Annotated in this window: 49 protein-coding genes, 5 pseudogenes and 1 riboswitch (1 of these 55 only partly in view); of the genes and pseudogenes, 19 read left to right on the top strand and 35 right to left on the bottom strand. The window is 71.3% G+C overall.

Translation table 11 applies throughout. The features are described 5' to 3' along the window. Window positions 1-178: pseudogene (locus ACF1GV_RS30610) on the top strand (FtsX-like permease family protein) (its annotated part extends 85 nt beyond the left edge of the window); the annotation flags it as partial. Window positions 179-269: 91 nt separating this feature from the next. Continuing rightward, complete coding sequence (locus ACF1GV_RS30605) at window positions 270-494, top strand: hypothetical protein (protein ID WP_391686923.1); 225 nt, start codon at window positions 270-272, stop codon at window positions 492-494. Between the two features lie 31 nt (window positions 495-525). Here ACF1GV_RS30605 and ACF1GV_RS30600 read toward each other — a convergent pair whose 3' ends face one another. From ACF1GV_RS30600 to ACF1GV_RS30575, 6 genes are all read right to left on the bottom strand, one after another. Beyond that, complete coding sequence (locus ACF1GV_RS30600; RefSeq protein WP_391686920.1) at window positions 526-825, bottom strand: hypothetical protein; 300 nt, start codon at window positions 823-825, stop codon at window positions 526-528. A gap of 265 nt (window positions 826-1,090) precedes the next feature. Beyond that, a complete protein-coding gene (locus ACF1GV_RS30595; RefSeq protein ID WP_391686917.1) occupies window positions 1,091-2,014 on the bottom strand; it encodes an RNA polymerase sigma-70 factor in 924 nt (307 codons plus the stop codon). Between the two features lie 150 nt (window positions 2,015-2,164). After that, window positions 2,165-2,638, bottom strand: a complete 474-nt coding sequence (locus ACF1GV_RS30590) for a carboxymuconolactone decarboxylase family protein (protein WP_391686914.1) — start codon at window positions 2,636-2,638, stop codon at window positions 2,165-2,167. 269 nt (window positions 2,639-2,907) lie between these two features. Beyond that, window positions 2,908-4,830: an SMI1/KNR4 family protein gene (locus tag ACF1GV_RS30585; protein WP_391686911.1), complete on the bottom strand. Its 1,923-nt coding sequence runs from the start codon at window positions 4,828-4,830 to the stop codon at window positions 2,908-2,910. Window positions 4,831-4,918: 88 nt separating this feature from the next. Continuing rightward, window positions 4,919-5,755, bottom strand: coding sequence for an SDR family oxidoreductase (locus ACF1GV_RS30580; protein ID WP_391686908.1), 837 nt, complete (start codon window positions 5,753-5,755; stop codon window positions 4,919-4,921). Between the two features lie 88 nt (window positions 5,756-5,843). Beyond that, on the bottom strand, window positions 5,844-6,260 hold the full coding sequence (locus ACF1GV_RS30575; RefSeq protein ID WP_391686905.1) for an SRPBCC family protein: 417 nt from the start codon (window positions 6,258-6,260) through the stop codon (window positions 5,844-5,846). Window positions 6,261-6,459: 199 nt separating this feature from the next. On the opposite strand from ACF1GV_RS30575, the gene ACF1GV_RS30570 reads away from it, so the two are divergent. Beyond that, window positions 6,460-7,266, top strand: coding sequence for a helix-turn-helix domain-containing protein (locus tag ACF1GV_RS30570; protein ID WP_391686902.1), 807 nt, complete (start codon window positions 6,460-6,462; stop codon window positions 7,264-7,266). Between the two features lie 60 nt (window positions 7,267-7,326). Here ACF1GV_RS30570 and ACF1GV_RS30565 read toward each other — a convergent pair. The 3 genes and pseudogenes from ACF1GV_RS30565 to ACF1GV_RS30555 all read right to left on the bottom strand — a co-directional run. Then, a pseudogene (locus ACF1GV_RS30565) lies at window positions 7,327-7,839 on the bottom strand (SAM-dependent methyltransferase); the annotation flags it as partial. Window positions 7,840-8,267: 428 nt separating this feature from the next. Then, window positions 8,268-8,600, bottom strand: coding sequence for a hypothetical protein (locus tag ACF1GV_RS30560; protein ID WP_391686900.1), 333 nt, complete (start codon window positions 8,598-8,600; stop codon window positions 8,268-8,270). 74 nt (window positions 8,601-8,674) lie between these two features. Beyond that, window positions 8,675-8,881, bottom strand: a complete 207-nt coding sequence (locus tag ACF1GV_RS30555) for a hypothetical protein (RefSeq protein WP_391687338.1) — start codon at window positions 8,879-8,881, stop codon at window positions 8,675-8,677. Between ACF1GV_RS30555 and ACF1GV_RS30550 the strand changes: the two are divergent. From ACF1GV_RS30550 to ACF1GV_RS30530, 5 genes and pseudogenes are all read left to right on the top strand, one after another. Beyond that, window positions 8,789-9,210: pseudogene (locus tag ACF1GV_RS30550) on the top strand (AMP-binding protein); the annotation flags it as partial. The gene ACF1GV_RS30555 and the pseudogene ACF1GV_RS30550 overlap by 93 nt on opposite strands. Before the next feature lie 25 nt (window positions 9,211-9,235). Further along, entirely contained in the window at window positions 9,236-9,781 is a 546-nt protein-coding gene (locus ACF1GV_RS30545) for a TetR/AcrR family transcriptional regulator (RefSeq protein WP_391686897.1), read from the top strand. Continuing rightward, window positions 9,766-9,912 (top strand): hypothetical protein, encoded by a 147-nt coding sequence (locus ACF1GV_RS30540; protein ID WP_391686894.1) that lies wholly within the window; start codon window positions 9,766-9,768, stop codon window positions 9,910-9,912. Before ACF1GV_RS30545 ends, ACF1GV_RS30540 begins: the two co-directional genes overlap by 16 nt. A 139-nt stretch (window positions 9,913-10,051) precedes the next feature. Beyond that, window positions 10,052-11,059 (top strand): YihY/virulence factor BrkB family protein, encoded by a 1,008-nt coding sequence (locus ACF1GV_RS30535; protein WP_391686891.1) that lies wholly within the window; start codon window positions 10,052-10,054, stop codon window positions 11,057-11,059. 186 nt (window positions 11,060-11,245) lie between these two features. Next, a complete protein-coding gene (locus ACF1GV_RS30530; RefSeq protein WP_363262926.1) occupies window positions 11,246-11,491 on the top strand; it encodes a DUF5133 domain-containing protein in 246 nt (81 codons plus the stop codon). A gap of 70 nt (window positions 11,492-11,561) precedes the next feature. Here the strand turns inward: ACF1GV_RS30530 and glgX are convergent, their stop codons facing one another. The 8 genes from glgX to ACF1GV_RS30490 form a co-directional block, all read right to left on the bottom strand. Further along, entirely contained in the window at window positions 11,562-13,655 is a 2,094-nt protein-coding gene (gene glgX, locus ACF1GV_RS30525; RefSeq protein WP_391686888.1) for a glycogen debranching protein GlgX, read from the bottom strand. Window positions 13,656-13,857: 202 nt separating this feature from the next. Continuing rightward, window positions 13,858-14,457, bottom strand: coding sequence for a MarR family winged helix-turn-helix transcriptional regulator (locus tag ACF1GV_RS30520; RefSeq protein ID WP_391686885.1), 600 nt, complete (start codon window positions 14,455-14,457; stop codon window positions 13,858-13,860). Between the two features lie 59 nt (window positions 14,458-14,516). Further along, window positions 14,517-15,521: an SDR family oxidoreductase gene (locus tag ACF1GV_RS30515; RefSeq protein ID WP_391686882.1), complete on the bottom strand. Its 1,005-nt coding sequence runs from the start codon at window positions 15,519-15,521 to the stop codon at window positions 14,517-14,519. Window positions 15,522-15,526: 5 nt separating this feature from the next. Next, on the bottom strand, window positions 15,527-17,293 hold the full coding sequence (locus tag ACF1GV_RS30510) for a glycoside hydrolase family 15 protein (RefSeq protein WP_391686879.1): 1,767 nt from the start codon (window positions 17,291-17,293) through the stop codon (window positions 15,527-15,529). A gap of 100 nt (window positions 17,294-17,393) precedes the next feature. Further along, window positions 17,394-19,217 carry a thiamine pyrophosphate-requiring protein gene (locus ACF1GV_RS30505; protein WP_391686876.1) on the bottom strand — a complete coding sequence of 608 codons (1,824 nt, stop codon included), beginning with the start codon at window positions 19,215-19,217 and terminating at the stop codon, window positions 17,394-17,396. Window positions 19,218-19,278: 61 nt separating this feature from the next. Then, complete coding sequence (locus tag ACF1GV_RS30500; RefSeq protein ID WP_391686874.1) at window positions 19,279-22,356, bottom strand: FAD-binding and (Fe-S)-binding domain-containing protein; 3,078 nt, start codon at window positions 22,354-22,356, stop codon at window positions 19,279-19,281. A 419-nt stretch (window positions 22,357-22,775) separates the two neighbouring features. Next, on the bottom strand, window positions 22,776-23,201 hold the full coding sequence (locus ACF1GV_RS30495) for a DUF6003 family protein (RefSeq protein WP_391686872.1): 426 nt from the start codon (window positions 23,199-23,201) through the stop codon (window positions 22,776-22,778). A 43-nt stretch (window positions 23,202-23,244) separates the two neighbouring features. Then, window positions 23,245-23,406: a hypothetical protein gene (locus ACF1GV_RS30490; RefSeq protein WP_391686869.1), complete on the bottom strand. Its 162-nt coding sequence runs from the start codon at window positions 23,404-23,406 to the stop codon at window positions 23,245-23,247. 341 nt (window positions 23,407-23,747) lie between these two features. Between ACF1GV_RS30490 and ACF1GV_RS30485 the strand changes: the two genes are divergently transcribed. Next, entirely contained in the window at window positions 23,748-24,674 is a 927-nt protein-coding gene (locus ACF1GV_RS30485) for an NADP-dependent oxidoreductase (RefSeq protein ID WP_391687311.1), read from the top strand. 372 nt (window positions 24,675-25,046) lie between these two features. Here ACF1GV_RS30485 and ACF1GV_RS30480 read toward each other — a convergent pair whose 3' ends face one another. After that, a complete protein-coding gene (locus ACF1GV_RS30480; protein ID WP_391686866.1) occupies window positions 25,047-27,458 on the bottom strand; it encodes a S9 family peptidase in 2,412 nt (803 codons plus the stop codon). Then, window positions 27,455-29,236: an N-acetylglutaminylglutamine amidotransferase gene (locus ACF1GV_RS30475; RefSeq protein ID WP_391686863.1), complete on the bottom strand. Its 1,782-nt coding sequence runs from the start codon at window positions 29,234-29,236 to the stop codon at window positions 27,455-27,457. Before ACF1GV_RS30475 ends, ACF1GV_RS30480 begins: the two co-directional genes overlap by 4 nt. 325 nt (window positions 29,237-29,561) lie before the next feature. On the opposite strand from ACF1GV_RS30475, the gene ACF1GV_RS30470 reads away from it, so the two are divergent. Beyond that, window positions 29,562-30,026, top strand: a complete 465-nt coding sequence (locus ACF1GV_RS30470) for an SPW repeat protein (protein ID WP_391687308.1) — start codon at window positions 29,562-29,564, stop codon at window positions 30,024-30,026. Window positions 30,027-30,089: 63 nt separating this feature from the next. Here ACF1GV_RS30470 and ACF1GV_RS30465 read toward each other — a convergent pair whose 3' ends face one another. From ACF1GV_RS30465 to ACF1GV_RS30450, 4 genes are read right to left on the bottom strand one after another with little or no spacing between them, the layout of a single operon-like run. Then, window positions 30,090-32,471: a glycoside hydrolase family 3 N-terminal domain-containing protein gene (locus tag ACF1GV_RS30465; RefSeq protein ID WP_391686860.1), complete on the bottom strand. Its 2,382-nt coding sequence runs from the start codon at window positions 32,469-32,471 to the stop codon at window positions 30,090-30,092. Further along, the gene (locus ACF1GV_RS30460) at window positions 32,468-33,286 is read right to left on the bottom strand and encodes a carbohydrate ABC transporter permease (RefSeq protein ID WP_363262913.1); all 819 of its coding nucleotides are present in this window, start codon (window positions 33,284-33,286) and stop codon (window positions 32,468-32,470) included. Before ACF1GV_RS30460 ends, ACF1GV_RS30465 begins: the two co-directional genes overlap by 4 nt. After that, window positions 33,283-34,239: a carbohydrate ABC transporter permease gene (locus ACF1GV_RS30455; RefSeq protein WP_391686857.1), complete on the bottom strand. Its 957-nt coding sequence runs from the start codon at window positions 34,237-34,239 to the stop codon at window positions 33,283-33,285. The genes ACF1GV_RS30460 and ACF1GV_RS30455 overlap by 4 nt, the downstream gene beginning before the upstream one ends. An 8-nt stretch (window positions 34,240-34,247) precedes the next feature. Then, window positions 34,248-35,534, bottom strand: coding sequence for an ABC transporter substrate-binding protein (locus ACF1GV_RS30450; protein ID WP_391687305.1), 1,287 nt, complete (start codon window positions 35,532-35,534; stop codon window positions 34,248-34,250). A gap of 153 nt (window positions 35,535-35,687) precedes the next feature. Here ACF1GV_RS30450 and ACF1GV_RS30445 point away from each other — a divergent pair. After that, a pseudogene (locus ACF1GV_RS30445) lies at window positions 35,688-36,487 on the top strand (LacI family DNA-binding transcriptional regulator). Window positions 36,488-36,518: 31 nt separating this feature from the next. On the opposite strand, the gene ACF1GV_RS30440 reads toward ACF1GV_RS30445, so the two are convergent. Both ACF1GV_RS30440 and ACF1GV_RS30435 read right to left on the bottom strand, forming a co-directional pair. Continuing rightward, the gene (locus ACF1GV_RS30440; protein WP_391686854.1) at window positions 36,519-37,724 is read right to left on the bottom strand and encodes a cation:proton antiporter; all 1,206 of its coding nucleotides are present in this window, start codon (window positions 37,722-37,724) and stop codon (window positions 36,519-36,521) included. Window positions 37,725-37,861: 137 nt separating this feature from the next. Next, window positions 37,862-38,794 carry a UTP--glucose-1-phosphate uridylyltransferase gene (locus tag ACF1GV_RS30435; protein ID WP_391686851.1) on the bottom strand — a complete coding sequence of 311 codons (933 nt, stop codon included), beginning with the start codon at window positions 38,792-38,794 and terminating at the stop codon, window positions 37,862-37,864. 121 nt (window positions 38,795-38,915) lie between these two features. On the opposite strand from ACF1GV_RS30435, the gene ACF1GV_RS30430 reads away from it, so the two are divergent. Continuing rightward, window positions 38,916-39,599, top strand: coding sequence for an SMI1/KNR4 family protein (locus tag ACF1GV_RS30430; protein ID WP_391686848.1), 684 nt, complete (start codon window positions 38,916-38,918; stop codon window positions 39,597-39,599). A gap of 232 nt (window positions 39,600-39,831) precedes the next feature. Here ACF1GV_RS30430 and ACF1GV_RS30425 read toward each other — a convergent pair whose 3' ends face one another. Beyond that, window positions 39,832-40,425 (bottom strand): toxin-antitoxin system, toxin component, encoded by a 594-nt coding sequence (locus ACF1GV_RS30425; protein ID WP_391686845.1) that lies wholly within the window; start codon window positions 40,423-40,425, stop codon window positions 39,832-39,834. A 332-nt stretch (window positions 40,426-40,757) separates the two neighbouring features. On the opposite strand from ACF1GV_RS30425, the gene ACF1GV_RS30420 reads away from it, so the two are divergent. Further along, window positions 40,758-41,330: an HAD-IA family hydrolase gene (locus ACF1GV_RS30420; protein WP_391686842.1), complete on the top strand. Its 573-nt coding sequence runs from the start codon at window positions 40,758-40,760 to the stop codon at window positions 41,328-41,330. Window positions 41,331-41,381: 51 nt separating this feature from the next. Here the strand turns inward: ACF1GV_RS30420 and ACF1GV_RS30415 are convergent, their stop codons facing one another. The 3 genes from ACF1GV_RS30415 to ACF1GV_RS30405 form a co-directional block, all read right to left on the bottom strand. Beyond that, the gene (locus tag ACF1GV_RS30415; RefSeq protein WP_391686839.1) at window positions 41,382-42,602 is read right to left on the bottom strand and encodes a GNAT family N-acetyltransferase; all 1,221 of its coding nucleotides are present in this window, start codon (window positions 42,600-42,602) and stop codon (window positions 41,382-41,384) included. Between the two features lie 595 nt (window positions 42,603-43,197). Next, on the bottom strand, window positions 43,198-44,493 hold the full coding sequence (locus ACF1GV_RS30410; RefSeq protein ID WP_391686836.1) for a phosphatase PAP2 family protein: 1,296 nt from the start codon (window positions 44,491-44,493) through the stop codon (window positions 43,198-43,200). 195 nt (window positions 44,494-44,688) lie between these two features. Next, the gene (locus ACF1GV_RS30405; protein ID WP_391686833.1) at window positions 44,689-45,168 is read right to left on the bottom strand and encodes a cupin domain-containing protein; all 480 of its coding nucleotides are present in this window, start codon (window positions 45,166-45,168) and stop codon (window positions 44,689-44,691) included. Window positions 45,169-45,454: 286 nt separating this feature from the next. On the opposite strand from ACF1GV_RS30405, the gene ACF1GV_RS30400 reads away from it, so the two are divergent. Beyond that, window positions 45,455-46,198, top strand: coding sequence for an SOS response-associated peptidase (locus ACF1GV_RS30400; RefSeq protein WP_391686830.1), 744 nt, complete (start codon window positions 45,455-45,457; stop codon window positions 46,196-46,198). Between the two features lie 168 nt (window positions 46,199-46,366). After that, complete coding sequence (locus tag ACF1GV_RS30395) at window positions 46,367-46,957, top strand: histidine phosphatase family protein (protein ID WP_391686827.1); 591 nt, start codon at window positions 46,367-46,369, stop codon at window positions 46,955-46,957. 67 nt (window positions 46,958-47,024) lie between these two features. Here ACF1GV_RS30395 and ACF1GV_RS30390 read toward each other — a convergent pair whose 3' ends face one another. From ACF1GV_RS30390 to ACF1GV_RS30375, 4 genes are all read right to left on the bottom strand, one after another. Then, window positions 47,025-47,777, bottom strand: coding sequence for a CbtA family protein (locus tag ACF1GV_RS30390; protein WP_391686824.1), 753 nt, complete (start codon window positions 47,775-47,777; stop codon window positions 47,025-47,027). Between the two features lie 21 nt (window positions 47,778-47,798). After that, complete coding sequence (locus ACF1GV_RS30385; RefSeq protein WP_363262896.1) at window positions 47,799-48,020, bottom strand: CbtB-domain containing protein; 222 nt, start codon at window positions 48,018-48,020, stop codon at window positions 47,799-47,801. Between the two features lie 36 nt (window positions 48,021-48,056). Next, a riboswitch (cobalamin riboswitch) is annotated at window positions 48,057-48,200 on the bottom strand. 125 nt (window positions 48,201-48,325) lie between these two features. After that, complete coding sequence (locus ACF1GV_RS30380; protein ID WP_391686821.1) at window positions 48,326-49,195, bottom strand: class II glutamine amidotransferase; 870 nt, start codon at window positions 49,193-49,195, stop codon at window positions 48,326-48,328. An 86-nt stretch (window positions 49,196-49,281) separates the two neighbouring features. Then, window positions 49,282-50,850 carry an alpha-L-arabinofuranosidase B gene (locus ACF1GV_RS30375; RefSeq protein WP_391686818.1) on the bottom strand — a complete coding sequence of 523 codons (1,569 nt, stop codon included), beginning with the start codon at window positions 50,848-50,850 and terminating at the stop codon, window positions 49,282-49,284. A 379-nt stretch (window positions 50,851-51,229) separates the two neighbouring features. Between ACF1GV_RS30375 and ACF1GV_RS30370 the strand changes: the two genes are divergently transcribed. The 3 genes from ACF1GV_RS30370 to ACF1GV_RS30360 all read left to right on the top strand — a co-directional run bounded on the left by ACF1GV_RS30370 (window position 51,230) and on the right by ACF1GV_RS30360 (window position 53,153). Continuing rightward, window positions 51,230-51,457 carry a hypothetical protein gene (locus ACF1GV_RS30370; protein WP_391686815.1) on the top strand — a complete coding sequence of 76 codons (228 nt, stop codon included), beginning with the start codon at window positions 51,230-51,232 and terminating at the stop codon, window positions 51,455-51,457. A 135-nt stretch (window positions 51,458-51,592) separates the two neighbouring features. Then, entirely contained in the window at window positions 51,593-52,129 is a 537-nt protein-coding gene (locus ACF1GV_RS30365) for a hypothetical protein (protein WP_391686811.1), read from the top strand. A 112-nt stretch (window positions 52,130-52,241) separates the two neighbouring features. Further along, window positions 52,242-53,153 (top strand): poly-gamma-glutamate hydrolase family protein, encoded by a 912-nt coding sequence (locus tag ACF1GV_RS30360; protein WP_391686808.1) that lies wholly within the window; start codon window positions 52,242-52,244, stop codon window positions 53,151-53,153. 57 nt (window positions 53,154-53,210) lie between these two features. On the opposite strand, the pseudogene ACF1GV_RS30355 reads toward ACF1GV_RS30360, so the two are convergent. Together ACF1GV_RS30355 and ACF1GV_RS30350 are read right to left on the bottom strand one after the other, a co-directional pair. Continuing rightward, a pseudogene (locus ACF1GV_RS30355) lies at window positions 53,211-53,717 on the bottom strand (GNAT family N-acetyltransferase). 221 nt (window positions 53,718-53,938) lie between these two features. Next, window positions 53,939-54,349, bottom strand: a complete 411-nt coding sequence (locus tag ACF1GV_RS30350; protein WP_391686805.1) for an ATP-binding protein — start codon at window positions 54,347-54,349, stop codon at window positions 53,939-53,941. A 205-nt stretch (window positions 54,350-54,554) separates the two neighbouring features. Between ACF1GV_RS30350 and ACF1GV_RS30345 the strand changes: the two genes are divergently transcribed. After that, window positions 54,555-54,950 carry an STAS domain-containing protein gene (locus ACF1GV_RS30345; protein ID WP_391686802.1) on the top strand — a complete coding sequence of 132 codons (396 nt, stop codon included), beginning with the start codon at window positions 54,555-54,557 and terminating at the stop codon, window positions 54,948-54,950. Window positions 54,951-55,130 lie beyond the last annotated feature (180 nt).

Genomic DNA, 55,130 nt, shown 5'->3' with positions numbered 1-55,130 from the left:
TGGCGGGCATCGTCCTGGGCACGCCGTCGTCGCGGCCAACCTGACACCGATGATGGGCGGCCTGACCGGTGAGGCCCCGTACGTTCCTCCGATGATGTACGCCGCTTTCGTCGGGGGCGCGGTGGGGCTGAGCCGGGTGGCGGTCACCCTGCCGGCGAGGACGCTGCTGCGGCGGTGAGGCGGGGCGGTGGTGCGGCGCGCCGACCGCTGCCGCGAGGCCGACTGCCGGCCGGCGGATCAGAGGGCGCAGCTCTACCTACACTCACCTGATGAACAATTACACGTGCACCCATTGCGGCACCGTCGGCCTGATGGAGGGTTTCATCGAGGATGCCGGGGAGCATTCACGCGGGTACGCGCGCTGGATCGAGGGCGCGTTGGAGCGGGGCTTTCTCGGGGGTGCGAAGCGGATGGGACGGCCCCGGCGGCAGATAGAGGCGTATCGCTGTCCCAAGTGCGGGCACCTTGAGCTGTTCGCCACGGGAGAGGTGTAGTCGGCGCCTCTCGCCGCCGCCGTCGCTCCGCTCACCGGCTGCCGTTCCCGAACAGCGCGAGCTGGTCCTTGACCCAGGGGTCGAACACCGCGAGCCGCTTGGTGGACGACGGGTAGAAGGCCGCCAGCTGGTCCTCGATCCACGGGTCCGTGGGCTGCCGGGCGGCGGGGTGGCGGTCGGTGGTCTGCTCTGTGCCGGCCGGGGCGGCGGCCGCGTGGTGGGCGGGGGCCTGAGAAGTGGTCGCTGTCGCGGGACCGCTGCCGATCCCCATGGTGCCCGCGGCGAGCACCGTGGAAGCGCCGGCGATCGCGATCCGTCCAGTCATCTGCATGATCTTCTCCTCCTTGCCGAGTCCGCGTCGCCCGGTCCGTCGCGGCGGAACACCGGATGACGCGGGCCCCGGGGTTGTTCCGGACGCGGTCAGACGGCGCGCGTACCCGCTCCCTCGCCCCGGCACACTCACCGGCACATTTCGGCCATCTGGCTCCTTATCGCCGCGAAGGGGACCTCGCTCGTGGCGTCGACCCCTCACCCTGTGTATCGATGCTGGCCATCGGCCCAGGTCACGGCAGGATGGCGGGACGCCCCTACCCGGGTCACTTCGTCCGGTGGCGGGTCCGCTTCACCTCGCGGTCGACAGCCCACGCGTCGGCGACCGGCCCGAGGTGGCCGAGCTTGTCGGGGTTGATCACCGAGCGGATGGTCTGGATCTGCCCGTCGAGCACCTCGATGGCCAGGACATGGAGCACTTTGCCGTCCCGGTCTCGGAAGATTGCTCCCGGCTGGCCGTTGACCTCGTGCGGTTCGAACCTCACGTCGATCCGGGCCAGCAGGGGGAAAACCGCCGCGAGCAGCCGGGCCACGTTCTCGGCGCCGATGACGGCCCTGGCCAGCTGGGGCGCCTTGCCGCCGCCGTCCCCGACCATCGACACATCGGCGGCAAGGAGATCCTGCAGACCTACGACGTCACCCTCGCGGAGGGCGTCGAAGAACCGCGACGCCAACTCCTGCCGCTCCTGACGGTCCGCTTCGAACCGTGGCCGTCCGGCCTGCATGTGCCGCCGCGCCCGTACCAGCAGCTGCCGGCAGGCCGCCTCCGACCGTCCGACCGCCGCAGCGACCTCGTCGAAGCCGAAGCCGAACACCTCCCGCAGCACGAACACCGACCGCTCCAGCGGGCTCAGCCGCTCCAGAAGCAGCAGCGCCGCCATGGACACCGAGTCGGCCAGTTCCGCCGAGCGTGCCGGATCCTGATACGGATCGGCGAGCAGCGGCTCGGGGAACCACGGCCCGACGTACTCCTCGCGCCTCATGCGCGCGGAACGCAGTACGTCGATCGAGATCCGCGTCACCGTGGCCGACAGGAACGCCCTGGTCGACGTGGGCCGGGTCGCCGAGCCGTCGAAGCGCAGCCACGTCTCCTGCACCGCGTCCTCGGCCTCACCCACGCTGCCCAGGATCCGGTAGGCGATCGAGAACAGCAGCGGCCGCAACTCCTCGAACTCCTCGACCTTGCTCACGCCGGCTCCCCCCTGCGTTCCTTCCGCCCGGCCGGACCGTCGGCGCGGGCATCCTCTGGTGATGATCATCCGGTCCGCCGGCGGTGCGCAGCAAGGCCCCGGGGCCCGCGGACGAGCCCCGGGCCGGTCGCCGCCGGTGGCCGGAGCCGGTCAGTGGAACTGCCCGACCTCGTAGTCACCCGCCGGCTGCTGGGCGATGATGTTCAGCCGGTTCACCGAGTTCATGAAGGACACCATGATCACCAGTGCGGTGAGCTGCTCCTCGTCGTAGTGCTCGGCGGCACGCGCCCAGAGCTCGTCGCTGACCCCGCCGGCCCCGTCCGCGACCCGGGTCCCCTGTTCCGCCAGCTCCAGCGCGACGCGCTCGGCCTCGGTGAAGACCGTGGCCTCGCGCCACGCCGCCACCAGGTGCAGCCGTACGGCGGTCTCACCGGCAGCGGCGGCCTCCTTGGTGTGCATGTCGATGCAGACGGCACAGCCGTTGATCTGGCTCACGCGCAGCGCCACGAGCTCCTGGGTCGCGGCGGGCAGGGGCGAGGCCTGGAGAGCCTTGCCCGCCGACATGAAGTACTTGAGGGCCTTGCCGCCGGTCGGGCTGGCGAAGTAGTTCAGTCGCGCGTCCATGGTGTGTTCCTCCGTGGTCGTCAGTGGCTACACCCTTGAGACGACGCAGCCCGGCGCCCTGTGACACGGACACATGTGACCCCCGTCACCCTGTCAGGCCTCAGCGGCAGAGGGAGATGCCCAGGGCGAGCATCCAGTAGCCCGGCCGTCCCCCACCACAACGCCCGGGCCCCGCGGGGCGACAGCTCACCCCGGGCTTCCCCGGCGAACATGTCGTCCTGCTGTCCACTACCGCGGTCCACGGGCCGGCCCTGTCCAGCCGGCCGTGTTCAGGGCCGCTGCCGCAGCAAGCTGAAGGTGAGGTAGGCGTACCCCTCGCCCGCCTGCGGGGCCCGGGTCCAGGACCGGGTGGTGAAGGTGGCGAGTCTGCCTCGGGTCAGCGCGAAGCGGGGCAGCGAAAGGCCCAGCTCGGTCTGCAGGGCTGCCAGCGCCCGTTGCTCCCGGACCGGTTCGGTGTCGTCCGGGCGGAACAGATGGGCGGGGTCCAACGCCTCGGGTATCGCGCCGGAGCGCTGGATGTCCGTACCCCGTACGGTGAACGCGTAGAGTTTCTCGCCCCGTTCGGCCACCGAGAGGTGGAACGCGGACGGGTGGTCGTCCGGGAAGGCGCTCTTCGGGTCGCGCCACACCACCACCGCTCGGCCGGAGGTGGACGCGGCGGCGGCCGGGGACAGGAACAGCTTGTTCATGCGGTGCTGGGAGTGGCCGTCGAAGGCGAAGGCCCACTTCCCGGAGCTGCGGCCCACGGCGACCACGGCCCGGTCCTCCCAGGGTTCCACGCCCTCCCGCTCGCGGGGCCGGGGCATGCGCCGGAGTGCCCTGAACAGGTCGACGGGAGCGCTCAGTTCGGCGCCTTCCTCACCCATCAGGGCGGGCAGACGGGCAGGTTCGACGCCTTCCACCCAGATACAGCGGTATCCGTCGAGCGGCTGCCCGTGCACCGCGGGCTCGGTCAGCCACTGCAGGCCCGGCGGGTCGAGATCGGGCACCGGCTCGGGAGCCGGGCCGGTCTGCCCGGCCCGCGGTGTCGCGAGGACTTCCCGCCCGCGCTCGGGGGTGATCAGCGGGCCCAGGACCGGATCGGCGAGCAGGCCGATCGGGGCGATCAGCAAGGGCCCGGGCGCCTCCCAGTGCGGGAGCGCGTCGCGCAGGATCCGCCAGGCGGCGTCGGTCTCTCCCCAGCGGGCCGACTCCCGGGCCTCGGCGACGGCCCGGCCCCAGGGGCCGGGAGGCGCGTAGAGATGGGTGCCGTCCCGCAGCGCGCTCAGGACGGCCTCGGCGGTCTTCCGGTCAACGCCGCGGGCGGTCATCATCCCGAGCCAGTGGTCGTCCCCGCCCAGTCGCCATGCGCCGCTCGCGGGCGTCATGGCCTCCAAGGGCAGCATGTCGGGCAGGTAGCGCGGGTCGGCCACCAGGTCGCCGTAGCCCGGGGAGCCGGCCGGAGCCAGCAGATGCCGGAGCTGGTTCAGCATGACGGCACTGCGCGGCCGTCCGAAGGACATGGCCTCCTCGAGCAGGGGCAGGGCCTCCTCGTACCGCCCCCGCAGGGCCAGCAGGCGGGCTTCGTCGACACGGACGTCCTGGGCACGCGTGGTCGCGTTGACGAAGTCGGGACTTTTGGCCCGGTCGGCGTGGAAGCTTCGGTACATCGCTTCCATGTAGGCGCGGAACGACGGGTAGCGGTCCGGCGTTTCACCGCTCCAGCCCTTGTAGACGTAGAGCGCCCACTCGCCGTCCTCGTCGGTGTCCCCCGGATCGAGCAGGGCGTGCGACATGTCGGATTCCGTCTCCAGCCGCAGCGCCCGGCGCCACATCCCGGCCAGCAGGACGTCCTCCCTGCGAGGGTCGTCGCCCAGGTTCTCCTCGTACAGCGGGGTGAGGTCGTACGGGTCCTGGAACCAGTCGATGTCCGCGGCGCCACCGAGCCGGTAGATCCCGGCCGTCTGCTCCACCCGCCACCCGTCGCTCACGGCCAGGAACTCCCGGTACGAGGGAGGCAGCAGCCGGCCCAGCCGTTCCTCGGCCGCGGCGATCGCCGCCTGGTCCGCCCCGGGTGCGCCCAGGGCCGCGAAGGTCCGCGCTCCGTCCTCGTCCTCGCCGTCCTGGTCCTCGGCGTCCTCGTCCTCGCGCGGAACCCACTCCTCCTGCCAACGCCCCAGGAAATACCGCCAGTTGAAAACCTCTCCCATCATGGCCAGATCGTGTCACGCGGCACTGACAACGCCCCCTATCCTCCCGGGGCACGCCGCCGAAGGCCCGGCCCTCCGGGTCCCGGGAGGCTCATCTCCGGCCGCCGTCCTCGCCGAGAAACTCTTGTGCGCCGCGGAGCCGGGTCCGCAGCCGCTTCTGTGTCGCGCGGCTGTCGAGCCGCACGTCGAGAGGTCCGGGCACGGTGGTGTCTGACCGTCGCCCGGTGGGCAGCCGCGTGCTGTCGAGTCCGTCCCTCCGGGCGATGAGCACACCGAGGTCATGGCGGCTCAGGGCGTCCGGCCCGGCGAGGTGGAACATCCCCGCCTCGTCGGACAGCGCGATCTCCCACAGGGCGGCCGCCAGGTCCTCGACATGCACCGGGCAGCGGAAGTCGTCGGTGAACAGAATCCCGTCGCGGATTCCGGACGCCAGGGCGTGCACCATGCGCTCGTGCTCGGATCGGCCGTGGCCGATGATCAGGGAGGTCCGGGCGACGGCGGCGCCCGGCACCAGCAGCCGCACGGCTGTCTCGGCGGCTGCCTTCGCGGCGCCGTACGGGCTGACCGGATCGGGCAGACAGCTCTCGTCGTACCGGTCCCGCGCACCGGAGAAGACCACGTCACTGGAGACATGCACCAGGCGGCATCCGCGCTGGGCGGCGGCCAGCGCCACCCGGACCGCCCCGTCGGCGGTGACCGACCAGTCTGACAGACCACTCGAGGCATTGATCACGACCGAGGGCGCCACATCGGCCATCACCCTGGCCACCTGTGCCGGGTCCCGGACGTCGAGCCGATGCCAGGCGACACCCGCGGCCGTGCCCGGTCGTGTGGCGAAGGTGGCGGCCGTCTCGTACCCCGCCACGGTGGCCTGGCGGACCAGTTCGCCCCCCAGGAATCCGCTGCCGCCGATGATCAGAACTGTCATGGACGGACACGGTAGCGAACGCGGCACTCACCCGGCAGTTCATGCCAGAGCCGCGACGACGTCGCGCTGAGGCGATCGCTGCCGCAGTTCAGCCGGCCGGCGTGACCTCGCGGTCCAGGGTGTGCGTGATGACACGGAGGCCCTCATCGACCATCTTCGCGATGGGCTCACCGAGGCTGTCCGGCGTCACATCGGTGATCCACACGAAGCGGCTGCGGTTCTCCTCCTCGGCCAGTACCTGCATGGAGGCGTGGTGGTGCGCGGGTTCCAAGGAGCCGCTGACCACCGCGTAGGCGATGCGCCGGGACTCATCGTCGACATCGACGATGAGCTCGCGTACCACGGCGCCATTGGCGAAGGTGACGGTCCTGACGTCGCCGTCGACGCTGGTGTCGGTGACGTACCCGGGTGCGAGGCGGTGATGGACCTGGCCGAAGTCGCGGATCGCGGCCCAGACGTGGTCCGGGGTGTTGTCGATCAGCGCTTCGCGGCGAATGGATGCCATGGATCTGTCCCTTTCCGACGGCGGCAGAGCGGTGCGGCGCCTGCCGTTGACCTGCGAGGATCGTTGAAGAAGCGAACGCGAGCCGTGCGGAGCGCGGAGGCACTCGCACCACGCAAGCGTGCTCCCTGCGGCAAGCCCCGGTCTTGAAGATCCTTGCAGCGGAGCGCGAGTGTCAGACCTCCGGCGTAGCGTGCGAAGAGTGCTCACAGCCCTTCCTGTCGCCGGCCACCCCGACTTCACCGTCACCGCGGTGACCTGTCGTGGCGACCACGTCCGCTGGTCGGCTCCGGAAGTGCGTACCGACTACCGCATCGTGCTCGTGCGCCTCGGCCGGTTCCGCCGGAGAGTCGCGGGCGACACCGCCGACATGGACACGACCATGGCGTATGTGGGTGTGCCGGGTGAGGAGGAGAGCTTCGCCCACCCCGCGGGCGGCGACGTCTGCACGTCCATCAGCGTGACACCGCACCTGTGGCGCTCCCTCGCCGACGACGCCGAAGCACCGGCCCCCCAGGCCGTCTACGTCGATCCGCCGCTCGACCTTGCCCATCGACGCCTGCTCGCCGCCGCGCCCTGCGGAGACGTCGGATACGCGCTCTGCGAGGAACTGCTGGCGCTCCTGGCGGCCACCATCGGCCGCACCGCGACCGGACCCACCCCGCTCGCTCCCACGCCGTCCGCGCGCGACCGGGCGCTCGTCGCGGCAGCTCGGGAGGCAATCGTCCAAGCCCATCCCTCAGCGGACACACTGTTCTCGCTCGCCGAACTGCTCGGCGTCTCCCCCTACCGCCTGAGCAGGGCCTTTCCGCGCGCCCTCGGGGTCACCGTGACCCACTACCGCCAGCGCGTCCGCATCGGCAGAGCTCTCGACCGCCTGGAGGCCGGCGAGAACAGCCTCGGTACCCTCGCCGCCGACCTCGGCTACGCGGACCAGGCGCACCTCACCCGCACGATGCGTCAATACCTCGGCCACACACCGACGGCCGTTCGACGTCTGCTCACCTGAGGCGGCCCAGGCTGCCACGGGCACTGCTCCAGGCCGCGGGAAGCGCGATCGGGTAGCAGGTCAGCGCTGGATCTCGCGGGGTTTCCAACCCCAGACGGTGAGCATTCCGGCCGACAGTGCGGCGCATTCCTCGGAGTCCAGATACCGGACCGCTTCATCGACAGCCGCCGCGTCGACCAGTCCGGTGGCGAGCATCGCCGCTCTGCTCCGTTCCCATGTGTCCGCCCAGAACCGGCTGAGGGGGCTGCCCGGCAGCAGCGGCGGCACGTGCATCTCGGCGGCGACGGGCACGAGTCCCGCCTCACGCAGCAGATGCGGGTAGGACGGCACCCAGGAGACGTCCGTGCCGATGGTGTCCCTCAGCCCCTGCCACATCGCCCGCATCGCCACGGCGTACGGCGTGCTCGGCGCGCGGTCGCTCGTCAGGTCGACCGCGTCGCTGAGGACCAGGACACCGCCCGGTTCGACGCGTTCGGCCAAGGCCGTGACCAGGCGCTGGTGCTCGGGCAGGTGCATCAGCACGAAGCGTGCGTGGACGAGCCGGAACCGCTCGGAGACGAAACCGGGAGCGCTCGCCCTCGCCCACCTGATCGGGACGGAAGACGTCCTCGCCGTACCGGCCGCCCGCGCCCCCGGCGGCGGTCACGGCGCCGCCGCCGTCACGCCGAGAGGGCCCTCGAGCCGGCCGGCCCCGCAGCGCGGGCCCAAGGGGAGCAGTGCCGGAAGGATCAGTGTGTCGGACGGGGGCTGAGCCGGAGCAGCGAGCGGGTCGCCGCCGGACGAGTTCATCGCCGGACCTCCATCCGCGGTGAGGCAGTGCGGGACGGCCCGCGGTGAGGCCGCCTTCGACCGATACTCCACCAGCAGCCGCCCACAGGATCGAGGCGCGCCGCGCCGGAGCAGAACAGCCGGCCGGAGCGGCACCCTCCAACCGTCGCCAAGCGACCGGGGGGAAGGCTTGCGCCACCGCTCGTGGTCGCGTCCCGCTTCGATCCTTACGGCTAGTCACCCACGAACCACACGTAGCTGCCCGGCGTCGCCGCGCACGCTTCGAGGAGTTCGGCAAGGTCGAGCAGGGCCGCCTTCTGCCCCTCGTCCGTGCACCGCCGGACCAGGGCGGAGACGTGGTGACCGGCGACCTGGGCTTCCTGCTCGTTGAACAGCGTGTCGCCATAGGGATCCACCCGTCCGAGCGGTCCCGCGTCATGCAGGTCGAGCGTGCTCAGCGCCCTCGCCAACGCTTCACCGTGCTTGTAGGAGCCCCGCAGGAAGGTCTCCCGAGACGACCCCTTGCGCGTGGGACGCGCGGCGTGCAGCTCCAGTTCGATGCCCATGTCCCCTCCTTTCCCCTCCTTCGGCTCGGCCACTGTAGCTTCGCGGAACGGCAGGCACCGCTCGTGACGTCACGTCACTTCATCCCGGCCGCGGCGACTTTGCGCAGCGGTAGGTGCAGCATCGTTCGCTCGGAGGCCGTGAGGGGATGGAGCAGGGTGTCCGTGACCCGCACGGTGGTCTGCTGGTCCTCGGGACCGTCTTCGTCCCGCTCAACACGCGCCTCGCCGGGCCGGAAATCGCCTGCCAGCTCACCGACTCCGAAGCCGGGGTCCTCGTCCACGCGCCGTCGGACGACACCTGCATCATCATGTACACCTCCGGCACGACCGGCCGCCCCAAGGGCGCCATGCTCACGCACGGAAACCTCATCGGGAACGCCGTCGACGTCCTCGTCGACTTCGACCTGACCGCCCCCGAACGCGCCCTGGTCTCGGCCGCGTGTTCCACACGGCGGCTCTCAACATGCTCACCCTGCCGGTCACTGAGGGCTGGTTCCGCAGCGGGGACGCCGCCCGCGTCGACCAGGACGGCTACGTCTGCGTCGTCGACCGCATCAAGGACATGATCATCTCCGGTGGGGAGAGCGTGTACCCCGCCGAGGTGGAGGACCGCCGCGCCCAGCAGGGCGGCGTGCATGCCGTCGAAGAAGGCGCCGGGGGCCTGCGTGGCGACCGGCCCGCCGATGGCGCGGGCGGCGGCCAGTGAGGACCGGGCGGCCTCGGCCACCGGTGCCGGAGCGCCGGTGAGGTGGAGGTGGCTGCGGGCAGGCCGACGCTTCCTCGAGCACGGGTACCGTTCGGTCACCATGCGGTCGGTCGTCGCCGAGGCGGACGTCGATCTGGCCCTGCTCAGCTATGACTTCGGTTCCAGGAAGGGCCTGTGCGGAGCCGCCCTCGCGCCGTCGGCCAACCCGGCGGAACTCGTGGCCCGGCTGGTGCGGGAGTGCGACCGGGACTCCTTCCCAAAGCGGGTGCTGCGGCAGCTCACCGCGGTGTGGGAGGCCCCGGAGTCCGGTCCTGCCCTGGTCACCATGTTCAAGAGCGCCGTGCAGGACGACGCGGTCGCGGCCCCGGTCAAGGAGGCACGGGAAGGCGAGGTCGTGCAGCGGCTCGCCGAGCTCGCCGGCGGGGTGCACGCGCGCAGGCGGGCGGCCGCTTCTCCAGCGTGCCGGCGGGTCTGATCACCACCCGCTACCTGCTGCGGCTCGAGCCTGTCGGTTCGATGAGCCGCGAGGAGGTGATCCGCCCGTTCGAGCCGCAGCTGCGGCTGGCCCTGGAGATGCCGCTGCGCCGCCTGCCGCGACGACGCTGACAGCGTCGGGCGTGCGGGAGAGCGGCCGGTGATCCCACGGCCCCTTCCGCGGGCAGTGTGGGATCGGTCCGGCAGGGCACCGGAATGCTGCGGGCGTCGCCGAGGGGCGGACTCGCCCCCGAGGGTTGTGGGAGCGCACATGGACGTGCTGGCCCGGCTGGACAGATATCAGCGACGGCACCGGTGGGCGGGTGTGCCGCTGGCCGTGGTGTACAAGTTCTTCGACGACCAGGCCACCTATCTCGCCGCCCTGCTGGCGTACTACGGCTTCGTCTCCCTCTTTCCGCTGCTGCTGTTCCTGGTGGCCGTTCTCAGCGCCGCCCTGCACGGCAACCCGGACCTGCAGCACTCGGTGCTCCACTCGGCGCTCGGCGAGTTCCCGGTGATCGGCGACCAGCTGGGCCAGAACATCCACTCCTTCCACGGCAGCGGCGCCGCCCTCGCGGTGGGCGTCGTCGGCAGCATCTACGGCGCTCTCGGGGTGGCCCAGGCCGTGCAGCACGCCCTGCACAAGATCTTCGCCGTACCGCGGCATGCCCGGCCCGACCCGCTGCGCTCACGTGTGAAGAGCCTGTCCTTCCTGCTCCTGCTCGCCGTCGGCCTGGTCCTGACGACGGCACTGTCCACCGCGGAATCCGCCACCGGCATCTTCGGCACCCGCCTGGCGCTGGGCCTGCGGATCGCCGTCGGTGCGGCGGGAGTGGTCGTCAATGCCGCTCTCCTCCTGGTCAGTTACCGGCTCATGACCCACCGCGACCTGCCGCGGCGCCCGATGTACGGACCGGCTCTGGGGGCCGCGTGTGCCTGGCAGGCGCTGCAGTGGGGCGGCTCGTACTACGTCGGGCACGTGCTGCGGGGTACCACGGCGACGTACGGCATGTTCGGCATCGTGCTCGGCCTGCTCGCCTGGATCTACCTCGCCGCCGTCGTGTACCTGACCGCGGCCGAGGTCATCGCCGTGCGCTGCCTGCGGCTGTGGCCGCGCAGCTTGCTCACACCGTTCACCGACCGGGTCCATCTCGCCACCGGCGACCTGCGCGCCTACCGCTCCTATGCGACGACGGAGTCCTTCAAGGGGTTCGAGAAGATCTCCGTCCGGTTCGACACTCCCCCGCCACCGACCATGGGTGACGAAGGGCCTCCCTGACGTTGCGGCCGGGGCGGGTGAGGTCGGCGGAGCGCTGCACGCCGTGTGCATACCGTGATTCCGCCGGGGCACACGACTCACCGGATCAAGCGTGTGCTCCAGGTCAACTGCCGGGTTCCCGGCGGGGTGCGCGCTCACGTGTCGCGAGGGCCGGTAACGGCTCGCCTGTGCAGAGAGGGTGTCGCTGTGTTGCTGCCTGCGGAGAAGGAACTGCGTGCGGTGCTGGCCCGTTTCGCCGAGGCCCGGTTCCGTCATGACCTGCAGCCCACCGGCCACTCCAGCCGGGAACTCGAGGACACCGGTTACACGCTGTGCGTCATGACGGGCACGCGTTCGGTGGACGAGGCTCTCGCCGCCGCCGACGCCCTGCTGGAACGCCTGCGCGCCGGCCGGGGGGCGTCCACCGGCACGGCTCAGGTGCTGGCCGCCTGACTCGCTGCCCGGCCCGTCGCCTCGCGCCGGCGACGGGCCCGAAGTCCTTTCCGGGTGCCCCGCGGGAGGGTCAGCCGTGCTCGTGGCTGCGCAGGACGAGCATCGCGCGGGCTTCGACCTCGACGTCGCTGCCGCCCTTGATCAGCGGCCGGTACTCGACATAGGGGATGGCCGTGTCCACCTCCACCGCCCACCAGGGGCCGAGGTCTTCCGGCAGCGTGAAGGTGAGGGCCTGGCTGTGCGCGTTGAACAGCAGGAGGAACGAGTCGTCCTCCACCCGCAGGCCCCGCAGGTCCGGTTCCGTGATCGCCTTGCCGTTGAGGTGGACCATCAGGGACCTGGCGAACCCTGTCTCCCAGTCCCCGTCGGTCATCTCCTGCCCGGCGGGGGTGAACCAGGCGATGTCCTTCGCCTCCGTACGCGTTCCCCGGGGAGCGCGTCCCTTGAAGAACCGCCGGCGGCGGAAAACCGGGTGGTCGCGGCGCAGAGTGATCAGCCTGCGGGTGAAATCCAGCAGCTCGCTGCCCTCGATGGCGTCCTGCCAGTCGATCCAGGTCAGTTCGTTGTCCTGGCAGTAGGCGTTGTTGTTGCCGAGCTGGGTGCGGCCGAGCTCGTCACCGTGCAGCAGCATGGGCACGCCCTGGGAGAGCAGCAGGGTGGCGAGGAGGTTGCGCTGCTGGCGGGCGCGCAGGGCGAGGACGTCGCGGTCGCGGGTGGGGCCTTCCGCGCCGCAGTTCCAGGAGCGGTTGTGGCTCTCCCCGTCGCGGTTGCCCTCACCGTTGGCCTCGTTGTGCTTGCCGTTGTACGACACCAGGTCGCGCAGGGTGAAGCCGTCATGGGCGGTGACGAAGTTGACCGACGCGTAGGGGCGGCGGCCGTCGTTCTGGTAGAGGTCGGAGGAGCCCGTCAGGCGGGAGGCGAACTCCCCCAGTGTGCCGCCTTCGCCCCGCCAGAAGTCACGGACCGTGTCGCGGTACTTGCCGTTCCACTCGGTCCACAGCGGCGGGAAGTTGCCGACCTGGTAGCCGCCGTCGCCCACGTCCCACGGCTCGGCGATGAGTTTCACCTGGGAGATCACCGGATCCTGCTGGACGAGGTCGAAGAACGACGACAGCCGGTCGACCTCGTGGAACTGGCGGGCGAGGGTGGCGGCCAGGTCGAAGCGGAAGCCGTCGACGTGCATCTCGGTGACCCAGTACCGCAGCGAGTCCATGATCAGCTGGAGCGTGTGCGGATGGTTCATCCGCAGGCTGTTGCCCGTGCCGGTGGTGTCCCAGTAGTAGCGCGGGTCCTGCTCGGACAGGCGGTAGTAGGCCGCGTTGTCCAGGCCCCGCAGCGACAGCACCGGCCCGAGGTGGTTTCCCTCGGCGGTGTGGTTGTAGACGACGTCGAGGATGACCTCGATGCCGGCCTCGTGCAGCGTCTTGACCATCGCGCGGAACTCCTGCACCTGCTCGCCCCGCTGCCCGGACGAGCAGTAGGCGTTGTGCGGGGCGAAGAAGCCGAGGGTGTTGTACCCCCAGTAGTTCGACAGGCCCTTGTCGACCAGCGCGTGGTCCTGGACGAACTGGTGGACCGGCATCAGTTCCACCGCGGTGACACCCAGCTTGACGAAGTAGTCGACCATGGCTGGGTGCGCCAGCGCGGCGTACGTGCCGCGCATGGCGTCCGGTATCGCCGGGTGGGTCCTGGTCATGCCCTTCACGTGGGCTTCGTAGACGACGGTCTCGTGGTACGGGGTCCGCGGCGGGTGGTCGCTGCCCCAGTCGAAGTACGGGTTCACCACCACCGACTTCGGGACGTACGGCGCGGAGTCGAGGTCGTTGCGCCGGCCGGCGTTGCCGAAGTGGTAGGGGAACAGTGCCTCGTTCCACTCGACCTCGCCCTCGATCGCCTTGGCGTACGGGTCGAGCAGCAGCTTGCTCGGGTTGCAGCGCTCACCGCGCTCCGGCCGGTACGGTCCGTGCACCCGGAAGCCGTAACGCCGGCCCGGGCCGACGTCCGGCAGGTAGATGTGGTGGACGAAACCGTCCACCTCTTTGAGCGTGACGCGCTCCTCGGTGCCGTCTTCGTCGAAGAGACACAGCTCGACCCGGTCCGCCACTTCCGAGAACACGGCGAAGTTCGTCCCCGCGCCGTCGAAGGTGGCACCCAGCGGCGACATGTGACCCGGTCGCGGACCGACCTCCGTACTCTCCTGCCATATACGCACGACCACGCCCCTCCCCGACGCGGCCGGTCGGCAGCCGCGCACCCGTTCGTTCCCGTCTGCCCGTCTCCTCGGCGGGCATTCCCCCGACGAGGCGGTGCGTGGGCCGGCCGCCGGCACCGGCCTGGGCGCCTTTCGCCAGGTCCGGGGACTTGTGTCACCGACCGGCGTCGCCCTCCGGCGGAGGTGACGGGCTCAGCGGGTCGTCTGCCGTGACGGCGAGCCCGCCGACGTCGCTCGACGGTTCCGGGACGAGGCCGAGTTCGTCAGCGGCGGCGGTCAGGGCCGTGAGCGCCGGGACGAGGACGGCCCGTTCTCGTCCCGGGAGCCGCTCGACCAGGGCGCGGATCGCCGTGCGCCGGTGGTGCAGGACCCGGTCGACCAGTTCCTGCGCCTTCGGGGTCAGCTGGAGCAGGGTCTCGCGGCGGTTGCTGGGGTTGGATCGTCGATCGACGAGTTGCTGGGCTTCGAGACGCTCCACCATCCGCAGGGCGGTGGAGGGATTGACCTCCAGGTCGGCCGCCAGGGTCGTCAGGGTGATCGGGCCGCGGGTGCGCAGCGTCACCAAAGAGCGCAGCTGGGGCACTGTGAGGGGCACGTCCACCGAGGCGAGGGCTCGTGCGGAGAGCGCGACGATGAGACGCGACGCGGCCATCAGGGCCACGGTGATGTCTTCGGCCTCCCGGTCCAGACCCCCGCCGCCCGCGCCGGGCGCCGAGGAAGCCGCAGCGTCCGATCTCGGCTGGTCCTCGGACATCGCGTCGCACTCCTCCTCCGGCTCCCGTGTTCATCTGCGTGCTCCGCCGGTCCGCGCGTTCACCTGCCGCGTCGGTTCAGGGCGGCCTTCGCGGTGACCGCGGCGGCGACGGCGACGACGGAGGCCACTGCGGCCGGGTGGCGGGTCAGCGCGGCTTCGAAGGACCGGCCGTGCGACTCGTCGTCGAACATGCCGTGGGCGCCGTGGTCGGTGCCGGCGGCGGCGTCCGCCGGTTCGAACAGATTGCTGACGCCGGTCGGCGGGCGCGTGTCCGTCTGCTGGGAGTCGAAGCCGGTGCGGGCCAGGTAGCGGTCCAGCAGAGCCGGGAAGAAGCGGTTGGCCCAGACGGTGGCCAGGGTGGTGGCACCGACGTAGTACTGCTTACGGCGCGGATGGTCGGCGGCGTACACGACACCGCGCGCGGCGACCTCCGGCTGGTAGATCGGCGGGACGGGCTGGGGGTGCTTGGACAGCCGGCTGGTCACCCAGGAGAACTGCGGGGTGTTGACGGCCGGCATCTGCGCGATCGTGATGTGCACGCTGCTGCCGCGGTGCAGCAGTTCGGTGCGCAGGGAGGAGGTGAAGCCGTTGATGGCGTGCTTGGCTCCGCAGTACACCGACTGCAGCGGCACCGACCGCTCCCCCAGCGCGGAGCCGACCTGCACGATCGTGCCGCGGTCGCGGGGCAGCATCCGCTTCAGCGCGCTCCGGGTGCCGTTGACGAAGCCGAGGTACGTCACCTCGGTGGCCCGCCGGTACTCCTCGGCGGTGATCTCCTCGAAGGGCGCGAAGACGGTGCTGAAGGCGCAGTTGATCCAGACGTCGATGGGGCCGAACCGTTCCTCGGCGGCCGCGGCGGCGGCCTCCACCTGGTCGGGGTCGGCCACGTCGGTCTCCTGCACCAGCGCCCGTCCGCCCAGGGACTCGACTTCCTCGGCGGCCGCGTCCAGTCCGGCCCGGCCGCGGGCCACGAGGACGATGTCAGCGCCTCGGCCGGCGTACAGGCGGGCGGTGGCCCGGCCGATACCGGCGCTGGCGCCGGTGATGACGACGGTCTCGGTCATGGGGTTCAGCTCCCTGCGTGGCGGTGTGCGGGGTCGTGGGCGAGGCGGGCGGCGGTCTCCAGCAGCACGGCGTGGACGAACGCCTGTGGGATGTTGCCGCGCAACTGCCGCTGGGCGATGTCGAATTCCTCGGCGTAGAGTCCGGACGCTCCGCCGGCACCGCGGTTGCGTTCGAACCAGCGGTGCGCCTCGACGGCGTTGCCCTGCTCGTGCTCGGCCAGCGCCATGAGGAAGCCGCACAGCAGGAAGGCGCCCTCGGCCTCCTGCAGCGGCCTGTCGTCGTGGCGGAACCGGTAGATGAAGTGGTCCTGGGTCAGGTGCTCGCGGCAGGCGGCCAGGGTCGCGCGGGTGCGCGGGTCTTCGGCGGGCAGGGCGCCGCGCAGGGCGGGCAGCAGCAGGGCCGCGTCCACCGCGGTGTCGTCGGGGGTGCGCTGCCAGTGCCCGTCGGGGTGCACACTGCTCGCCACGGTGTCGGCGAACAGCGTGTCGGCGAGGTCGGTGCAGGTGCGGGCCAGGGGCCGGCGCGGTGCCACGTCGGCCAGGGCGCGCAGGCCGGCGACGCAGGTGAGGCGGCTGTGCGTCCAGGGCCGGTCGTCGAGCTCCCAGATGCCCGCGTCGGGCTCGTGCCATCTCTCGGCGATGGCCCTGACGGCGGTCTCGGCGGCTTTCCAGCCATCGCCGTCGAGCCGGTCGTGGCGTTCGGCGGCGGCGAACAGCAGGAGCGCCTCGCCGAAGCAGTCCAGCTGGAACTGCTTTTCGACGCGGTTGCCGATCCGGCTGGAGCCGCCCGGGTAGCCCGGCAGGTCGAGTTCGCACTGGTCCGGTACGGGGCCACCGTGCACGGTGTAGGCGGGCGTCAGGCGCGGGCCGTCGGCGAGCAGGCGGGCGCTCACGAACCGGACGGCGGGGTCCAGGAGGTCGGTGGCGCCGACGGCGGCCGCGGCCTGCCCGGCATAGCTCTGGTCACGGATCCAGACGTACCGGTAGTCGTAGTTGCGGCCGGCCTCGGCGCGCTCGGGCAGGCTGGTGGTCGCGGCGGCGACCATGCCGCCGCTGTGGGCGGTCAGGCCGCGCAGGACGGCGTAGGAGCGGCGTGCGTCGCCGGGAGCGGCCGTGTGCTCGAGCCCCGGCACGGTCCGCCGCCAGGCCCGCTCCGTGTCGGCCCAGGCCCGCTCCGCCACGGGCGCATCCTGCGGCAGCGGCACGTCGGAGCACTCCAGGACCAGGTCGTGGGTCTCGCCGGACTCGAGCCGCAGTTCAGCGGTCAGGCCCTCGGCACTGACGGCCGCCGACGGGGCACCCTGCCAGCGCAGCCTGTAGCGGCCGGTGTCGAGGTGCCAGAGGCCGTCGTCGGAGCGGTGCGTGGACCGCACGGGGGCGCGGCCGTAGTCGGCACGCGGATCGAGGACGACCCTGACACGGGCGGTCCCGTGCACGGCGCGCAGCCGGCGCAGCAGGACCAGCCGGTGGGTGTCGCCGGGGAAGGCCAGTGCCTCCCGGCATTCGACGACGCCGTCGGTGGTGACCCAGCGGCTGCGCCAGATCAGCGTGCCTTCCTCGTAGTAGCCGCCGGGCACCCAGCGGCCGCGCGGGGTCACGGCGTAGACGCCCGCGCCGCCGATGAGGGAGGCGAAGACGGCGTCGTCGTGCCAGGTGGGCGCGCACAGCCAGTTCACGGCTCCGTCGGGTCCGATCAGCGCGCCGCGCTCCCCGTCGGCGAGCAGGGCGTAGTCGTGCAGCGCGTGCGGAGGGAAGGGCGTGGTCGTGCTCATCGGTCGCCGTCTCCTGTGCTCACGCGGTCCGGTGCGCGGGTGGCGCCGGGGCCGTGTGCGCCGCCGCACACGGGGGTGCCGACGCGCTCCACGGCGTGGCTCACTTGCGTCCTTCCGTGCCGGGCCGGTCCTCCCGGTGCCGGCCGCCGGGCAGGAACTCCTGGACCTTGGCCTTGAAGCCCTGGCGGACCATGCCCGTCCGGTCGCTGTCGCCCTTGAGGATCGAGGTCGCCGCCGCCTCGATCTGGTCGAGGGTGGCGTGCGGCGGGATCGGCGGGACGGCCGGGTCGGTGACGAAGTCCAGGACACACGGTGTGTCCGAGGCCAGCGCGGCCTCCCAGGCGCCCCGGACGTCGTCGGGCTTCTCGACCCGGATGCCGTTGAGGCCGATCAGGCGGGCGAAGTCGGCGTAGGGGATGTCGGGGATCGACTGGGAGGGCAGGAACTGCGGGGCGCCGGCCATGGCGCGCATCTCCCAGGTGACCTGGTTGAGGTCCTGGTTGTTGAGGACGGCGACGATCAGGCGCGGGTCCTCCCACTCGCGGTAGTACTTGGCGATGGTGATCAGTTCGGCCATGCCGTTCATCTGCATCGCCCCGTCCCCCACCAGCGCGATGGCCGGGCGGTCGCCGTGCGCGAACTTGGCGCCGATGACATACGGCACGCCCGGTCCCATCGTGGCGAGGGTGCCGGAGAGCGAGCCGCGCATGGCGCCGCGCAGCCTGAGGTGGCGGGCGTACCAGTTGGCGGCGGAGCCGGAGTCGGAGGCGAGGATGACGTTGTCGGGCAGCAGGTCGTTGAGGGCGTGTGCCACGTACTCGGGGTTGATCGGGTCGGCGTCGACCTCGGCCCGCCGCTGCATGACCTCCCACCAGCGGGCGGTGTCCTTCTCGATCTTCTTGCGCCAGCCCTTGTTCTTGCCCGCCTTGAGCAGGGGCAGCAGCCGGGTCAGGGCCGCGCGGGCGTCACCGACGAGGTTGACTTCGAAGGGGTAGCGCATGCCGACCATGTGCGGGTCGATGTCGATCTGCACGGCCCGCGCCTGCCCGAACTCCGGCAGGAACTGGGTGTAGGGGAAGGAGGATCCGATGACGAGGAGGGTGTCGCAGTCCGTCATCATCTCGTACGACGGCCGGGTGCCGAGGAGTCCGATGGAGCCGGTGACGTAGGGCAGGTCGTCGTCCAGGGCGTCCTTGCCGAGCAGTGCCTTGGCGACGCCCGCGCCGAGGCGTTCGGCGACCGCCATCACTTCCTGACGGGCGCCGCGGGCGCCCTGTCCCACCAGGATGGCGACCTTCTCGCCGGCGTTGAGGACCTCGGCGGCACGCGTGATGTCCTCGTCGCTGGGGACCGGCGCGTAGTGGGGCATGCCGAGGCTGGAGGGGACCATCTTGAAGGCGTGCTCGGGCGGCGAGTAGTCCAGTTCCTGCACATCGGCGGGGATGATGACGGCCGTGACGGACCGCCGGGCCATGGCGGTGCGCATCGCCCGGTCGAGCACGTTGGGCAGCTGCTCGGGGACGGTGACCATCTCGCAGAAGTCGGAGGCCACGTCCTTGTACAGGCTCAGCAGGTCGACCTCCTGCTGGTAGGAGCCGCCCATGGCGCTGCGGTTGGTCTGGCCGACGATCGCGACGACCGGGACGTGGTCGAGCTTGGCGTCGTACAGGCCGTTGAGCAAGTGGATGGCGCCGGGCCCGGAGGTGGCCGCGCAGACGCCGACCTTGCCGGAGAACTTGGCGTAGCCCACGGCCTCGAAGGCGGCCATCTCCTCGTGGCGGGCCTGGATGAACCGGGGGTTGTCGTCGGCGCGGCCCCAGGCCGCGAGCAGGCCGTTGATGCCGTCGCCGGGGTAGGCGAAGACATGCTCGACTCCCCAGTCACGCAGACGCTCGAGGACGTGGTCGGAGACCTTCATCGACATGTTCGAGGACCTTTCCGAAGAGTGTCGGCGCAGCACGCGGGGCCCTGGCCGGGTGGGCCGGTCAGCGGGTGCGCAGATGCTTGTAGGCGGTGCGTAGGGTCGCGGTGGCGGCCGATGCGGCGAGGGCCGCCGCGCCCGCGGTGACCGCCCACCGGGCGGTGCGCGAGGGCGGCGCGGGCCGTGTCGCCAGTCGTTCGGGCTCCCGGCTCGGCAGGTTCCCGTCGAGGCCGAGGGCGAGCGCCTCGGCCAGGTGCAGGGCCCGGCGGTCGGTGTCGCCCTGTTCGATCTGGGTGCGGCAGCTGAATCCGTCGGCGAGCACCAGACTGCTGGGGGCCGCGGCCCGCACACCGGGCAGGACGCCCTGCTCGGCGATGGCCATGGAGACCTCGTGATGGCCGCGTTCGAAGCCGAAGTTGCCGGCCAGGCCGCAGCAGCCCTCGTCCAGGACGTCGGCGTCGATGCCCGCGCGGCGCATCAGTTCCCGGTCGGCGTCGAACTTCATGACGGCGTGCTGGTGGCAGTGCGTCTGTACGGTCGCCTGCCGGGTCAGCCGGGGCGGTCGCCAGCCGTCCGGTGCGTGGTGCACCAGTTGCTCGGCGAAGGTGCGGACCTGCCCGGCGAGCCGTTTGACGTCCTGGTCGGCCGGCATCAGCTCGACGGCGTCGGCCCGGAACACCGCGGTGCAGGAGGGTTCGAGGCCGATGACCGGGGTGCCCGCCTCGAGGTAGGGACGCAGCACGGCCAGGGTGCGCCGCAGCGTCTTCTCGGCGACGCCGAGCTGCCCGGTGGAGATCCAGGTCAGGCCGCAGCAGACGGGCTCGGTGGGCACGGCGACCCGGAAACCGGCGTCCTCCAGGACCCGCACGGCCGAGATGGCGATGGAGGGGTGGAAGTAGGTGCTGAAGGTGTCGGGCCACAGCACCACCGTGCGCGGGTCCGCCGGGTCGGGCTGCTCCGCCCCGCGCTCCTGCCACCACTGCAGGAAGGACTGGGGCGCGAACATCGGAGGCGTGCGCTCCTCGGCCACACCGGCGAGCCGCTTGCCCAGCGCGGACAGAACCGGCGCCTGCAGCAGGGTGTTGAGCAGGCCGGGGGCCAGGCGCGAGAGCCGGGCCCAGAGCGGCAGCCAGCCCAGGGAGTAGTGCGCGGCGGGCCGCAGGCGCCCCTCGTAGTGGTGGGAGAGGAACTCGGCCTTGTAGGTGGCCATGTCGACGTTCACCGGGCAGTCCGACTTGCAGCCCTTGCAGGCCAGGCACAGATCGAGGGCGTCCTTGACCTCGGTGGAGCGCCAGCCCTCGGTGATCAGCGAGTCGTCGTGACCGCCGAGCATCTCGAACAGCAGCCGGGCACGCCCCCGCGTGGAGTGCTCCTCCTCCCTCGTGGCCCGGTACGACGGGCACATCACGCCACCGGAGTGACTGCGGCAGTTGCCGATGCCGACGCAGCGCATCACCGCACGGGTGAAGGAGTGCTCGTCCTCGGGATACTGGAAGTGCGTCTCAGGGTTGGCCGGCCGCCAGGTGGGGCCGAGGCGCAGCTGCCCGTCGACCGGGTTGGGGTCGACGACCTTGCCGGGGTTCATCCGGTTGCCCGGGTCGAACACCCGCTTGACCTCGCCGAATGCGGTCACCAGCCGTTCGCCGAACATGCGGGTCAGCAGTTCGCCGCGGGACTGGCCGTCGCCGTGCTCGCCCGACAGGGACCCTCCGTAGGAGGCGACGAGGTCGGCGGCCCGCTCGACGAAACGGCGGTAGCGGGCGACGCCGTCGGCGGTCTTCAGGCCGAAGGGGATACGGGTGTGCACGCACCCCTGCCCGAAGTGCCCGTACAGGGACGGGTGGTCGTAGTCGAAGTCGTCGAACAGCGCCTTCAGGTCCCGCAGATAGTCGCCCAGCCGCTCCGGCGGTACGGCGGAGTCCTCCCAGCCCTCCCAGGTCTCCCGTCCGTCCGGTGGCCGCGCGGTGACACCGAGCCCGGCCTCGCGGGCTTTCAGCATCTTGTCCTCGCGCGCCGGGTCGTCGGAGAACGCCACCCGGGAGTCCTTCTCGTCGCGGCCGACGGCGCGCAGCAGTGCGTGGGCCTGCTCGTCGACGTCCTCCTGGCTGTCGCCGCTGAACTGCACCATGAGCCAGCTGTCGCCTTCGGGAAGCACCTTGAGGGAGTCGAGGTAGGCGCCCTCCTCCCGCATCAGCTGCGCCATCCGGCCGTCCAGCGCCTCGAGTTGGCTGGGTGAGCAGTGCTCCAGCAGATGGGACACGTCGTCGGCGGCGGCGCAGATGTCGTCGTAGCCGAGGACCAGCAGCGACTGGTACGGCGGCACGGGCACGAGATCCAGTTCCGCGCGCAGGACGGTGACCAGGGTGCCCTCGCTGCCGACAAGCGCCTTGGCCAGGTCGAAGCCGTTCTCGGGCAGCAGGGAGTCGAGGTTGTATCCGGACACGCGGCGCGGGATCTTCGGGAAGCCGCGCCGGATGTCGGCGAGGTACTCGGTGACGACACGGTCCAGGCCGGCGTAGATCTCGGCCTTCCGACCGCCCTCGGCGGCGATGCTCGCCCGCTCGGCCTCGGACGTCGGACCCACCCACGTGCGCAGTCCGTCGTAGGTGAGGATCTCCAGTCGGCGTACGTTGTCCACCGTCTTGCCGTAGGCCTGCGCGGACGCGCCGCACGAGTTGTTGCCGATCATGCCGCCCAGCGCGCAGTGGCTGTGCGTGGAGGGCTTGGGTCCGAACTGCAGCCGGTGATCGGAGAGAAGCCGGTTGAGTTCGTCCAGGACGATGCCCGGTTCGACCACACAGGTGCGGGCGTCGGGGTCCACGGAGATCAGGCGGTGGCAGTACTTCGTCCAGTCGATGACCACCGCCGTGTTGGTGGACTGTCCGGCCAGGCTGGTGCCGCCGCCGCGGGAGAGGACCGGTGCGCCGAAGCGCGCGCACACCTCGACGGCCTGCGCGCCCGCCTCGACGGAACGGGGGACGACGACGCCGATCGGCACCTGACGGTAGTTGGAGCCGTCCGTGACGTAGGCGCCTCTGCTCCCGGCGTCGAACCGCACCTCGGCGTCCAGGATCTCGCGCAGCGCCGCCTCGAGTCCGGTGACGTCGAGGGCGGAGACATCGAGGGGGGTTGTGTCGGTCATCAGGAGTGTCCGCCTTCCTGCAACGTCGCACACGGGACAGAGAGCCTTGGCGGACCTCTGTCCGCTGCCGCTGCATGCGGGTACCCGCTCTTGCAGTATGCAAAGGTCAGTGTCGCCGCGCGCGTCGAGGACGGCGGCGTGATGACGGCGGCCGCGCCCCCGCCAACGCCTGACCTGCGGCAGCTCGGTCACGTCGGCCGGCTCCCCCTCCCCCGTCGGTCGCGCACAGGTGGAGGACCACTCGGGCAGCCGCCCCGTCGACCGGCATGACGCCGGCCCCGTTCATGGACACGCGCTCCGGCATCGGGGTGCCGCGGGCGAGGGTGGAGGGCTGGTTCGCCTGACGGGCCGCACCCGCGCGGTGACGCCCAGGTCGAAGGCCCGGAACTGGTGGGCGGCGGCCTGGGCGGCGCCGTCCGTCACTTCCGAGCGGCCGCGTCCACCACGGACGGATTCTCTCCGGTCAGCTCGGCGACACGGTGCGGAGGCACGCCGGCGGCCAGGGCCCGGGTGAGCAACCTGTCGCGGCCGTCGGTGCAGTCGCGGTAGGCGAGCAGCTCGTCCTCCAGCGCCGCCAAGGATTCGGGCGCCGAACGGTGGCGCAGCCGGCTCAGCTCCTCGTCGGTGAGCGGCACGGGCAGCCGTTCCGCGTCCTGCGGGATCGATCCCGTCTCCTCCGGGGGCAGCAACCGCAGCTGCGGCGACGTCGCGGTCACGTCGTGGGCCGCGAGCCAGGCGCTGACCGCCGAGGTGTCCATGCACGGCAGGTCACCGAGCGCGGTCGGCGGCACGCCCAGGTGCGCGGTCGTCTTGTCCACGAGAAACAGGTAGGCGTCGTCGGTCATGTTCAGCTCCTCCTCACGGCTCCTCAGCCGCTCGCCGTGCCCTCTACCCCGTCTCGGCCCGCGTAGCGCAACCCTCCCCGTCACGTTCCCCCTCGGGCGCGATCCGCAGGCCGATCGAGGAGGCCACGTCGGCGCCCGTCGCGGACACCGGCAGCTTGGCTCCGTCGTGGACGAGGATCGCCACCCGATGCGTGCCGGACCTCACAGGCCCATCCTGAGGTGACCGGATCCGAGTGGTTCACGGCCCGACCGAGGCGGCGCCGGGGCCCCGTGGCCGACACCGTGGACAAAGGACGCACGTCCCACTCGTGGCCTATCGCATCGGAAAGCACGGACATCATGACCGACAGCATCGCGGGGGTGCGCTGGACCTCCGGCCTCATCGGCGCCGCCCACGCGCAGAGGTTCCTCTCGACCGCGGCTTCTCGGTCTTCGAGGCCGTCGATGAATGACCGCAGGAATGACTTCTGCAGAGCCGCTCACGTGTCCGTGTCCAGCCTCTGTCGTCCATGTGCCAGGGCCCACGGGCCTGGAAAGGGAATGCTCGTGCAAGCCATCACCGTCCGGGACCGCGAGGCAGGGGTCAGGGGGCTGACCCTCGAGGACCTCCCCCATCCCCACACCGCCGAGAACGACGTCATCGTGCACGTGCACGCCGCGGGCTTCACCCGAGGAGAACTCGACTGGCCCGCCACCTGGACCGACCGCGCAGGACACGACCGCACCCCGAGCGTGCCCGGACACGAGGTCTCGGGGGTGGTGGCGGAACTCGGCTTCGGCACGACCGGCCTCACCGTCGGACAGCGGGTCTTCGGGCTGACCGACTGGGCCCGCAACGGCTCGCTCGCCGAGTACGTCGCCGTGGAAGCCCGCAATCTGGCCCCGCTCCCCGCCGACGTCGACCACACGGTGGCAGCCGCGCTGCCGATCTCCGGGCTGACCGCCTGGCAGGGCCTGTTCGACCATGCCCGGCTCGCCACCGGCCAGTCCGTCCTGATCCACGGCGCAGCCGGCGCGGTCGGCTCGATCGCCGTCCAACTCGCTGTCGAAGCGGGCGCCCGGGTGATCGGCGCGGGCCGCTCCGCCGATCGGGAGACGGTTCTCGAACTGGGGGCCCATGCGTTCCTCGACCTGGAGGCCGACCGGTTCGAGGAGGCCGGCCAAGTCGACGTCGTGTTCGACGTGATCGGCGGCGAGATCCTCGACCGCTCGGCCACCCTCGTGCGCCCCGGCGGCACGCTGGTCACCATCGCCCAGCCGCCCACCGTGCGCCCCGACGACGGGCAGGCCGTCTTCTTCGTCGTGGAACCCGACCGCGCACGCCTCGCCGACCTCGCCCAGCGAGTGCGGGACGGCAGGCTCCGGGTCCGCGTCGGAGCGGTTCGGCCGCTGGCCGAGGCGGTCGCCGCCTTCACCAAGCGCGAGCGCGGCCGCGGCCGCACGATCATCCGCGTCGCCGAGGACCGAGCGTGAGAGAGCGGGCCCGACGAGCAGCACCTCTGCTCGTCGGGCCCGCCCGCCCTTGCCGCAGACGGTGCCCCACACCCGTACGTCGTATCGGGCGCCGGACCGGTTCGCCGTGGTGCAGACCTCCACGGGCCCGGCCACGTCCGGGAACTGCACCTGGTCGAAGGCCACGCTCACGACGACGTCTGCGCCTTCCGCGTGCATTGCTCCGGCCACGGCGAGTCGAGGATGGTGCGCACGCAGTCGCCCCGCTCGAACCCGGGCACGTAGTGCTCGAGGACGTCGGCCTTGACGTTGCCGAGGATTCGGACACCCGCGAGCCCTCTGCGGAGAACCGCGGCGGGAAGGTGCAGGGCTCAGCGGCGGACGATCGTGGGGTCAGCCACTCGCCGGTCGGTCGACGAGGTGCCGCTGCAGCCAGTCCGCTGCGGCGCGGCGGAACAGGCGGCGGTTGTCGGCGCGCAGGAAGTCGTGGCCCTCGTTGCGCAGTGTGAGCAGTTCCGCCGTCCGGCCGCGTTCCCGCGCCGCCCGCACAAACTGCTCCGATTCCCGCGGCGGGACGTTGGTGTCGTGCTCCCCGTGCACGGCGAGCACGGGGACGCGCAGCGCGTCGATCCGGGTCATGGGGGACAGCGAGCGCAGCAGTTCGCTGTCCCGCTCAGGGTGCCCGTACTTGTGGGCCGCGGACTGCGCGATCCACGGTTCCGTGCCCTCGAAGAACGTCGCGAAGTCGGACATGCCGCAGACCGCCACCCCGGTGCGGAACAGGTCGGGGTGCCAGACGAGTGAGGCGAAGGTGAGGTAGCCGCCGTACGAGCGGCCCATCACCGCGAGCCGTGCGGGATCGGCGGGGCCGGCCAGGACGGCGTGGGCTGCGCAGTCGGCCACGTCGTCCAGTGCGGCGAACCGGCCCCGGCCCAGGTCGGCGTCCACGAACGACCGCCCGTGCCCGGAGGAGCCGCGCACGTCGGGTGCGAAGATGTCGAGCCCGCGTCCGAGGATCTCGTGGTACAGGGGGTTGAAGACGGGGCGTTCCTGTTCCTCGGGGCCACCGTGCAGGTGGATCACGCAGGGAGCGGGTTCGCCGGGGCCGCGGCCCGGCGCGCGGTAGTACCAGCCGTGCAACGCCAGGCCGTCCCGTGCGGTCACCCCGACCGGAACCGGCCGCACCGGCGGGCGGCCCGGCGGCACCGCGTCCTCGTCCCGCGACGACCACGGCGTCCGGACCAGCTCGACACCGAAGGACAGCCACCACACACCGGGGCGGCGCTGCGATCCGGACAGCGCGAGCAGCAGTCGTCCCCGGCCGGCGCCGACGATGCGGGTGACCACTTCGTGCGGCAGCGGCACGGGACGGGGTGCGCCGACACCGTCCGTGGGCGTACCGGAGGCAGGCAGGTCGACGATCTCCGTCTCGCTCGCGCCCCGGACGTTCCAGGCCAGTACCGCGGTGTGGCCGTCGTCGGCGAAGGCGAGCAGTTCCAGTTCGCTGCCCGCTCGCTCCACCGCGACGGACCAGTGCCGTGGGCGGCCCTCGTCGTCGAGTCGTGCGGCGATCAGGGCCGCGAACTCGCGTTCGGCGTCACTGCGCAGCCACAGGGTGTCCGCCTGGGGGGAGAACCGGCCGATCCACGGATCGCCGTCGGCCACGGGCACCACGCACGTCGTGGTGAGATCGGTCGTGCGGACCACGACGGCCTCGCGCCGTCCGCGCGGGCCGCGGCGCAGGAGCGCGAGGCCGCCGTCGGGGCTGAGGTCGCACACGCGCAACGTCGCCGCGTCCTGCTCGGTGGCCAGCAGGACGGGGGCGGCCGCACCGTCGGGGTCGATCAGGTAGGCCGACAGCCCGTCGCCGAATCCGGCGGTCGCGGTGAAGCGGCCGTGCCGTGGATCGTCCTGGGCGGACGTCGCCCGGCCGTAGGGCGCGGTGGTGAGAAGGGCGGCGATGCGGCTGCTCCGGGGTTCGGCGGGCACCGGGGCATCGGCTCGCGGCGTCGGCCTCGGTTCCGTCGTGGTGAGCGGGATGGGTCCGAGGAGTACGGCGTCGCCGCCGCGGCCCGACCAGCCGGGCGGCAGGCCGCTGCCGGGGCCGCCGTGTCCGGCCGGTGCCGGGGCGGCCGCGTCCCCGGGCGGGCCGGCCGGGACGGCCACCGTGACCGCGACGGCCGATCCGTCGTGCGCCCAGCAGCCGAGGTAGGCCGTGGTGCCGGACTCGGCTCCGGCCAGGATGCGGCGGTCGGTGCCGTCGGGGCGTACGCACAGCACCCGTGAGTGCTCTCCGCCGCCGGGGGCGGTGGTGTAGGCGATCCAGCGGCCGTCGGGCGACCAGGAGACCTCGCGGACGGGGTCGGGTCCGGCGTCGAGGAGCCGCACCTCACCGCCGTCGACGGGCCCTGCCCACAACTGGGGTACGCCTCCCCGGTCGCAGATGAAGGCCACCTGCGCTCCTGCGGGGTCGGCCGACGGGTACCAGCAGCCGTGTGCGGTGAGCCGTGTCGTGCCCTCGCGGGGGCCCGAGGCGTCGGTGAGGGGGATGTGGGCGGGGGCGGCGTGCGGGACGCCTCGCCCGTCCGGGTCCAGGGCGGCGTGCGGGATGCGACGCACTTCCGGGTCCAGGGCGGCATGCGGGACGGGACGCAGGTCCGGATCCGTGAAGGCCGGGGGGAGCACCTGCCCGTCCGGGTCCGCCGCAGAGCCCCGGGGGCTGCGCGCCGACAACAGATCCGTGCGTCGCTGAGCGGCCGCCGCTTCGGTGCCGTCCGCGCCGGAGCTGATGCGTTCGCCCGTCATATTCCGTGCGTCTGAAGCCATGTCTCCAGCAGAGCCACCTGCCACAGGGCGTTCGCCCCGCGCTTGGTCCGGTGTTCTTCGGGTGCCGCCAGCAGTTCGGCGACGTACGCGTGCTGGAAGAGTCCGCGCTGCCGCGCCTGAGGAGCCTGGAGGGTGTCGCGGACCCGCTCCAGGACGGGCCCGGCCATATGGGTGATCGCCGGGACGGGGAAGTAGCCCTTGGGCCGGTCGATCACGTCGTGGGGCAGCAGTTTGCGGCCCGCTTCCTTCAATACGCCCTTGCCGCCGTCGGCGAGCTTCAGTTCCGGCGGGCAGGCGGCCGCCAGTTCCACGAGTTCATGGTCCAGGAAGGGCACTCGGGCCTCCAGGCCCCAGTCCATGGTCATGTTGTCGACCCGTTTCACCGGGTCGTCGACGAGCATGACGTGCGTGTCCAGTCGCAGGGCGGCGTCGAGCGCCGTTTCCGCGCCCGGCGCCGCCATGTGGTCCGTGACGAAGCGGCCGGAGACGTCGTCCGGCGGGAGCATGTCGGGGTGCAGGATGCGGGCGAGGTCGGCGTGGGGCCGGTCGAAGTAGGTCTCCGCGTACCGGTCGGCCGCCCCGGCCCGGTCGACGGCGGCCAGCTGCGGATACCAGTGGTAGCCGGCGAAGACCTCGTCCGCTCCCTGCCCGCTCTGGACGACCTTCACCTCCTTGGCCACCTGTTCGGACAGCAGGTGGAACGCGACCACGTCGTGGCTGATCATCGGCTCGCTCATCGCCGCGATCGCACCGTCGAGGGCGGTCGAGACCCGCTCGGAGGGCACGCGCAGCCGGTGGTGGTCGGTGGCGAACTCCCGGGCGATGAGATCGGAGTAGGGGAACTCGTCCCCGTCGGTCCCGCGCTCCGAGTCGAAGCCCACGCTGAACGTCGCCAGGTCCCGCTGTCCCTCGTCGGCCAGCAGCGCGACGATCAGGCTCGAGTCCAGGCCGCCGGAGAGCAGGACCCCGACCGGCACGTCGGCGACCATCCGCCTGCGTACGGCGGTGCGCAGGGCGTCGAGCACCGCGTCCCGCCATTCGTCCGGCCCCATGTCGGCGTACTCGGGGCGGCGGGTGTACGACGGCTGCCAGTAGCGGTGATCCCGGTGGCTGCCGTCCGGCTCGACCACCCGCACGGTGGCCGGCGGCAGCTTGCGCACACCGTTCAGCACGGTGTGGGGCGCCGCCACCGTGGCGTGCCAGCTGAGGTACTGGTGAATGGCCACCGGATCCAGCGAGGTGTCGACGTCACCGGCCGCCAGCAGGGCAGGGAGCGACGAGGCGAACCGCAGGCGTCCGGGCGTCCCGGCGAGATACAGCGGCTTGATGCCCAGCCGGTCACGTCCCAGGATCAGACGGCCGGTCCGGTGCTCGGCGAGCGCGAAGGCGAACATCCCGTGGAAATGGTCGACGCAGGCGGTCCCCCACTGCCGGTACGCCTTCAGGACGACCTCGGTGTCGGAGGTCGACTCGAATCGGTGACCGAGGCCGAGCAGCTCTTCGCGCAGTTGCTGGTAGTTGTAGATGCATCCGTTGAAGACGGCGGTGACCTGCTGCTCGGCGTCGGTCATCGGCTGGGCGCCGAGCTCCGACAGGTCGATGATCTTCAGTCGCCGGTGGGCCAGCGCCACGGGGCCCTGCGACCACACTCCCTGGCCGTCGGGGCCACGGGCGGCGAGCCGGTCACTCATGCGCCGGACGGCCGCGAGATCGGGCCGTTCGCCGTCGAACCGTATTTCTCCGCTCAGGCCGCACATCACGCACCACCTCCCCGGCGTGCGATCAGTACCTGGGCCTGGGTGGTCGACATGTACTGCTTCTCCTCACACGACGCACGACTACGGACCACCCAACCCAGGGTTCCCAGGTGACCGGCGACTACGCATCCGCCGCTCTCGTGACATCGACGAGCCGCAAAGTGAGCAAGGGAGATAGAAGAGACACTTCGGCAGGAAATGACTGAAAGAGAAAGAAAAGCCGGAAAATCCGATTCCGACGCAGCGCCTGGGTACCCGGCGCAGTCTGGCCAACCATTAATCGTCCCGAAGTGAGAAAACAATGGCAACCACTCCCCGGCCGTCCATGGAGACGCACCCGGACATCGTCGAGATGCGTCAGCGCCATGAGATGGCCGAGCGCGCCACCAGCACACCACAGGGGCAGGCCCTCGGCACGCTGGCCTTCCTCACCGGCATCTATCTGGCGGCGTCCCCGTGGATCACCGGGTTCAACGGACTGTCCACCCTGGCCGTCACCAACCTGCTCGTCGGACTCGCCTACGCCCTGCTCATGAGCGGCGGATTCGGCCGGGCCTACGAGCGCACCCACAGCATGGCGTGGGGAGCCTGCGCCCTGGGTCTGTGGACGATCGTCGCACCGTGGGTGGTGGCAGGCGATGTCAGCACGACCAAGACCATCGTCAACAACGTCATCACGGGCGCGCTCGCCGCTCTCCTCGCGGCCGCCGCCAGCGCGGCGACCCGCGCGGCGGAGTCGCCGAACGCCCGTCGGGGCATGTCGGCTCCGTTCACACCCGGCCGGCGCTGAGCCGCTCACGGCCGAGAACCGGCTGGACCGCCACTCGGTGGTCCAGCCGGTCGTGTGAGCGCCTCACGCGTCCGTGGGCGACTCCTGATCGAACGACGCGTGCATCCGCCGGGTGTGGTCCACCTGCCGTTCGGGGCCGGTCAACCGCACCGTCGCCGTCAGGCGCGTGTCGGTGCTGGAGGCCGCCAGCCTCAGCTGGAGCACGCCGGGTTCCACGATGCGCCGTCCGTCGCGGCCGGTGAAGGAGGCGAGGTCGGCCGGGACGGTGACGCGCAGCCGGCGGGACTCGGCGGGGGCGAGCGGGACGCGCGCGTATCCGATGAGCCGCTGCACCGGCTGGACCACGGAGGCGACCGGGTCGTGCAGATACAGCTGGACGACTTCGGTGCCGTGCCGCTGCCCCGTGTTGCGCACGGTGAATGCCAGGGAGAACTCCCCGCCGGTGTCCGCCTCGCTCGTCTCCACCGTCAGCTCCTGCCAGTGGAAGGACGTGTACGACAGGCCGTGTCCGAAGGCGAACGCCGCGGTGGGATCGACGTTGGACACGTCGCTGGCCTGGGCGAGCCGCGCGCCGAGATAGGTGGCGGGCTGGGTGCCGGTGCCGCGGGGCACGCTGACGGGCAGCCGTCCGCAAGGATCGGTCCGGCCGCTCAGCACGCCGGCGATGGCGGTGGTTCCCTCGGCTCCGGGGAAGAAGGACTGCACGATCGCGGCGGCTTCGTCCGCTGCCCGGCCCAGGGCGTAGGGCCGGCCGGCGAGCAGGACCGTCACGACCGGGGTGCCGCTGTCGAGCAGCGCGTCGAGGAGGTACTGCTGGGCCCCGGGCAGGGCCAGCGACTCGACGTCGCAGCCCTCGCCGCTGGTGCCCCGGCCGAAGAGGCCGGCACGGTCGCCGAGCGCCGCGATCACGACGTCGGCCTCGCCGGCAGCGCGCACGGCTTCGGCGATGCCGCAGACGTCGCCGTCGTCGACGCCGGTGCCCCGTACGACGGTGATCTCGGCCTCGGGGAACTCACGGCGCACGGCGTCCTGCAGCGTGGGAAGGTCGATGCCGGGCGGTGTGTCGGGGTGATGCACGCCGACGTGCTGGGGAAAGGAGTAGCAGCCCAGCACGGCCGCGGGCTCGTCGGCGTTGGGGCCGACGAGGGCGATGCGGCGCGGTGCGGTCAGGGGCAGGGTGCCGTCGTTGGCAAGCAGGACGACCGCTTCCTCGGCCACCGCACGGGCCAGGTCACGGTTCGCGGACGAGTCCAGGTCGACGGTGCCGCGCAGGGCGTCAGGGGTGTCGAGGTCCACGCCGTCGAGTGCGGCCGGGACCGGGCTCCAGTCAGCGTCGAGCAGACCGAGCCGCGCCTTCTGGGTGAGCACCCGGCGCAGGGCGCGGTCGATGAGTGACTCCGGTATCCGGCCCGCCGTGACGGCATCGACGAGCGGGGCTCCGAAGGTCTTCACGGTGGGCAGTTCGACGTCGACACCGGCGCGCAGGGCCGTGCCGGCCGCTTCGGACCAGTCGCCCGCGACGCCGTGGAGGGTGCTGAGGAAGGCGATGCCGAAGTAGTCGGCGACGACCGTGCCGTCGAAGCCCCACCTCTCGCGCAACAGCCCGGTGAGAAGGTCCTCGTCGGCGGCGGACGGCAGGCCGTCGGTGTCGGTGTAGGCGTGCATGACGGAGCCTGCCGCGCCCTCGGTCAGGGCCATCTCGAAGGGCGGCAGGACGATGTCGGCGCGTTCGCGCGGACCCATGCCCACCGGTGCGAGGTTGCGTCCGGCGCGCGAGGCGGAGTAACCGGCGAAGTGCTTGAGGGTGGCGACGACGCCGGCGGACTGCAGGCCCTGGACGTAGGCGGTGCCGATGCTGCCGACGAGGTAGGGATCCTCGCCGATGGTCTCCTCGACGCGTCCCCAGCGGGCGTCGCGCACCACGTCCAGCACGGGTGCGAGGCCCTGGTGGACGCCGACGGAGCGCATGTCGCGGCCGATGGCGGCGGCCATACGGCGGATCAGGCCGGGGTCGAACGTGGCGCCCCAGGACAGCGGGACGGGGTAGGCGGTGGCGCCCCAGGTGGCGAACCCGGCCAGGCACTCCTCGTGCGCCAGGGCGGGGATCCCGAAACGGTTTGCGGCGCTGATCCGGGCCTGGGTGCGCAGCAGGGACAGCGCACCGAGTGCCGGGTCGACGGGAGCGGTGCCGAAGGGGCGGGTGAGCTGTCCCAGGCCGGCCGGAAGGAGAGCGTCGAGGTCGACCGCCTCCTCCATGTCGTGCTGGTGGGGGGCGACTTCGCCGCCCTCGTCGGAGGCGCCGACCCAGACGCCGTACAGCTGGGCGATCTTCTCCTGCAGGGTCATGGCCTCGATCAGGGCGGACACACGGGTGCCGAGGTCCTGGGCGGGGTCGTTCCAGAGGGGGACTTCAGGGGTGGTCTCTACGGCCACGTTGGCGGTCACTTTCCTCCCACGCCCATCAGGCCCTGGACGAGGGCCCGGCGGGCGAACAGGTAGACGAGCAGGACGGGCACCATGGACAGCGTCACCGCGCCGAGCAGGCCGGGGATGTCGACGCCGTGTTCGGTCTGGAAGTTGTACAGACCGAGGGTGATCACCTTGGTGTTGTCGGACTGGGTCAGGACGAGCGGGAACAGGAAGCCGTTCCACGCCTGGAGCGCCGAGAACACCACGATGGTGGACAGGCCGCCCCGGCAGAGCGGGACGACGAGCTGGAAGAACATCCGGCGCGGGGTCGCGCCGTCCACCGTCATGGCCTCGAACAGCTCCGGGGAGATGTCACGCATGGCCCCGCTGAGGATGAGCGCCGACATCGGCAGGCAGAACGCGGCGGTGGGCAGGATCACCCCGAGCAGGTTGTCGTACAGGCCCGCCTCGCTGATCAGGTAGAACATCGGGACGATGACGGCCTGGGCGGGGATGGCCAGGCCCAGCAGGAAGAGCCGGAAGACGTGTGAGGTGACGCGGCTGCGGCTGCGCACGATCGCGTAGGCCAGCGGCGGCACGAGCAGCAGGACGACGGCGACCACGCAGACGGTCACGACGATGGTGTTGACGAAGTACCGGCCGAAGCCGGAGTCGAATGCCCCGGTGTAGTTGTCCAGAGTGAAGTCGCCGGGGAAGGAGACCGGTCCGTTCTTCGCGTAGTCCTGCCGGGTGCGCAACGTCGCCGACAGCATCACGTACAGCGGCAGGCCCACCAGGACCAGCCAGAGAATCGAGCCCGCGCCGGCGAGGTAGTGGGGGCGTCGCCTCATGACACGCCCTCCATGGTGCTGCGCATCTTGTCGTAGCCGGAGACGCGGACGACGATCAGCGAGACGACCGTGGCCGCGACGACCAGGCACAGGGCGATGGCCGAGCCGGCGCCGAAGTCGAAGCCCTTGAAGGCTTTTTGATACATGTAGTAGGCGCTGATCGTGGTGTCGCTGCCCGGCCCGCCCTGGGTGAGGATGAGGACCGTCTCGAAGGTGGTGAGACCGCCGACGATCATGAGGATCATCGAGGTGATGATCGAGGTCCGCAGTTGCGGCAGGGTGATGTGGAAGAACTGGCGGTAGCGTCCCGCTCCGTCGATCGCGGCCGCCTGGTACAGCACCTGCGGGACGGCGCGGGCGGCGCCCTGGTAGATCAGGGTGTGGAACGGGGTGAACTGCCAGGTGGAGACGAACGCCAGGACCCCGATGGCCGTGGCCTGCTCGCCGAACAGGTTCCCGTCGCCGAACAGCCAGGCCATGTGGGCGGGGATGCCGAAGTTCGGGTCGAGCAGCGCCCGCCAGAGCACGGAGACGGCGGTCGAGGACAGCAGCAGCGGGACGAAGTAGATCGCCGACAGCACGGCGCGGTTGCGCTGGTGTCCGGCCGCCCACACGCCGAGCACGATGCTCAGCGGGGTCTGCAGGGCCACGCCCAGAGCGGTGAGCAGCAGGGTGAGCCAGATGCTCTTGATCATCACGGGGTCGTCGAGGATGCGGGACCAGTTGTCGGTGCCGACGAACTCCGGTGAGCCGAGGCCGTTCCAGCTCATGAAGGACAGCACCGCCACCATGATCAGCGGGGCGATGGCGAAGAGGGCGAAGAACACCGTGGCGGGCAGGGCCCACAGGAAGCCCGGGCGGGTGCCGTGGGCGGCGGCGGAGGCCTCCGGTCGCCGCCGGGCCTTGCGGGAGGTCTCGGCGGCGGACGGAGCGCTCGTGATCTGCGTGGTCATGAGCGCGTTCACTCGGTCGGGAGGGCCTGCATGGCCTTGATGAAGCCGTCCGCGTCGAGCTGCCCGTTGAAGAACTGCTGGACCGCCTGGTGGATCGGCGTGATCGCGGACGGCGGGTACGCCTGGTCCCAGGACAGCTGGAACGAGGTGGCCTTGGCGACCAGGTCGTACTGGAAGCGGGAGTACGCGGGGCTGGCCGAGGTGCCGAGGAACTGGGGGGTGTTGGTGGTGGTCGGCAGGTTGCCGATGGCGAGCTGTGCCTTGACGAACTCGTCGGAGTACATGAGCTTCAGGAACGCGGCGACGGCCTCGGGGTGCTTGGTCTTCTTCAGCACCGAGTAGAAGTTGTTGGTGTTGCCGACGACGTTGCCCGCATCGCCCTTGCCGCCGGGGATCGTCGGGAAGGTGGTGTAGCCCAGGCCCTGGGCGGCGAAGTCCTTGGCGTCCTGCTGTTGTTGGGCGTAGTACCAGGAACCCATCAGCTCGAAGCCGGCCTTGCCGGAGGCCACGAGCGCCGGGGAGGCGCCGTTGGTGTACTTCACCGAGTCGTAGTTGGTGCCGAAGGCTCCGGCGTCGACGAGTTGCTTGAGCATGCCGAGCGCCTTCTTGCTGTCCGGGCTCGCCCAGGCGTCCTTTTCCCCGTCGAGGGCCTTCTGGAAGAGCCCGGGTCCGGCGACGCGGTCGTAGACGTACTCGAACCACATCAGGGTCGGCCACTGGTCGCCGCCGCCGAGGGCGATCGGCGTGACGCCCTCGCTCTTCAGCTTCCGTACGGCGTCGAGGAGTTCGTCCCAGGTCTTGGGCGGCTGCACGCCTGCCTTGTCGAGCACCTGCTTGTTGTGGAACAGCAGCACGGGCTGGGTGCCGCGCATCGGTATGCCGTAGGCCTTGCCGCCGACGACGGCGCTGTTGAACACCGAGGGCAGGAACTTGTCCTTCAGGCCGGGGTCCTGCTTGATGAAGTCGTCCAGCGGCATCAGCAGGTCGGCCTTGACGAAAGGCTGGATGCTGCCGCCGCCCCAGTTGAAGAACAGGTCCGGCGCCTGTGGGGTGTTGATGATCGTCTGCAGCTTCTGCTGGTAGTCGGCGCCGGGGATGGTGTCGAGGACGGCTTTCACGTCCGACGTCTTGTTGAAGGTGTCGACGATCTGCTTCTCGACCTTGTTGCTGGCGTCCCCGTAGACCAGCACGTGGATCCTGCCGTCGTTCGCCGATCCCCCGCCGCCGCCGTTTCCGCAGCCCGCGACGGTCCCCACCAGGGCGAGCGTCGCGGCGCAGGCGAGCGTCCGAGCCATCCGTGTACGCATGGTCCTCTGCCTTCCGAAAGTTTCGACTTCAATACCGAAAGTCATGCGGCTGGACAGTAGGGGCAGAAGGAAGACCCGGTCAACGGTCGTGCACGCGCGCAGCCAAACCGTTACCGCCGACGATGGCCCATGCCGCGGGACATGAGGGAAGACGGCGAGGTGGAGTGCAGAGTCACCCTGGCGGCCGTGGCGAGAGAAGCCGGCGTCTCTCTTCCGACTGTTTCGAAGGCCTTGAACGGACGTTCGGATCTTTCGCGCGCCACTCGGTCCAGGGTCGAGACGATCCTCGAGGTCCACGGCTACCGCCGGCGCCGTCAGGGGCCGCCCCGGGCCCCCCTCATCGAGAGCGTCTTCCACGAGCTGGATGGCGTCTGGGCCATGGAACTCATCCGCGGCGTCGAGAACGTGGCGAAGCGGAGCAACGCCACCGTCGCGCTCACCGAGAGCGGAACACGGCAGGCGCCCGGACCCGAGTGGATCGAAGGCGTCCTGCCCCGCCGACCGCTGAGGGTGGTCCTGGTCTTCTCCACCGTGCCGGAGGATGTGAAGGGGCAGCCGCGGTCCCGGGCCGTCCCGTTCGTCATCGTGGACCCGGCGGGCGATCCCGAGCCCGACGCGCCGTCCGTCGGATCGGCCAACCGGGCCGGAGGGCTGGCCGCCACACGCCATCTCACCGGCCACGGGCACCGGCGCGTCGCGATCATCACCGGACCGGCGGAGCTGATGTGCTCACCGGCCCGGTGGTGGGCTACGACGACGTCCCCCTCGCCCAGTGGTCGAGCCCGTCCCCGACCACCGTCCGGCAACCGCTCCAGCGCATGGCCGAGGAGGCCGCCCGGATGCTGCTTCAGCCGGCCGGCACCCGCCAGGGCGCCCAGCGCATCGAACTCACCACGCACCTGGGGCTGCGGCAGAGCACCGCACCTGCGGCGACGGGCTGAGGGAGGGACAGCTGCCGAGTGAGCGGCGCCGTCACCGAGCCCCGGTCCGGGCGAGCCGGGCGTAGAGACGGGCGATCGGCTCGGCGCTCAGCCCGTGGAGCACGATGCTGGCGAGGACGGTCATCACCATCGGCTGCGCGATGAAGTCCGCCTGCTGCTCCGGGAGCTCGGTGACCGCGAGCGCCCCGAACACGATCGATGTCACCCCTCGCGGTCCCATCCACCCCAGAAACAGCCGGTCGGCCGGCCTGATCTGCGTTCCCATGAGGGAGAGCAGGACGGGAATCATGCGTACCAGCACCACGGCGATCAGTGCGTAGAGCACCACGGAGACGGGAACGTCGTTCCCGAAGACGTCGTTGATGATCTGCCCGAAGATGAACCACAGCGCCAGAGCGAGGAGGGTGACCAGGTCGTCCGTCATATCCACCGCGGTCTCCGGCAGGTGCCGCATCGCGGGTGCGAAGCAGACCCCGGCCACGAACGAGGCCACGAACCCGTTGCCGCCGAGAGCGCCGGACAGGGTGTACGCGGCGACGGGCACGGCGAACACCCCCAGCCGCACCGCGGTCCCTCTGGTCCATCCGTGCACCCACGACGTGCCGAGCAGCCACCCGCTCGTCCAGCCGACCGCGATGCCGGTGGCGACGGCCCAAGCCGAGGCGACGACCGCCGTCAGCAGCGCGTCGACGTAGTCGGACTGCGCTCCGCGCGACTCGACACCGAGGGTGACGCAGAGCAGGAAGACCGGGGAGACGATGCCGTCGTTGAGCCCTCCCTCGACGTTCAGCGTCTCCCGCAGCCGGCCGGGGATCCGGCGGTCGCGGACGACGGACGCGGCGGGCGCGAGATCCAGCGGGACGACGACGGTCGCCAGGACGGCGAGCAGCCACAGGGGCCGGCCGGGGAAGAAGAGGTAGCCGACCGCGAAGGCCGCACCCAGGGTGAGCGGCAGGGCGATGCCCAGCAGCCGTACGAACAGGCCCTTCTCCCGTCGGATGACCGACAGGGGGACCTCGACGGCGTCGACGAACAGCAGCAGCGCGAGCACGACCTCCACGGCGTGCTCGAACGCCTTCGTGTCGAAGTCGAAACGCAGCGGTGGATCCGACCCCGCGGTCAGCGCGACGCCGGCCCCGATCATGGCGATGGGCGCGGTGATGCTCCACCGGGAGAGTCTGTGCGCGAGCAGCGACCAGACGAACAGGATTCCCGCGATGACCGCTACGGCGAGCACGGCGCCCCGCCTTCCCAGACTGCACGCTCCGATTCCGCGCAGAGCCTAGGACACGTGATCCTCTCTCTGGCTCCGCCACTTCCCGGCACGCAGGAAAACCGCCCGGGCAGTGGCGTCACGAGAGGCAGAGGGGCGGCTCAGGTACCGGGGTCGGTGCGGCTGACCGCGTCGAGCCGCCGGACCAGGTTGCGCAGCACCGGCCCGTACTCGGTGTGGTCCAGTGCGTGGGCCATCTGGGCCACGAGATAGTCGGCGGGGTTCCCGGTGTCGTACCAGGTCCCCTGGATGACCTGCCCGTAGACGGCGCGGTCGGCGGCGTAGGCGTTGATCGCGTCGGTCAGGTAGACCTCGCCGACCGGGCGGCCGCTGTCGCGGGCCTCGTACCAGCGGCGGGTCTGCTCGCGCAGCTCGTCCACGATGCCCGGGGTGATGACGTAGCCGCCGATGGCCGCGAACGCCGAAGGGGCCTCGGCCGGCTGGGGCTTCTCCACCAGGCCGGTGATGCGCAGCTGGCCCTGGCCCAGGTCCTCCTTGACGATGGGCACGCCGTAGCGCTGGGAGTCGGCGGGGGCCATGGGCATCAGGGCCAGGACCGGGCAGCCCGTCTGCTGGTGGGCGTCGATCAGCTGCTGGGCGCGCGGCACCTCGGCGACGAACACGTCGTCGGGCCACAGGACGAGGACCGGCTCGTCGCCGAAGGCACGGGCGGCGTTGAGGACGGGGGTGCCGTTGCCGTACGGGCCGTGCTGGTCGAGGTAGGTGATGTGGCCCCTGCGGGCCAGCTCGGCGACCTCCTCGACGGCGTCCGCGTACGCCGTCTTGCCGTCGGCCCGCAGCTGGTGCACCAGGGCCGGGTTGGGCCGGAAGTGGTCCTGGATCAGGGACTTGCCGCCGGAGACGACGATGGTGATGTCGGTGATCCCGGAGTCCACCAGCTCCCGCACCGTGTGCTCGATGACCGGCTTGTCACCGACCGGGAGCATCTCCTTGGGGATGGCTTTGGTCAGGGGCAGCAGCCGGGAGCCGAGTCCGGCGGCGGGGATCACGGCCCTTCGGATCGTCGGGGACATCAGGTCTCTCTCGGTCGATCGGCGCTCCGTGCCGGCTGGCACGGTACACACCGACGCTACGCCGGTCCCGACACCGTTTCACCGAGCCGGCGCTGTCAGTGGTGGCACCTATCTTCTTCGTATGACGGAGCAGCGATGGGCAGGGACACGTGAACGGGTCGAGGCTCTGGGAGCGTCTGACGGCGGCAGGGAGATATTCGGTGCCCTGGGGCACGGCTGGTCCCTGGAGCAGCCGCTCGACCACGACGCGCTCGCCGAGCTCGAGGCCCAGCTGAAGGTGCGGCTGCCGGAGGACTTCCGGGCGTTCCTTCTCCGTGTCGGTGCGGGCGGGGCGGGACCGGGGTACGGGTTGTTTCCCGTACGGCGTGTACGGGGGCGCTGGCGCTGGGAGGGCGACGGCGCCGATCTGGCCGACCTCTCCCGGCTGGCCGAGCCCTTCCCGGAGCGTGGAGCGGACCCGGAGCTTTTCAAGCAACTGGCGGGCCGGTGCCCGCAGGAAGAGGACTTCGACGACGCCGATGCGTTCGAGCATGCCATGGAGGCGTGGGAGGAACGCTGGTCAGGGCTGCTGTGGAACCCCGACCGTACCGCCGGTGCCCTGGTCGTCTCCCACCGCGGCTGCGCCCTGCGGGACTGGCTGGTCGTCAGCGGACCGCACCGGGGCACGATGTGGTCCGACGACCGGGCCGACGACGTGGACCTCGCGCCCCTCCTCGACGACGAGGGACGACCGGTGACGTTCAGGCACTGGTACACGGGCTGGCTGGAGAGATCCGAGCAGGAGGCACGGTCGGCCGCCTCATAGTGCCCTTCCTACTCCGCAGGGATCTTCGCGAGCCGCTCTCCAGCGCATCGAGCAGGTCGCGTTCCGCCCGGGTGAACTGCGGCTGGTGCAGCTGTGGGTGGTGCGGCCCGACCAGGGCCGTCAGCAGCACACGGGGCCGTACCAGGGAGGTCGGCGAAGCTTTGAGGGCGAGGATGTCGGTGAGCGCGGTGGCCGCGTGGAACGAGCGTTTCTTCCTGCAGTCGTATCGGCGTCACCGGGAGGCGCGCGGGAAACGGTGCGCCATGGAGGCGTGGATGCGCCTCGCCGGGTCCACCATGCCGGCGGAGCGGCGGGCTTCGTCCAGGGCGGCGCGCAGGTCGGTGGCGAAGCGGAAACCGAACCACTCCGCTTCCAGTTCCTCGTTGGGCTGCCGGGCATCGGTCCGCGCGGCGAAGTAGAGTCCGGCGTCGACGCGGGAGGCCCTGGCGAGGTCGGTGTCGGCGGCCGTCGACAGGTCCGCCACGAACCGGGCCAAGTCGTGCGCCCCCGCAGTGTCCTGGGCCCGTGATGCGGCGAGGCCGTGGTCGTCGGCTCGCGCGCCGTGGCCCTGGAACATGTGCCAGGCTTCGTGACCGATGATCACGTGCTGGTGCTCGGCGTCGGTGTTCTCCTCGTAAACGATCAGATCGTGATCTGTACGGTCCACCCACACACCGCTGGCCGTCCCGGGCGGGAAGGCGGCGGCACGAAGGCCCACCGGCCGGCCGCGCAGTCCGGTCAGAGCTTCGGCGAGCGCGGGTATGAGGCCGTGGCCGTCGGCGGGCATCCGCAGAGTCGTGATGAGGAGGGCAATGAACTGCCGCATCGCTCTGGATCCCGCACTCACGGGTCGCCTTCACCCTCGTCGAGTTCCAGATCATCCCTGGCCCTGGTATGTCCATGGCACCCTAACGCCGCGCCATTCGCCGGACAACGATCGTTTATCAGCCATCCGTTGACGAATGGCACGCGGCGGTGCGGAGCGCAACGGGGCTGCCACAAGATCCGGGAGGCTCTTGACCTTGCCCTGGGGAGGCGGGCGACTGTGTCTCCGCAGACCACATCAGCGGGGAGAAAAGGGGGAGTCGGAGTGACGGCGAAACCTGCGTCATTCTCGATATCGGTGGCGTACTGGAGATCACGCCGGAAACGGGGTGGGTGCAGCGGTGGGAAGAGCGGCTGGCGCTGCCACCGGGCACCTTGCATGAACGGATGCGCGACGTGTGGCAAGCCGGGAGCGTCGGGAGCATCACCGAGCGAGAAGTGCACGAGCAGGTGGCAACGCGTCTGGGGCTCGACGCACCCCGGGTGGAAGCCTTCATGGCCGATCTCTGGGTGGAATACCTGGGGAAGCCCAACGAAGAACTCATCTCCTATGTGCGAGGCCTGCGGGGAAGCTGCGGGCTGGGCATCCTGAGCAACAGCTTCGTCGGCGCACGCGAACGGGAGGCGGCGCTGTACCGCTTCGACGAACTGGTCGAGCAGATCGTGTACTCGCACGAGATCGGCATCGAGAAGCCGGACCCGCGTGCTTTCCAGGCCGTATGCGCTGCCCTGAAGGTGCGGCCGGAGAGGTGTCTCTTCGTCGACGACGCTGCGGCCAACGTCGACGCCGCCCGGGCTGTGGGGATGCAGGCCCATCTGTTCGAGGACAACGCCGGGGCGATCAGGCGCGTCGCCGCGCACCTGGACCCTCGTCCACGGGTCACGGGGCGTCTCCCGCTCGAATGACCTCCGTCCGACCGGTGTTCACCTGCCCTGGACGAGCCGGCGAGCGCTCGGTCAGAACCAGTGCAGGCAGTGGGGTGGGCGCTCGGCGCGGAAGAGGACGTCGGCGAGCGTGGCCACGTCCGGGCGGTGAGCCCGGATGTGGCCGGCGCGCACGAGCGTGCTGGGGGTGGTGCCGCCCAGGTAGATCGATCCCAAGTCACCCATGTCCAGGGACAGATCGGGCTCGCGGTTCGTCGGGACGCAGTCGGCCTTGCCGTCCCGGACGGTCAGCAGGTAGCGGCCGCGCTCGCCGAGGAAGGAGTCGTCGACGTCCAGAACCAGCTCACCGTCCGTGAGCCAGCCGCGCGCGGTCAGCGCCCGCGGGACGTCCAGCAGCCGCAGCCAGAGCCAGTCGGTGTCGCCGCTCACCTCGCCGGCGCGGAAGTCCGCGAGCTGCCGGCGCAGGGGGTGCCCTGGCGGGAAGTGCTTGAACACGACCTGAGCGACCAGGTCGTGTCCGAGCACGAACCGGGCCAGGGCCGTGAAGACGGCGTCGTCGGTGGCGATGGTCTCGTCGACGGTCAGGGTCTCTCCCTCGCCGAGCGAGTAACTGGCGTAGCCGTCCGGTACACCGTCGGCGTCCCGGTGGACGACCACGTAGCGCTGCGCCACAGAGACCGGGGGCTGTCCGGCTCCCGACTCCCACCAGCGGTGCGGTCGGGACAGCGCGCCGGGCTGGGCGCGGCGGTACCGGTCGTAGACCTCTTCCAGGATCGCACCGCACTCGGCCCGCCGTACCACCTCGACCGAGCCGGTGCCCGAATCGCCGGCCGTTCCCCGTGCCCGGGGCGCAGCGAGCGCGGCCCGGTGGCGGGGCACCGTCAGCCGCCGCGTGTAGGTCGCCGGTCCGTACCCGAACCTGCCGTAGATGGGCGCTTCGGAGGCCAGCAGTACGGAGAGGAACTCCCCGCGGGCCCGCAGCTGGGCGAGCTGATGCCGCATCATCGCGCTGAGCACGCCCTGGCGTCGGTGCGAGGGCACGACGCCCACGGCGGTCACTCCGGCGGCGGGGGCGACGGTCCCCCCGGGCAGGGTGAGCTCGAAGGAGTACGCACCGGCGGTGCCGACGGGCCGCCCGTCCGCCGTCACGGCGAGCAGGTTGCGGTCCATTTCGAGCGCCGACCACCACACCCCGCGGCCCTCCGACGGTGTTTCCGGGAAGCGCCCGAACGCGGCATGGAGGGTGTCGACGAAGACGTCGAGGTCCTGTTCGGTCGTACGACGAATCTCCACTGCTGCCGCGGCCTCCCCCGGATCCCGGCACCACGGCTCGTGGTGTCCCGGCCCAGTGCACCGTCGTCCCGTGACCGGGTCAAGCGGATTACGGGCCGCCCACGGCCGGGCACGGCACGGCGCATGCCTTCGCCGGCCGGTCACGGTTCGCGGTGGACGGCGCGGAAGCTCTCCAGCACCTCCAGCACCTCCAGCAGGGTGCGGGTGCCGGTGGGTCGGTCCGTGGGCTCACAGCAAGCGCGTGTACCGGTCACCGCGCAGCCGGTCCGTGTCGGTGAGGGCGCGGGGAGCGGCGCCGGCGGAACGGGTTCGAAGCCGCCGGCGGTCCAGCGGCGCAGGGAGAGCGCGGCAGCGCGGGCGCGAGGAGGCCGCCGCTCGGGGACACGGGTTCGTCCCACGGCCTGCGCGGCCGGAACCGCATCCGCTTGCGGCCGCGCAGGCCGTCGCGCTCACCCCGCTGACGCGTGAGGCTTCGCCGGTCTTCGCGCCTGCCCCGGCCGCCGTCAGCCCACCCACTCGCGCAGCAGGCGTTCCCGCTCCGCCCTGCCGGGCGAGCCGCCCTCCCATGCGCGGGCCCCACCGGGACATCGCCCGCTCACACCGGTTCGGGTTGCGGTTCCGGTTGCAGGGCGGGTGCGGCCGTCGGTTCCCAGAGCCTGGTGGTCCGGACGTAGCCGTAGATCACCGAGGTCATCGCCAGAATGAGAAGCGGCCCGAACACCCCCGGGTGTCCGGCCATCTCCATCGGCAGAAAGCGGTACGACAGCAACAGCGCGGCGAAGACCGCGGTGCCGTGGACGACCAGTCCTATTCCTGCACGGTCCCAGCCACGGTCGGCAGCGCGCAGTCCTGCCTCGATGGTGAGCGCGAACACCACGCCGGCGACGAGATCCACGCCATAGTGATAGCCGAAGCCCAGCGTGGCGCAGAGTGTGGCGGTCAGCCAGAACGCGCCCGCGTAGCGCAGGATGCGTGGGCCTTTCCGGGTATGGATGAAGATCGCGGTGGCCCACGCCGTGTGCAGGCTGGGCATGCAGTTGCGGGGCGTGAGGTCGTCGTAGGACACCGTGTGCAACGCGGTGATCTGCGGCGGTGTGTGGGGCCACACATTGGCCACGGCCCACTGCACGCCACCGGTGCCGGAGGCGCCCGGGCCGTAGGCGAAGACCGGTCCGACCACCGGGAAGATCATGTAGATGGCCGGGCCGAGGAGGCCGATCACCAGGAAGGTGCGCACCAGATGGTGGCGGGGGAAGCGGCGCTCTGCCACCACGTTCCGCAGCTGGTACAGCGCGACGACGATCGCGGCGACGGCCAGCTGCGCGTAGATCACGGCGAGAACAGGGCTGCCGATCGGATCGGTGGCCGCCAGAATCCTGCCTGCCACCCACGACGGGTTGCCCAGTGCGTGATCGGCGGTCGCCACATACGGGTCGAGCACCGACGGGTGGGCCTTCGCCGTGACCAGCAGCCAGGTGTCGCCGGTCTTGCGGCCGGCCACCAGGAGCAGGCCCAGCCCGACGCCCTTGAGCAGCAGGACGCGTTCGGCGCCGGTGCGGCGCGTGACGGCGATGACGGCGCAGCCCAGCATCACCCACAGCGCGCCGTTGCCGAAGGTGTGCCCGTCGGTCATCTTGACGCCCGCCGCCCATCGCACGAGCACGAAGACGACATCTATGCCGATCGCGAGGCCGGCGGCGACAAAGCGCTGCCGCCAGGTGAGTACGACCATCATCAGCGCCAGGCCGCCGTACAGCGGTCCCGGTTTCGGCGCGAGTATCACGCCGCTCAGCTGGTCGGTGATCGGTCCCGGTTGGCCGTAGTGGCGCGCGGTGATCTCCAGCGCGACGAGGAGTCCGAGAGCGGCCAGACCCGCTGCGCTCCACAGCATCACTCGCCGTTGACGCCACGCGATCAACGGGCTGCTGTCGTTTGTGCGCGGAATTTTCCGCAACGCTCTAGATATCAATCTATTCGGCCAATTTATTCGTTATGGGTTCAGTGGCTGGGAGCGGTGAAATCCATCACCGCGAGTCCGGACATGGTAGGGGAATGGTGCGGGGCGGCTTTTCTCCGGTCAGGGTGATCAGAGCTGAGGGTAGGAGCTGGTCCGGTACCGGCTGCGGAATTCGGCCAGCAGCTCGTCGGTTGCTTCGGCTCCGGCGCTGACCGCGGCGTGCACGTCACGGAAGTAGTTCTCATAACCCGCGGGCGTGTAGAGACACAGGGCGCGGGTGGTGTCCGGGCCCGCGTTGCGGAAGCCGTGGGGGGTGCCACGGGTCGCGGCGAGCAGATCCCCGGGGCCGGCTGTCACCTCCCCGTCCCCTGTGTGGAGGGTGAGCTCGCCCTCGAGCACGTAGAAGTACTCGTCGTGCCCGTCGTGCACGTGCGGTCTGGCACCGACGGTTCCGGGCGCCAGGGTGAACTCCTCGAAGGCGAAGTGTCCGCCCGTGTGCTCACCGGTCAGGCGGAAGAAGTGCGCGACACCGGCGACGTCTATCAGCTCGCCCTCCGCAGGGCGGCGCAGCAGCGGACGGGCCGCGGCCCGGGAGTGATCATCTGTCATGGGGGCATTGTGGCTCAGGGGCGTGTCCCCCGGTCCCTCAATCGGCGTGCGCCCGCGGGAGACGGAGAGGGAACAGGAAGACGCGCGCGCCCCGTGCCGGCAGGACGGTCACGGCAGAGTCCGTTCTGAACGGGCCCGGGACGCGACCAAGCCGCCGACACGGTGACACGGTGACGCCGCGACGCGGGCACCCTCCGGCACACGCCCGGGCGGCTGCGGCGGCGACATGCGCCGGGCAGCTCCCCAGGTCTCTCGCACGGGCAGAACGGCGTGGCACAGTGGCTCTATGTGCGGCCGCTTCGTCTCCACCCGCAGTCCGCAGGACCTCAGCCACCTCTTCGACGTCGCGCAGTGGCGGCCCGACGAGACCCTGGCGCCCAGCTGGAACGTCGCCCCCACCGACGACGTCTACGGCGTCCTGGAACGCGCCCCTCGCGCCGAGGGCTCCGGCGCACCCCCGCGCAGGGAGCTGCGGCCGTTGCGCTGGGGGCTGGTGCCGTCCTGGGCCAAGGACCCGTCCGTCGGCTCCCGGATGATCAACGCGCGCATGGAGACGGTGCACGAGAAGCCCGCGTACCGCCGCGCCTTCGCCCGGCACCGCTGTCTGCTCCCCGCCGACGGCTTCTACGAGTGGACCGAGGTCAAGGACGCCTCCACCGGCAAGAAGCGCAAGCAGCCGTACTTCATCCACCCCGCCGACGGGCAGATCATGGCGCTGGCCGGTCTCTACGCGTACTGGCGCAACCCCGAGGTCGACAACGACGACGACCCCGCCGCCTGGCTCACGACCTGCACCATCATCACCACCGAGGCCACCGACGCGGCCGGCCGGGTGCACCCCCGCATGCCGCTCGCCCTCACCCCGGACCACTACGCCGCCTGGCTCGACCCCCGTCACGACGACGCCGAGGAACTGCGCGCCCTGCTCACCCAGCCTGCCGGCGGTCATCTCGACGCCCGCCCCGTCTCCCCCGCCGTGAACAACACCCGCAACAACGGTCCGCAACTCCTGGACGAGGCCACGCCGTAACCCCGCCGGCAAGGGCTGAGGACCTGCCGTAGCCGCGCCAGAGGGCTGAGGACCTGCCGTGGCCTGCCATGACGCCGGCTGTGCGGCCCGCACCGGCGCGGAAGCCGCGCGCCGGACGGGTGCTACTTTCGCACCCACACCCATGACCGCCACAGCCGGAGCAGCCAGGTGACCAGCCGTGTTCTCTTCGTCTCGCCCGCCTCGAGCCCGTCGCTGCGGCAGGCCCGCTTCGACGACGGTGACGCGATCGACGACGTGGGGGCGGCCCGGGCCCGGGCCGCAGCGGGGTCCCTTCCCCCTGCCGCCCGCGTGCTGACGTCGCCGAGTGTGCGCTGCCGGCAGACCGCGGAGGCGCTCGGCCTCGACGGCGCGCGGACGCCGGAGCTCGGGGCCTGGGACGTGGGCCGTTGGCGCGGTCTCACCCTGGACGAGGTGGGCGCCGCCGAGCCGGAGGAGGTGGCCCGTTGGCTCGCCGATCCCGACAGCGCGCCGCACGGGGGTGAGTCCGTGCACGAGTTGTGCACGCGGGTCGGCCACTGGCTGGACAGCGCACGGGACTTCGACGGCCGTACGGTCGCCGTGGTCGAGCCGGAGGTGGTTCGGGCCGCCGTCGTGCACGCCCTGGGGCTGGGCGCGGCGGCCTTCTGGCGGCTCGACGTACCGCCGTTGGCCGTCACCGAGCTGAGCGGCCGCTCGGGACGCTGGAATCTGCGGCTCGGGCGGCACCTGGCCGCGTCGGACACACCTTCCCCACGCTGAGTGCGGCCCGGATGCGACGAAGGGCCCTGCGGATAGTTCCGTAGGGCCCTTCGTCGTCCGGAACGAGTCAGTGCGTGGCCGGAACCGTTCGCCCGGTGTCGGCCTTCGCCGGCCTGGGGTTCAGCAGGCGTTCGGCCAACTCGCCGAAGAGCAGGCCGAACCCGGCCCACATCGCGGTCTGGATGCCCAGCGCGGAGAGCCGGAACCGCCACAGCAGGGCGGCCGGGAAGTCCTTCGGCACCTCGTTGACGACGGGGAGGAACTGGTAGGCCAGGCCGATCACCGCGGCGAACGCGGCCACCGCGACGACGGTCGCCCACCAGGTGCCCAGGACCGCCGTGAGCCGCTTGCCCACCAAGGTGGCGGCGACCGCGAGGAGGACGCTGAGCAGCATCATCAGGAAGTAGAGGGTGGTCCGCTTGCCGATGGTGTCGGGGTCGCCGACCGACGGCGGATTGGCCGGGTACTTCAGGAACGGCACGACGTAGACGGTCAGGAGCGCACAGCCGGACAGCAGCAGTGCGGTGGCCCGCGGACCGAAGCGGCCGACCCGGCCGAGGGCGAAGGCGTACGCGAGCGCGGCGATGCCGCCGAAGGCGACCCCGTAGACCAGGACACCGGTGGCGAGACCGGCGGTGGACTGCAGGGACCGGGAGACGGCCTCCATCTCGTGCTCATGGGAGTGGGCGCCCTCGAAGGCGATCGCCTTGTCGACGCTGGGCTCACCCAGGAGGTAGGCGACGACGAGGGCGAGCACGCCGGCGGCGAGGCCGGCGAGCATGCCCCGCACGAGAAGGTTTCTTACCGTTGCGGAGTTCATGGGTGCGCGGCGTCCCTGGCGTCAGTGGCAGGGGAAACCGAGCAGGTGGCGGGCGTCGTGCACCCACTCGTGGACGTCCGTGCCGTCGAACACGGCGGTGGCGCCCTGCTCGGCGCCGACGAAGTACAGCAGGACCAGCATCAGGACGCCGGCGAAGACCGCCCAGGGGGCGATCGCCTTCAACGGCAGCGTGGCGGGAACAGCGGGGGTGGTGGCAGTCGGCTGGGCGACGTGCTGGGCCATGGCGGGGCCTCCTCTGGGAGTTCGCGTCCCATCTCGGTGGTGCACTGGACGACGGCCACGGGTCTGACTCGCGAGCACCCCTCCTCAGGGCTTCGCACACAGTGGCGCGACCGTGCCGGATTCCCACCGGCTTCCGTCTCGCCGTCGTCGATTCGGACAGACCGTACCGCGTGACGCGTCCATGGCCAAGACGGCCTGGCCCGGCGTGATCTTCCTCTCGGACCGGGCGGGGGCGACGGGGCCGGGGCGACCGGCCGGGGGCGGCGGACTGAACCGGATGGCGGGCCGGCTGTTCGAGGGACGGATCAGGCGGCCTTCTGCGAGGCTGCCGCGTCGGGATGCAGATCGTCGAGGGTGAGCCGGTGGGCCGGAGGGTCCGGCAGGACGACCCGGTGGGTGGTGCGCAGGTCGGGGCCGACGTGGAGGAGCTCACCGGACTCCATCGGGCGCCAGTGCGGGTTGTCGTCCATGCGCTCGCTGGCGACGATGACGGCGGGGTGGTCGGCGAGGGGTGCCGAGTGGACGCGCATCCGGCCGTCGCTGCCGCTGTGGTCGAGGTGCCTGCTGCCGTGCTGGCCGCCCGCCGGGCGCTGCAGGACGTACAGGCCGTGGGTGTCCGGGTAGCGCAGTGCCCACAGCTCCTGTGGGCTGATGAGGATCAGGTTCATGGCGTAGACGGGCAGGCGCGCGGCGATCCAGCGGGCGGCCTGCCGGATGCCGGTGGTGACGTCCCCGTCGTGTCGTCGGGTCTCCCGGCTGATCAGGGCGAAGAAGCGCTCGGAGTCGGTGTCGCCCCGGACCAGTGAGCGGTCCTCCCCCAAGTGGTCGTCGAGTGCGTCGAGGCCCTCGATCACCCCGTTGTGCGCGAAGAGCCGCCCCGCCTGCTCGAAGGGGTGGGTGTTACGGACGTCCAGGCTGCCGGTGGAGGCGAAGCGCACATGGGCGATGAAGGTCGCCGACTCCTCCTGCCGGGCCTCCCGTGCGAAGGCGCGGTCGCGGTAGGCCGCGATGGGTGCCTTGTCGACGCGGGGGGTGCCGTCGGCGGTGAAGTGGCCGAGGCCGGTGCCGTCGGGGTCGCGGTGACTCTGCTTGCTGAGACTGTCGGGGGCGTCCAGGAGCCAGAAGGTGGCGTACGTCCGTCGCGGAGCGCTGCTGAGGCCGAACAGGCGGCACACGGGAACCTCCTCCGTCGGGGCCCTCCGCGGCTCGCGGGGGCGGGTGGGGGCCCCGGCCGAGTGCCCCCACCCGCCCCGGGTACGCGTCAGGCCCAGGGGGTGGTTACGGCCCAGCTGGTGTCGTCGGCCCAGAGTGCGGCGTTGTCCCAGGCGTGGGATCCTCCGTCACCGGCGATGTAGACGGCGTGTTCGTAGTGGCGCACGAAGTCGCCGGGGTAGTTGGCGGACCGGAGCGACACGCCCTGCCCGTTGTGACCGGCCTGCGGGCAGAACGTGGCGTCCTGCCGGGACAGCGCGCTGCTGTCGATGGTGTCGACGCGCAGCCGGAAGTCGTAGTGGCGCAGGTACTGGCCCGGTTTGTCGGCGGACTCGAAGGAGACGCAGGAGGCGTCGCCCAGACCGGCCCGCACGATCCAGGTGGCGGCCGCCTTGTCGGCGGAGGAACTGGAGGACGACACCGCCGAGATGGCCGCGTTGCTGTCCGCGCTGTCGTGCCGGAGGTACTCGCCGGTGCAGCAGGACGTGGTGGCCCGCAGCGATACCCTGGCGCCCGCCGTGAGGCCGCCGGCCGGTGCGGGGGCCGTGTAGCCGACCGCGTTGATGTCGGCCTGCACGGCGTTCTCGGTCGCGTCCGACGGGTAACCGGAGGTCATCACTCCCTCGTAGAAGGTGCCGGCGGATCCATTGCTGTTGTCGCCGCCGATACCGAGGATGATGGCGCCTTCCTTCTTCATCGGGTTGTAGCCCGAGGCGTTGGGGCGCGGTCCGCTGTAGTAGGTGGACAGTCCGCCGGACTGCGCATTGCCGGCGCGGATGGCCCACTTGTTCGAGCCGCCCTTGACGATCGCGGTGAGGAACCGGTGGCTGACGCTGGGATCGTTCGCGTTGTAGCCCGGATTGACGCCGGAGAAAAGGCCGTTCTCCAGGTCGGCCATCACCCAGGGGCCGTTGCCGGTTCCGTAGCCCCACACCTTGATGTTGCCGAAGTAGATGGCCTCCATCGTGCCGTTGCCGTTGTCCCGGCTGTTGGTCTCGGCGTTGCCGTAGTCGAAGCAGCAACCGCCGTTGTAGTGGCTGCCGTCGAGGATCGCGTACATGCCCTCCGGCTGGTCTCCGGTCGCGATGCCACTGGTGTGGTTGTTGCGGTAGCCGGTGCCGGGGGCGATGAAGACGCCGTATGCCTTGTGGCCGCCTACGGTGACCGGCGCGGCGGACGCTTCGGCGAGGTTGTCGTATCCGCCGGCGGCAGGGCCGGAGAACCCTCCGGGCGGTGCCTGGGTGAGGTGGTTGCCGCGGCCGGACTGGTCGTAGATGACGGTGATGAGGCAGCTCGTGCCCGCGCAGAAGGAGTCCTGGGCGGCGGCGTCGGCGTAGCCGCCCGCGCCGAGCGCGCCGATGTCGCGGGTGGCGCCGTCCGAGGCGCGTTTGACCTGGTAGAGGCGGCCGCCGTACGCGGAGTACAGGGCGCGGGTCGTGCTGTGCGCGGCCACGCAGGGGGTGCCCCCGGAGGCGTAGAGGTCGCAGGGGCGCGTGCCGGCGGCCGCGGCTTGCGCGTCGGCGGAGGCGCGGCCGCCGAGCAGGGCGGTGACCAGGGCCAGCGCGAGCGCCAACAGCGCGAGCGAGCCCTGCCTCGAGCGGGTGAAGGGGGAAGACATGCACGGTCTCCTGGGATGAGTGGGGGGCGGAGTCAGCCGCCGGGCGAAGGGAGCCGGTCATGCACCTGTCATGAGACAGATGGTCGATATATCGAACGTTGGTCGTATTCGCGGACAGGGATTGATGATAGGAAGCCGGCGAGGGGTGTCAACAGGGTGCGCACACCTACATCGGTGCCCGGTCGGGGCGACCCGGCCCCGACCAACTGACGGTCGCGGTGATCAGGGGGTGCGCAGAGCCGCAGGATGGCCGCCGGCGCGACCAGTTCCTCCACGTCCACCCCGACCGGGGCGGTCGCGAACACCGTCAGGCTCGGCCGCGTCGTCACCGACTCCGGGATCGACCAGGCGCGTCTCGCCTACGACCACCTCGACGCGGGTGGCATCGACACGCTACGGCTCACTCCTGGACGCGGGGCACCCTCGGCGGGGCCTGGAGCGGCCGTGCCCGCCAGGTGCCCGGCACCTGATCAGCCGTATCGTGGCGGACGGCGACTGCGTGGAGGTGGGCCGACTGGCCCCGCAGCAGCGGGAGTTCGGGAACGTCTTCACCGCCCGCTTCGCCGGCCTGCTCGCCCTGGTGGCGGCCTGGACACCGGACAACTGACGCGACGCGCGCGCAGGCTCGGTCACGCCTTGCCGGCGCGGCCGATCCCGGATTCGCCCGCCCCCCGACTCGGCGGCGGTCTACTGTACGGACACGGCGCAGTTGCCCACCGAGGTCGCACGAGGAGGAAGTCCCGTGTCGTCACCCTGTGATCCCCTGCGCGCACCCGCCGGCGATGTGGGTGCGGCGCTCATGATGGTCGACTCCCGGCTCAAGGCCGTCTACGACCGCAGGACACGGACCGACCCCGAACAACAGGCGCTCGTCGACCAGTTCGCCGCCTCCCTGGGCCCCGATGGCGTCGACGACCTGCTGGACGGCGCCTGCACCCTCATCTACATGTTCATGCAGTGGCTGAGGATGGCCTATGAGGACCACGGCAAGGACGTCATCGAGTGCGTGGTGCCCAGCCTCGTCGCCTCGATGCGCATGATGACCAAGAGTGTGCGCCCCGAGGCCATCCCCACCATGGCCGGCCTGGTCGTCGCCGCGGGCACCGGTCTGAGCCCCAGCCTGTGGCGCAAACAGTACGGCTACTGGACCGAGACGGAGCTGACGCCCCTGGAAGCCACCGCGTTCCTGCTCGCCGAGCACATCAACCGCATCACCGACGACCAGGACTTCGCCACCCGCATGATCACGGAAGCTCTCTCCCAGGTGGCCGAAGACTGACGGGGTGACAGAGCCGTCTCCCGCCGCGGGCGTCAGGCGGCTCGGAGTCCGGTGCGCCGAGCGGTGCCACCCCCCGTCGACGCCTGCCGGGCCATGGTGCAGGATCACCGGCGTGAAGAACACCAGCAGACGCACCGTCCTCGCTTCCGTCGCCGCCGTCGCCGCGGCCGTGCCCACGCTCAACGCCGTGATGGGCAACGGCGCCACGCCGGCCGCCGCGGCCGACCAGTACGGCTCCAACACCGAGCTGTACACCCTCACCGCGGACAAGGAGGGCACCGACTGGATGCGCCGGTTCCGCTTCGGCGCGCCGGCTCAGATCACCGACAATGCCCGCACCACGAGCAGCCCCGTCAGCAGCACCGCGGTGATCGCGCCGCACGGCGGCGGGATCGAGTCGGGTACCAGCGAGCTGTGCATGGCCATCGCGGGGTACACCCCCTTCGACTACAACACCGACCCCGCGAGCGCGGCCGTGCCGGGTGAGACGCAGCGGGACTACTGGATGTTCGAGGCCCTGGCCAACTCCTCCTCGCAGCATGTGACGTCGACCCACTGCGACGACCCGGCCGCCCTCGCCGTCACCACCGCCAACCTGTACGCCGTATCCCTGCACGGCTTCGACGACACCACCGTGAAGAAGATCAACATCGGTGGGCGGGACGAGCGCCTGAAGCGGAACCTGAAGGCCGCCTTCACGAGGCACGGCCTGACCACCAACACGGGAAACCCCGACTGGGACGTGACCGTCGTCTTCGCCGGCGCCACCGACCCGATCAACGGCGACGACCCGGCCAACATCGTCAATCGCACCCGCACCGGCGCCGGCGCCCAGATGGAGATGTCCACCGCCCTGCGCAAGGCGATGTTCGGCGACTTCTCCGGCGCGGCCAAGCGCAGGACGACGGCCGGCGTGCCGAGCGCCGACAGCCCCTACGCCGACCGCTTCTGGAACGGTTTCGTGGGCGCCGTCCGTGAGGCGATCAAGAACCACGAGCTCGGTCTCGACTCGCCTCAGGCCTGATCACCCCGCCCCGGCGCCTCCATCCAGGCGCCGGGCCGTCACGGCTCCCGGCGCCGGTCAGATGCCGAACGGGGCTGCGTAGTGAACGGTTCCGCCGGGCAGGGGGTGGCCGGCGTCCAGGGCGAGTGCCATGAGTGCCTCGTCCGGGACCTCGATCGTCAGGCGGATGTTGTGGGCCGAGGCCCGGGTGAAGCCGAACCGGGGGTAGTAGGCGGGGTGCCCCAGGACGACGACGTGGCGCTAGCCCCTGTCCCGGGCCGCCGCGAGCGCCGCACGCACGACCGCGGAGCCCGCGCCGCTCCTCTGCTGCCCGGGCCGCACGGCCACCGGTCCCAGGGCCAGGGCCGGCACGTCACCGATGTGGCAGCGGGTCGGCAGCGCGTGCCCGACGAGAAGTCCTGTGTCGTCCGCGCAGACGAGGGACAGGCACTCGATCCAGGACGAGTCCGCGCGCAGCGCGTCGACGAGGGCGGCCTCCAACCCGGTCTCGAACGCGGCCAGGTCGATGTCATGGACGGCTGGGACGTCGGCGCTGGTCTCGGCACGCGTGATTCGGTTGCGCAGGGTGAAGGACGTTCCCTTCCAGGTGATGTCCGGGCGGGCTCCTCGCGGGCTCACGCTCCCGGCGAGGGCGGTCAGGGCGGGTCAGGCCACGGCCCGGGACCTGAGGGAGACCCGGACGCCGCACGAGGTGGCCGCGAGCGCGGTCATCAACCTCACTTCGCCCTCATCGCACCTGATCGAACACCTACGGGTGCCAAGGTACAGGGCGCTCGCGGAAGCGCTCAGGTCCGGTCGGCGGCGCCGTCGTACAGAGCGATGCGAGCGGTGACCCGTTTGCCGACCGGTTGCCGTTGCACGTCGAACGCCTGGGCGACGGCCCGTACGATCTCCAGGCCGTGCTGTCCCACCCTGCCCGCGTCCGCGGTCCGGGCCTCCGGCAGGGTCGGATCGGAGTCCGAGACGGCCACCTCGACCAGGTCGTCGACGATCCTCAGGTCCATCGTGACGGGGCCCGGTGCGTACTTCTGCGCGTTCGTGACCAACTCGCTCACCACCAACTGGGTCACATCCAGTGCCCGCTGCGAGACCGGCACCCCATGGTCCGTCCGCATCCGCGCGAGAAAGGCCGCCGCACAATGCCGGGCCTGGGCGATCCGCGCGCTGTTCCCCCCCAGGGCCACCGTGGTCCGCATGATCCGCGCATCCACTATCACACCACCGTCACCCCACGGGACCGAATCCACCCTGACCGCCTTCACTCCGTGCTTCACACCCCTCGCGTACCCACCCACGCCCGGACAGCGCCTGACACCCCTCTCTCGGCCCACAGACCCGCACGCGGCCCCGGCGCCGGACCAGGCGTTTCGGCCGGGGCACAGGTATGCCAGTATCGCCCGCATGGCAGAGGAAAGACGTGCGCACCCCGGAGACGACGGCGAACACGGGGGGCCCGCACAGCGTCGGAGCGGTCTGTCGGTCGAATCGTCGACCGCTGCGGACATCCAGGTGCTGACCGTGGCGGGCGAGATCGATCACGACACGGGCAGGCAGCTGAGGGAGGCGCTGGACGCGGCACGGACCGCCCACCCCAGGGTGGTCGTGGACCTGGCGGAGGTGACGTTCATGGACTCCACGGGCATCAACATCCTTCTCACCGCCCACAACGCGCTCACCGGGGCCGGTGGCTGGCTGCGCCTGGCGGCACCGACGGGTCCCGTGTTGCGCACCCTGCAACTCGTCGCCATCGACACGGTCATCGAGTGCCGCCCCACGCTGCAGGCGGCACTCGCCTGACGGAGCGGAGATCAGGACGACGCTCGGACGAGGATCCGGGCGGTGGCAGGGCAGGGGCCCGGCGGGGGGGGCCCCCCCGGCCCCCCCCCCCCCCCCCCCCCCCGCCCGCCCCCCGGGCGGGGGGGGGGCGCCCCCGCGGGCCCCCGGGCCGGCGGCGGCCCCGCGCGGGGGGCGCCCCCC

Origin of the sequence: Streptomyces sp. NPDC014006, assembly GCF_043088925.1 — a bacterium.
GTDB lineage: Bacteria > Actinomycetota > Actinomycetes > Streptomycetales > Streptomycetaceae > Streptomyces.
Note: the sequence above shows the minus strand (reverse complement) of the source record. Positions and strands in the feature narration are given on the sequence as shown.

What these genes read in the sequence shown, in the direction of transcription:
- ACF1GV_RS30605 (WP_391686923.1), top strand. Translation starts at nt 270, where the DNA reads ATGAACAATTACACGTGCACCCATTGCGGCACCGTCGGCCTGATGGAG.
- ACF1GV_RS30600 (WP_391686920.1), bottom strand. Translation starts at nt 825, where the DNA reads ATGCAGATGACTGGACGGATCGCGATCGCCGGCGCTTCCACGGTGCTC.
- ACF1GV_RS30590 (WP_391686914.1), bottom strand. Translation starts at nt 2,638, where the DNA reads ATGGACGCGCGACTGAACTACTTCGCCAGCCCGACCGGCGGCAAGGCC.
- ACF1GV_RS30585 (WP_391686911.1), bottom strand. Translation starts at nt 4,830, where the DNA reads ATGATGGGAGAGGTTTTCAACTGGCGGTATTTCCTGGGGCGTTGGCAG.
- ACF1GV_RS30580 (WP_391686908.1), bottom strand. Translation starts at nt 5,755, where the DNA reads ATGACAGTTCTGATCATCGGCGGCAGCGGATTCCTGGGGGGCGAACTG.
- ACF1GV_RS30575 (WP_391686905.1), bottom strand. Translation starts at nt 6,260, where the DNA reads ATGGCATCCATTCGCCGCGAAGCGCTGATCGACAACACCCCGGACCAC.
- ACF1GV_RS30560 (WP_391686900.1), bottom strand. Translation starts at nt 8,600, where the DNA reads ATGGGCATCGAACTGGAGCTGCACGCCGCGCGTCCCACGCGCAAGGGG.
- ACF1GV_RS30545 (WP_391686897.1), top strand. Translation starts at nt 9,236, where the DNA reads ATGCCGTCGAAGAAGGCGCCGGGGGCCTGCGTGGCGACCGGCCCGCCG.
- ACF1GV_RS30535 (WP_391686891.1), top strand. Translation starts at nt 10,052, where the DNA reads ATGGACGTGCTGGCCCGGCTGGACAGATATCAGCGACGGCACCGGTGG.
- glgX (WP_391686888.1), bottom strand. Translation starts at nt 13,655, where the DNA reads ATGTCGCCGCTGGGTGCCACCTTCGACGGCGCGGGGACGAACTTCGCC.
- ACF1GV_RS30520 (WP_391686885.1), bottom strand. Translation starts at nt 14,457, where the DNA reads ATGTCCGAGGACCAGCCGAGATCGGACGCTGCGGCTTCCTCGGCGCCC.
- ACF1GV_RS30515 (WP_391686882.1), bottom strand. Translation starts at nt 15,521, where the DNA reads ATGACCGAGACCGTCGTCATCACCGGCGCCAGCGCCGGTATCGGCCGG.
- ACF1GV_RS30510 (WP_391686879.1), bottom strand. Translation starts at nt 17,293, where the DNA reads ATGAGCACGACCACGCCCTTCCCTCCGCACGCGCTGCACGACTACGCC.
- ACF1GV_RS30505 (WP_391686876.1), bottom strand. Translation starts at nt 19,217, where the DNA reads ATGTCGATGAAGGTCTCCGACCACGTCCTCGAGCGTCTGCGTGACTGG.
- ACF1GV_RS30500 (WP_391686874.1), bottom strand. Translation starts at nt 22,356, where the DNA reads ATGACCGACACAACCCCCCTCGATGTCTCCGCCCTCGACGTCACCGGA.
- ACF1GV_RS30495 (WP_391686872.1), bottom strand. Translation starts at nt 23,201, where the DNA reads ATGACCGACGACGCCTACCTGTTTCTCGTGGACAAGACGACCGCGCAC.
- ACF1GV_RS30480 (WP_391686866.1), bottom strand. Translation starts at nt 27,458, where the DNA reads ATGACGGGCGAACGCATCAGCTCCGGCGCGGACGGCACCGAAGCGGCG.
- ACF1GV_RS30475 (WP_391686863.1), bottom strand. Translation starts at nt 29,236, where the DNA reads ATGTGCGGCCTGAGCGGAGAAATACGGTTCGACGGCGAACGGCCCGAT.
- ACF1GV_RS30470 (WP_391687308.1), top strand. Translation starts at nt 29,562, where the DNA reads ATGGAGACGCACCCGGACATCGTCGAGATGCGTCAGCGCCATGAGATG.
- ACF1GV_RS30460 (WP_363262913.1), bottom strand. Translation starts at nt 33,286, where the DNA reads ATGAGGCGACGCCCCCACTACCTCGCCGGCGCGGGCTCGATTCTCTGG.
- ACF1GV_RS30455 (WP_391686857.1), bottom strand. Translation starts at nt 34,239, where the DNA reads ATGACCACGCAGATCACGAGCGCTCCGTCCGCCGCCGAGACCTCCCGC.
- ACF1GV_RS30450 (WP_391687305.1), bottom strand. Translation starts at nt 35,534, where the DNA reads ATGGCTCGGACGCTCGCCTGCGCCGCGACGCTCGCCCTGGTGGGGACC.
- ACF1GV_RS30435 (WP_391686851.1), bottom strand. Translation starts at nt 38,794, where the DNA reads ATGTCCCCGACGATCCGAAGGGCCGTGATCCCCGCCGCCGGACTCGGC.
- ACF1GV_RS30430 (WP_391686848.1), top strand. Translation starts at nt 38,916, where the DNA reads ATGACGGAGCAGCGATGGGCAGGGACACGTGAACGGGTCGAGGCTCTG.
- ACF1GV_RS30425 (WP_391686845.1), bottom strand. Translation starts at nt 40,425, where the DNA reads ATGCGGCAGTTCATTGCCCTCCTCATCACGACTCTGCGGATGCCCGCC.
- ACF1GV_RS30410 (WP_391686836.1), bottom strand. Translation starts at nt 44,493, where the DNA reads ATGCTGTGGAGCGCAGCGGGTCTGGCCGCTCTCGGACTCCTCGTCGCG.
- ACF1GV_RS30405 (WP_391686833.1), bottom strand. Translation starts at nt 45,168, where the DNA reads ATGACAGATGATCACTCCCGGGCCGCGGCCCGTCCGCTGCTGCGCCGC.
- ACF1GV_RS30400 (WP_391686830.1), top strand. Translation starts at nt 45,455, where the DNA reads ATGTGCGGCCGCTTCGTCTCCACCCGCAGTCCGCAGGACCTCAGCCAC.
- ACF1GV_RS30390 (WP_391686824.1), bottom strand. Translation starts at nt 47,777, where the DNA reads ATGAACTCCGCAACGGTAAGAAACCTTCTCGTGCGGGGCATGCTCGCC.
- ACF1GV_RS30385 (WP_363262896.1), bottom strand. Translation starts at nt 48,020, where the DNA reads ATGGCCCAGCACGTCGCCCAGCCGACTGCCACCACCCCCGCTGTTCCC.
- ACF1GV_RS30375 (WP_391686818.1), bottom strand. Translation starts at nt 50,850, where the DNA reads ATGTCTTCCCCCTTCACCCGCTCGAGGCAGGGCTCGCTCGCGCTGTTG.
- ACF1GV_RS30350 (WP_391686805.1), bottom strand. Translation starts at nt 54,349, where the DNA reads ATGCGGACCACGGTGGCCCTGGGGGGGAACAGCGCGCGGATCGCCCAG.
- ACF1GV_RS30345 (WP_391686802.1), top strand. Translation starts at nt 54,555, where the DNA reads ATGGCAGAGGAAAGACGTGCGCACCCCGGAGACGACGGCGAACACGGG.